Raw genomic sequence first — 57,671 nt, 5'->3', positions numbered from 1 at the left:
TCTAGGTTTTTCGGGTTGTCTATAATGTCATCAATTTCTGCTTTTGTTTTATCTATTCCCTCAGCAAGCGTAATTAGCCCTTCTGCTTCTAGCATTGCTAGTACACGACCATGGTCAGCAACCGAATTACTCATTAAAATAGTTGCTCCTTCAGGAAGCTCTTCAATAGAATCATATTTTTTAGAATAAAGACCAATCGGCTCGATATGGATGCCACCAGCATTTACGAAATCATAGTCGAAATCATTCATTTGTGATTCTAGATAAGGAGCATGTTGAAAGTAATTGGCATCTAGGTCACCAGAATCTAGGTCTTTATTTGGTAGTATATAATCTTGGTACGTCTCAATTTGTAGCTCAATGCCTTGTTCTTCTAATATAGGCACTACCTGCTCTAAAATTTCTGCGTGCGGTACGTTAGAGGCACCAACAACTAATTTGTCGCTATCCTCATCGCCACATGCAGCAAGTGTTAATGCACTAACAGATAATAAAACCCCAGCCAATAATTTTTTCATACTCAATCTCTCCCTATCTTTTATCAATTTTTGTAGTAATAATATCGCCAATCCATTGTAGAATAAAGACGATGATTAATATTAAAATAGTAGCTATAAACGTTACATCCTCGCGACTACGTTGGAATCCATCTTGAAATGCTAGATTTCCAAGTCCTCCAGCTCCAATAATACCTGCCATCGCTGTGTACCCAACTAGTGAAATACAGGTTACGGTAATACCAGATACTAAGGCGGGCATCGATTCTGGCAATAAAACCTTCCAAATAATTGTAGAGGTTTTAGCACCCATCGATTTAGCTGCCTCTAAAACACCCTTGTCGATTTCTCGTAGTGCGATTAAAACCATACGGGCATAAAATGGAGCAGCTCCAATTACTAATGCAGGGATGGCCGCATTCGGACCACGCATCGATCCCGTCAACAACGTTGTAAATGGTATCAATAAAATGATTAAAATAATAAACGGTATAGAACGGAAAATATTGACTACTCCACTGGTCAACCAGTTTGCTATTTTATTTGCCCATGCTTGGTGTGGACTTGTCAAAAATAATAATAGTCCTAATATTAGTCCAAAGATTGCTGTTAGGACTGTAGAAATTGCAGTCATATAAAGGGTTTCTATAGTGGCTTCCCACATTTTAGGCCAATCAACATTTGGAAATAACGATTCAATCATTGTTGATCACCTCAGTTTTAACTTTTTGCGCGTGGATAAATTCAATTGCCTCTTCCACTGCTTGTTCATTTCCATCTATTTGAAGGATTAGTGTCCCGAACGCTCCACTTTTCGTGTGTGATATATTTCCTTGCACGATGTTTACTTCTAAATCGAACTGTTTGATTAATCTTGAAAGAATTGGTTGCTCTGTAGTATCTCCAACGAAAACGAGCTTAACTAGCTTGCCGTTTGGATAAAGCTTAACTAGATTTTGAATGGTTTGAATTGGCTCTTTAGAATCAGAAATTTGAGAAACGAAACGCTTTGTTATAGGCTGTTGTGGCTTTTGGAATACCTCAAGCACATCTCCCTCTTCTACAACTTGCCCATTTTCCATAACTGCTACTCGGTTACAGATCTTTTGAATAACTTGCATCTCATGTGTGATTAATACAATGGTTAATCCGAGTTTTTCATTAATGCTTACGAGCAAGTCTAAAATGGAGTCGGTTGTTTCAGGGTCAAGAGCTGATGTTGCCTCATCACAAAGCAATACCTCTGGACCATTAGCCAACGCTCTTGCAATTCCTACGCGTTGCTTTTGTCCTCCAGATAATTGAGATGGGTAAGAGTCTCCTCTTCCTTCCAATCCAACAAGGCTTAAAAGCTCCTCTACTCTAGCTTTTCTTTTTTCCTTTGGAACTCCTGCAATTTCTAATGGGAATGCTATATTTTCAGCGACTGTTCGCGACCATAGTAAATTGAAATGCTGGAAGATCATGCTTACTTTTTGACGAAAGCTTCGAAGCTTGTCCTCATTAATAGATGTAATTTCCTGGCCATTCACTGTAATATGACCGTCAGATGGCTTTTCTAGCCCATTCAACAAACGTATTAGCGTACTCTTGCCCGCTCCGCTGTATCCAATAATCCCGAAAATTTCTCCACGCTGTATGTCCAGATTTACACTATCTACTGCAACGATTTCTCCTTGCTTTGTAATAAATCTTTTCGAAACGTCTTTTAAACTAATCAAGTAAATCTGACCACCTTTCCTAATAAAAAAACCCTTCTGCAAAAGAGCAGAAGGGGTGTATGTTATCTATTTAAAATAACGTTCATCCATTCTCTCATTTCCCAAAGCTATAGCTTTGCGTGACTTGGCACCATTTCACTTTCATGACGGTTGCCGGGCTTCAAAGGGCACTTCCCTCCACCTCTCTTAATAAGAGCGACACTATTAAATTGTGTTTTCAACATAACGAATATTATCATAGGTTTCCATCTTCGTCAATAGCCTTTATTGTTTCCAATAAGTAAGGAACTGATTGAAAAGCATAGATTTTCTTTTCCACTTTCCCATGTTTTGTAATAAGAAGACAAGGTACACTTTCAATTTCCTGTTCTATCGCCAAATCACCTAGAAAATTAATATTTGCCTGACCAATTGGATAGGTAACCATTTCTTTAATAACATTCATCATTTTACTTGCTACCTGACACGTTCCACACATAGGCGTATAGATATAAAACAAGGTAAGTGTTGAATTGTTTTTAGCGCTATCCCATTGTTCTCTAGTCCATTCATTCATACACATCATCCTAAGGTAAAAATTCTTTTTTCACCTTAATATTAACACGTTTTAATATAGATGCCAAAACCTTCGCCGGTGTGTTTGCTACTTCGCCATACGTCGGGTTCGTATACAAATGAATTGCCTCTGGATACTCCTTCCTAACGACCGATCGAATTTGTTCCCCGGATTTGTCTGCATCTAGAAAAGCATAAATCGGCAAGCCATCATAAGGGCTTAATAGCTCCTCCAATTTTACATCGGATATCGTTCCATTAGTACATATAATTTCTGGAGATTCATCGAGAAGGCTTAATAATTGCAGCTTATCAGACCTACCCTCAACGATAATTATTTTATCACTAAATACATGTGCCATTTAGCTTCTCTCCCAACTTATCCTTTCCTTTATTATATGAAAAAAACGCCGATTATTAACCGGCGTTTTCATTATTACTCTGCTATTAATTCTTCGTACTTTTCAGGAGATAATAAGCTGTCCACTTCTGATACGTCTGAAGGCTCAACCACGATCATCCATGCATTTTCATAAGGTGATTCATTAACAAATTCGGGGCTATCTTCTAGCTCAGTATTTACTTCTACTACTTTACCACTGATAGGTGCATATAATTCTGAAACAGTTTTTACGGATTCAACGCTACCAAAAGCGTCTCCTGCCTTGATCTCATCGCCAACTTGTGGAAGTTCAACGAATACGATATCTCCAAGTTCAGATTGTGCAAAATGAGTAATTCCAATACGGACATTTCCGTCCTCATTTTTTACCCATTCATGTTCAGCTGAGTACTTAAAATCTTTAGGTACGCTCATAAATAAACCCCTCTCAAATAATTAATCCATTCTATTTAATATTCACATATTTTCATAGTAAATACAAGGTGCTTTAAGAGGTTTTCCATATGTCTTCAAACTGCTCCTCTTTAAAACCAAGCGTTAGCTTATGTCCATTATATACAAGAGGTCGTTTAATTAATTTTCCATCCGAAGCAAGCAGCTCTAACTGCTCATCCTCCGACATTGTAGGAAGCTTGTCCTTCAATTGTAATTCACGATATTTTACGCCGCTAGTATTAAAGAATTTTTTCAGTTCATAATCGCCTTGTGCCACCATTTCCTTTAATAGTTCCTTTGAAGGCGGTGCGTCAACGATATGATGGTTCTCAAATGGGATATCGTTATCTTTCAGCCATTTGCTTGCTTTGTTGCATGTACTACATTTTGGATATCCATAAAATTGGATTGTCATTTATATCTCACCTTTTTTCTTTTTATCATAATAATATTTTGTTACTCATGCAAGAGAGAACAGTGAAATGCTCTCTTCTTAATTTTAAAAATATCCTTGTTTTTGCTTAGCGGTGATAAATTCCCATGAGCGGTTATAAATCTCTCCGAACGGTCATAAATCATGCCTAACCGGTTATAAATCTCGCTGAGCGGTGATAAATCATGCGCGAACGGTTATAAATTCATCCCCATTAGACAAAAAAGCCATCTGGAGTTCCAGATGGCCAATGCTATTATTAAACTACAAATTTTTCAGCTTCGATTAGCTTAACGGAAGCTTCGCGTTTTTTCTCGATCACGTTATATGGTGTGTAGCGAGTTAGCTTGCGAAGTGCAGAAATCATCATGCGTAAGTTATCGCCATCAACTGAAGCAATTAGTGTTTCTTTTGCTGCTGCTTCGATTTCATTGAAGGCTTCTTGGCAGAAGATTTGAGTGTAAAGAAGCTTTTGTGCTGCTTTTTCTTCTCCACTGCGTGCGATTGCTTTTTCTGTACGTAGTACTGCTGATTCCATTGCAAAGATGTTGTTCGCAATGTTTGCGATGTGTACAAGTACTTCTTGCTCTGCTTCTAATTTTGTACCGAAGCGTTGAGCAGCCATACCAGCAGCTAAAATACCGATTTTCTTAGCGTTTGCAACTAGCACTTTTTCTTGAGCTAATGCTTCATCGCCAACTTCCTCTGGCATCATCATTAATAGCTCTTCCTGCAGACCTTGTGCTTTTTGAAGAAGTGGTAATTCACCCTTCATTGCTTTTTTCAAGAAAGTACCTGGAACGATTAAGCGGTTGATTTCATTTGTACCTTCGAAAATACGGTTAATACGTGAGTCGCGGTAAATGCGCTCTACTTCATACTCTTGCATGAAGCCGTATCCACCATGTAATTGAACTGCTTCGTCCGCAATATAGTCAAGAACCTCAGACCCTACTACTTTGTTAATAGAGCATTCAATCGCATACTCAGCAATTGCAGCTGCAATTTTTGTTCCGTCTTTTTGATCTTCTTCGCTCATTTGGCTCATGCGATCCTCGAAGTAACCAACTGTACGGTAAATTAAGCTCTCTGTTGCATATAGCTTAGAAGCCATAGTTGCTAGCTTTTGCTTCGTTAAATTGAATGAAGAAATAGGCGTTTTAAATTGTTGGCGTTGATTAGAGTAAGAAATTGCTAGCTCTAATGCACGTTTAGAACCACCTATCGTACCTACACCTAATTTGTAACGACCGATGTTCAGGATGTTGAATGCAATGATATGACCACGGCCAATTTCACCTAATAGGTTTTCAACTGGAACCTGTGCGTCTTCTAGGATCAACGTACGTGTAGAAGAAGATTTGATACCCATTTTCTTCTCTTCTGCACCTACAGATACTCCTGGGAATGTTCTTTCCACGATAAATGCAGTGAATTTGTCTCCGTCCACTTTTGCATAAACAACGAATACGTCTGCAAAGCCTGCGTTAGTAATCCATTGCTTTTCACCATTAAGGACATAGTGAGTTCCTGCTTCATTTAATTTAGCAGTTGTTTTTGCTCCTAGAGCATCTGAACCTGAGCCTGGCTCTGTTAAAGCGTATGCAGAGATTTTTTCTCCTGACGCTGAGTTTGGAAGGTATTTTTTCTTTTGTTCTTCATTACCGAAAAGAACGATTGGAAGTGTACCGATTCCTACGTGTGCTCCGTGAGTGATAGAAAATCCACCTGCTACTGATAGCTTTTCAGCGATTAATGCAGAAGAGATTTTGTCTAATCCTAGGCCATCATATGCCTCTGGAATATCAGCTGCTAAAAGACCTAAGTCACCAGCAGATTTCAATAAACGTACAGAGTGATCAAACTCATGATTTTCTAGGTTTTCCACAACAGGTAATACTTCGTTTTTAACATAGTCTTCTGCTGTTTTAGCAATCATTTTTTGCTCATCATTGAAATCCTCTGGTGTAAATACGCGGCTTGCCTCAATATCTTCTACTAAAAAGCTTCCACCTTTAATTGCATCTTGAACTTGTGTCATTTCCTTCTCCTCCTATTGTGTGTAAACGTTTGTTTAATTGATTGTGAAATGCGCCCTTCATTCAAAGCGCATTTCCCTCTTAAAATTAAAGAAGTTCAAATACTCCAGCTGCTCCCATGCCTCCACCAATACACATCGTCACAACACCAAATTGCTTCCCTTGTCTTCTAAGTTCGCTCATCATTTTTAGAGTTAAGATAGAACCCGTTGCTCCAAGTGGATGCCCTAGTGCGATAGCTCCACCATTTACATTTACTTTATCTAGATCGATACCTAAATGACGAACGACTTGGATGGATTGAGAAGCGAATGCTTCATTGATCTCCCATAGGTCGATATCTTCAATAGATAGACCTGCAATTTTCAATGCTTTAGGTACCGCAACAATTGGTCCGATCCCCATTACGTCCGGAGCCACTCCACCAACTGCGAATGAACGGAATTTTGCTATCGGCTTTAAGCCCTGTGCCTCTGCAACTTCACGGTCCATCACTAATACTGCGCCTGCACCGTCCGATGTTTGAGATGCATTACCTGCAGTTACAGAACCACGCACGTTGAATGCTGGACGTAATTTTGCAAGTGTTTCTACTGTTGTACCTGGACGTACACCCTCATCCATTTCGAACATAAATTTTTTCGATTGCGCTTTGTTGTTTTCATCTACGAAATGCTTGATCACTTCAACCGGAACGATATCATCGTTAAACTTACCAGCTGCAATTGCCGCTGCAGCAAGCTGATGTGAACGAACAGCAAATGCATCCTGGTCTTCACGGCTCACATTATACTTATTCGCCACCTGCTCTGCTGTATGCCCCATTCCCATATAATATTGAGGCGCTGTTTCTGCTAAATGAGCATTTGGTCGAATGACATTCCCCATCATTGGAACCATACTCATAGACTCTACTCCTCCAGCAATAATTGCCTCGGAGTGACCTAGCATAATACGTTCAGCCGCATATGCGATGGATTGTAAGCCAGAGGAACAGAAACGATTGATTGTGATTGCTGGTGTTGTATCTGGAAGTCCAGCAAGTGCACCGATATTACGAGCTACGTTCATTCCTTGCTCTGCTTCAGGCATTGCACATCCTAAGATTAAATCATCTATAGGGCCATCGTATCCGCCCGCTCTTTTTAATGTCTCTTTTACTACCAATGCTCCGAAATCATCTGGGCGTACATTGGCTAGAGATCCTTTTTTCGCTTTACCAACTGGTGTTCTTGCACCTGCTACGATAACTGCTTCACGCATGAGTTCTCCTCCTTTTACCTAACGCAGTCTAGTTGCGTAATGGTTTACCTTTCACTAACATGTGCTGCATTCTTGCCTGGGATTTAGGGTCTGCAACTAAACTTAAGAAAGCTTCACGCTCTAAGTTCAATAAATATTGCTCATCTACTAACGTACCGTATGGAACCTCTCCACCAGCGATGACATACGCAAGCTTTTTAGCAATTTTCAAATCATGCTCACTAATATATCCTGATAAGAACATACCTTCAGCTCCTAATAAAAGTGCGGCATATCCCGGGGATCCTACAACAGGTACCTTTTCACGAATCGGCGCCTTATAGCCTGCTTCTGCTAGGGCTAGTGCGGCTTGCTTCGCATCATAGATTAAGTGATCTGGGTTAACGCTAATGCCGTCAGCCATGCTTAAGAAATTGTTCTCACGTGCCTCTTCACCCGAAGTGGATACCTTAGCCATAGCGATTGTTTCAAAAACCTTGCTAGCTACATTTAAGTAATCTATTTGCACTCCGTTTGGAATTCCTTTTAGGTGTTTCATGTAAAGCTCTTTATTACCCCCACCACCAGGGATTAGACCAACGCCCGCTTCCACAAGTCCCATATATGTTTCAGAAGATGCCTGGATATGAGCTGCTGGTAGAGTAACCTCTGCTCCTCCGCCTAATGTCATTCCAAAAGGAGCAACTACTACTGGCTTCGAAGAATATTTAATTTTCATTGTCGCATTTTGGAATTGACGAACAACGAAATCAAGTTCAAAAATATTGTCATCTTGCGCTTCCATTAGAATCATGCCAAGGTTTGCTCCAACGCTGAAGTTTTTACCTTGGTTACTAATAACAAGAGCCTTAAAGTTTTTCTCTACTTCATCGACAGCAAAGTTAATCATTTGAAGAATATCTAACCCAATAGAATTGGACTTAGAGTGGAATTCAAGCAATGCAATCCCGTCTCCTAAATCGATCAGGCTAGCACCTGAATTCGATTTGATGACACCGTGCTTTTTCTTGTAGCTTTTTAGGTTAATCATTTTTTCATTTACTGGTACCGCCTGGTAATCCGATCCGTCAAAGAAGAACAATTCACCGTTATCTTCTTTATAGAAGGAATCGAATCCTTTATCTAATAAGGACTGAACGAAAGCAGGTATTTCATAGCCCTCTGACTGCATTTTTTCAACAGAAGTTTTTACTCCGATTGCATCCCAAATTTCAAACGGTCCTTGCTGCCAGCCGAAGCCCCATTTCATGGCATTGTCAATCGCAACGATATCATCTGCAATTTCACCGTGAAGCTGTGCAGAATAAATAAGTGTCGGGCTTAAAATACTCCATAAAAGCTCTCCCGTGCGATCCTTTGCATATGTTAACGTTTTCACTTTAGCAGCTAAGCCTTTTTGTTGCTTTGCCATTTCCATGGAAGGAGTTTTCAGCTTTTTCATTGGTCCATATTCTAAAGTTTCCGGATCTAATTCTTTAATTTCTTTGCCTTCTTTTAAGAAGAAGCCTTGCCCTGTTTTAGCACCAAGCCACTTGTTTTCAAGCATTTTTTGCATGAAAGCGGGTACTTCAAAAACCTTTTGCTCTTCCCCTGTTGTTTGGTCATACACGTTCTTTGCTACGTGAGCAAATGTATCAAGACCTACTACATCAAGTGTACGGAACGTAGCAGACTTTGGACGACCAATAAGTGGACCAGTAACAGAATCTACCTCTCCAACCGAGTAGCCTCTTGCTTGCATCTCACGAAGGGTTACAAGTAAACCGTATGTTCCAATTCGGTTGGCTATGAAGTTAGGCGTATCCTTTGCAAGAACAACACCTTTTCCAAGGACATCCTCACCAAAGGTTTGCATAAATTCTACTACTTCAGGAGCAGTCGTATTAGCAGGAATCACTTCCAATAGCTTCAAATAACGAGGTGGATTGAAGAAATGAGTGCCTAGGAAATGCTTGCCAAAGTCTTCTGATCTACCTTCTACCATTGCATTGATACTGATCCCTGATGTGTTAGAGCTTATAATTGTTCCTGGCTTACGAACTGCATCTATTTTGTCATATAAATTTTTCTTAATATCTAAGTTTTCTACTACTACTTCAATAATCCAGTCCACATCTTTTAGCTTTTCAAGATCATCCTCTAAGTTCCCTGCCGTGATTAATTGCAGGTTCTTTTTCGATGTTAATGGTGCTGGTTTTTGCTTTAATAATTTCTGTACGGCAGTTTCCGCAAAACGATTACGTACGGAAGGATGCTCCAATGTAAGTCCTTTTGCTTCATCCTCTTTACTAACTTCTTTTGGTACGATATCCAGCAAAAGTGTTGGTATACCGATGTTTGCTAAGTGAGCTGCAATCCCAGATCCCATTACCCCTGAACCAAGTACAGCTGCTTTTTTAATTTGATATGTCACGTGCAAAGCCTCCCCTTCATCTTGAATGAACGCTCATTCATTTTAATTACAAAAAAAATAGAAGCAATCTCTATATCTATTATTCTAGTGCAATGTTTAAATTTTCGCAATAATAAAATGAATAATTTAATACATTTTTCTTTCTCCTATTTGGGAAACAGTGTAAACTGTATGTATTATCATTGGAGGTATCTTATAATGAAAAAAATTACTACAACTGAACAATTTAATGAAATCATTTCTGGTGATCAAGAGGTACTAGTAAAATTTGAAGCAGGCTGGTGTCCTGATTGTCGTCGCATGGAAATGTTTATCGATCCTATCATGGAAAAGTATAATAATTACGCATGGTATGAAGTAAATCGTGACGAACTACCTGAAATCGCTGAAAAGTATGAAGTAATGGGGATTCCTAGCCTACTTATATACCAAAACGGCGAGAAAAAAGCTCACCTGCATAGTGCAAATGCGAAAACACCGGACCAGGTAGAAGAATTTTTACAAGCGCAAACTAAATAGATACTATTTAGAACAGCTACATATAGGCATAATATTCAAACTGAATAGTCTATACTTTCTTTAGAACACATAAGCCAAGGTAACCTTAGAAAGTATGAAAGGAAATAGGACTGCTCTTAACGACAGTCCTCTTCTACTTTCTTACCATAATAAGAAAAACAGAGGTGTTATATTTGTCGCAAGAAAACGAAATTCTGGAATTAAAAGAAAAAGTCGCTTACTATGAACGAATTATAAAAGCAATGTCCACCCCAATCATTCCATCTATTGTGCCTAAAACAATTTTGATGCCGATTGCCGGCTATATGTATAAGGAACGCTTTGAAAATATTGAGACGGAAACGCTACAATATATTGGCGAGCATAAAGAAGTAGAACACGCTATTTTCGATTTTACCGGTGTAACTGTGGAGCATATTGAGGAATTCGATTACAATGAATTGGCCATTTCTATATCCCGACTGAATAGCTCTCTTCGTTTAATGGGGATCCGTCCAATCTATGTTGGCTTTAACCCAAAATTTATTCGAGAAATTGTCCATGCAGATCTACATGTTAATATCGAAACATATAAAAATTTCCGAGAAGCATTGAACCGCCTACTGCAAGAATCCAATAAAACAATCGCTTCTAAATAAAAAAAGGATTAGGGATTTCTCCTAAACCTTTTTTCTAGCGACAAAGGAAACGAGAAATTGTTCTCGCATCTCCCTTTGTCTTTTTTATCATGTTAACTTAAAAATTTGTCATACAAATTGGTGCTTTTCGTGGCTTAAACCAGTCATCTAAATCCTCTGGGCTACAACCCTTCACTACTACTTCACCATAGCTATCCAAATCCTTAATCGATACACAGCCCATCCACCATGCACTTAAATCTTGAATTCCTATTTCGATGTTCACCTGACCGATATTCTCTCCAACTTTTTCAATATCCCATTCTCCACCCAAAAATGAAAGCTTATAAAAGCCTGACTGCTCCTCGATAAAGGTGTCCTCGACCTTCACAATAATTTCTGGTTGGCCGGCTGGCTTGCGAAGTGTTTGAAAATGCATCTGCTTAAAAAAGAGTGGTATATCTGAAATCCGGTACATTAAACCCGATCCAGTGGTAGCCACCTCATGATAGACACTGGGAATTAAATGATTAGAGTCATTTGGTGGATTGTTTAAGCTATAAACAAATGCCGGGTTGTTTGTTCCATATATGATTCGGTCGACCTGGTCCTGCTGGGAATGAACCCATGCCTCTAGCTGCTTAAAGCCCTTCTGATTACTCCATACCCACTCATGAATCATCATATTTTGATGCAGGAAGTGACTATCCTTCACTGGCTGAAGGCTAAAAGCCAAGGCACCAATCAGCTTGCCGTCTTCTCGGACCCCTACATAACGAGATGCTGCATTTTTAATATGCTGACGCTCACTCCATGTCCGTTTGATCATACCATGATGCATTTGGGCAAAGTTGTTATATAAGACTGTAATTTCTTCTACATCTGTAGGAGATAACAGCTCTACCAAGTCCTTCTGTCCATTACTATTTAAAGCACCTGGTTTTATCCTAAACTCGTACTTTAATGGTCCGTAGCCATAGCCCATTTTGCGGTAAAAACTAGAGCTAAAAGGATATAGAGCAACAAGGGCAACATTTTCCTTTCTTGCCTCTTGATGAAAATGGTTCAACAGCTCAAAAGCTACCTTTTCCTTCTTATGTAAAATATGTACTGCTACCATGCCTATCCCAAATAGACGTTGAAACTCACCATTAATATTACATTCAAAATCACTTCGTCGGTAGATTCCTACTAATTCTTCTTTTGCGTTAAAGCTTCCATAAAAAAGAATGCCGTTTTCTTCCCTTTGCTCTCGTTTCAGTCTTTCCTCATATTCCTTCTTCTTTTCCTCTGACTGAATGCCCATTCCTGGATATGCCATAGACGCTAGGTCAGCTGCTGCCTCAAAATCCTTTTCCCCTAATACTCTAATCAAACCATCCATCCCCTTAGTAATTAAATTAGAATTGCTATTTATATAAAAAACACGAACAATAATTGATTTTAGCTACTGGAAACCGTTCTGCTAGCGACTGATACACAAGTTTAATTTCTACGCCTTGTCTCTCATGCCGCATCCAATCAAATAATTGTTCGTGTTTAAAATGGAAAACGTTATTTAGGAAATTAACTTAATTTAATGCTTTTAGTAAAAACTTTTAGGGTAATATAAACGTACTGTATATAGTAACCAGAAAGGAGAATTCACTTGAAAATCCAGTTGCCGGTTAAAGGCTTTTCCCAGTACGATGTTTCCATTAATCCAAAGCTACAATCTTCTGCATGTGGACCGGTCACAGTATACGTGCTCCTAAACTATCTTTTACCGAACCACTCCTACATTCCTAACGATTTATATAAACATTTAAAAGGAACAAGAATCGGTCTATTTACATATCGATTTATTAGGCGATTAAAAAAGCTTCTTGGTCCTGGTTGGACAATCCAAAAATGCTCCATAGAGGAGTCCTTAGGTGAGCTGCAACAAGGTAGACCAGTGGCATTAAAGTTTGATAAATATTTTTCTTTTAAATGGAATCAGAAATTCTCTTTTTCCTATCACTGGGTACCATTAATTGGGTATGAAAAAAATAACGATGAACTCTATTTAATCGTTCATGATAATGGTGGAAGAGGACGAGAAAGTTCTATACGCAAGATAAAATATACGGAAAATGCTCCTATCCTCACATTTATTAAAGTTGTCCCACCGGCTTCTGTTTCCCTTGCAGCTGACGAGCTAAAATAGTGTAGCCATGCTCATATAAAAAATCGAATTTGTTCGTATCAATATTCGGTATGACTAAGTGATCGAGCTCCGCTTCAATTGGTACATCTCTACTGATGGTGGCAAGCTGCTTCGATAAGTGAAGCATTTCTAAATCAGCTTCGATTTTTGTTCGCTGCCCCTTTGTTAAGAGATGCAGAGAGTCTATTACCTTTTCAACTGAACCATAGGCTTGTATAAGCTGAAGAGCAGTTTTCGGTCCAATACCCTTTACACCTGCATAGCCATCACTGGAATCTCCCATAAAAGCCTTCACATCCGGGAACTGCAGTGGAGAGATACCGTATTCATCTGTGAATCTTTCATGATTATAGTAGTCATATATCGTAAAGCCCTTTTTCGTGAATGCAATTTCAGTAGAAGGATCTAAAAGCTGAAGTAAATCCTTATCGCCACTGACAATCGTGAAATGTGCCTCGTCTTTCCATTTATGTGTAATAGATGCAATCGTATCGTCTGCTTCCATTCCAACTATCCCAAAGTTTTGCCATCCTAAATGCTCCGACAGCTCCTGGGCCATATCAAATTGAGGAATCATCTCCTCTGCCGGTTTTGGCCGATTCGCCTTATACCCATCATATAAATCATTTCTAAACGTCTTCATTCCTTTATCCCAGCAAACCGCCATATGAGTAGGGTTCATTAGCTCCTGTGCTGCCAATACATGACGTGCAAAGCCTTGTACTGCATTCGTTGGAATCCCCTTTTCATTTTTAAAATAGTTTCCTGACATAGCAGTTGCAAAGAAAGAACGGAATAATAATGCCATACCATCTATAACTAATACACGAGGTTTTTCCTGTGTCATATACATCATCCTTTAGTTTATTAAAAGCACCTAAACAAGCAGTTTAATACTTTTATCACATATTATTATAACATGGATTGAAAATAAAAATTAAGGGTATATAATTCTAAAAAACTCTTTGGAGGTACATATGAATCTACATAACGGGTCTCTTTATTGGCCAACTACAACGAAACCATTTACACCAACATTCATTGAACCTTTAGATATATACGATGTCGTTATTGTCGGTGGAGGAATGTCTGGCTCCTTAACTGCGCTATCGCTTGCGAAGGCCGGATTGAAGGTTGCAGTATTAGACAAACGTATGATGGGTACCGGCAGCACTAGCGCAAATACAGGATTACTTCAGTATTCAAATGACATTATGCTTCATGAACTAATTGACCAAATCGGCGAAAAGGATGCTGTTCGCTTTTATCAGCTCTGTTATGAAGCAATGGATGATTTAGAGCTTGTGGCTAAAAGTCTCGATGAGGATTCAGATTTTATACGACGCCCTAGCCTGTGCTTTGCTAGTGAAGAAAATGATGTGGAGAAACTAAAGGCGGAATACATAACACTTCAAAAATATAACTTTCCTTGTGATTATTTAGGAAGGAACGAGATAGCCAAAAAATTTTCCTTTTCCAAGGATGGCGCCCTACTAACTTTAGGTGATGCAGAGGTTAACCCGTTAAAGTTTGTACAAGGGGTTCTTCGAAAAGCGGAAGAACTAGGCGTTCATCTCTATCCATATACAGAAGTTATAAATGTGATAGATAGGGACGAGGACATGGAAGTTCGTACTGCTGGAAAACCGTTCTATGCTAAAAAAGTTGTATATACGACTGGATATGAGGATGTCCCTGTTGGAAAACGTAGGGGAGCTGATATCAATCATTCTTATGTGTGCGTCAGCAATCCTATTAGTAATTTAAGTGGCTGGCATGAAAAAGCTTTAATATGGGAGACAAAGCGACCTTACTTATACGCTCGTACATGCAAAGAAGGTAGATTAATTATAGGTGGTATGGACAAAGACCAACCTGAGGCACCACAATCGGAAGAGCTGATGATGAAGAGAGTAGAAAATCTTCTTTTCCAAGCGAGAGAACTATTCCCACAATACGATATAAGCATTGATTATGCATACGCTGCGACTTTTGGAGAATCTACTGATAATCTTCCATTCATTGGAGAAGATCCAACGAAAGAAAATCATTATTACCTATTAGGTTATGGTGGAAACGGAACCGTTTATAGTATGCTCGGATCTCATATATTGAGAGATTTAATAACCGGTCATAAGAATGAAGATGCTGAGATTGTACAATTGAATAGGCTAAGTAAAAGCAAAGAAGCGACTAATCAATAATTAGTCGCTCCAGACTTTAGATAAACACCATGAATTGTGATGTTTTGTCTAAAGTTTTTTCTATTAAAGTAACGATATGTGCTCTCCTGGATCTTCAGCTCGTACTATTCTCATTGAAAGTCTCCACTCTGCCCTCTAATCAAAAGTCGACTCCTTCTCTTTGTGGGTCAAGCCTAGTAATTAGACGTTGCACGCAAAGGAAAAATCTTCTCCTAGCTAGGAATCAAAAACTTATCTCTAATTTGAAATCCAAAAAGCATTAATTTTTTGATTTGATTTTTGTTGTCTTTATTAACACGTACTAATATATTCCGTACTCTGTAGTTTGTTTGTGTAAAGCATAGTATCTTTTCTAGCTCCTCAGACTCCCACCCTTCTATAAAAAGAGTTCCTTCAGATAGCTTTTCTTTATGATTTAGTTCATCAATATAAAGCGATGTTGAATTGATCCAAAAAGTGTTTTGGGGATTTCCAGAATGATAGCCCTCGAAACCTCGAAGGTAATTGAGAAGGAATCTTTGGCGGTTACCTGACCATATCTCTGTGTTAGAAATACTTTTAAAGTTACAATTGGGGGCTTTGATGTGGATATCGTTGAGCTCAGCAATAAGAATAGAATGCTTTTTCTTAAATGCCTTCTTCTTAGTAGGATTCAATTGTTTTCTTTCATATTTTGCTATATGACGTTTTTCCAGGATAAGACCAAGCTTACCCCTAAAATTTTTAGTTGAAAATAGGATAGACACAGTGCCTGGAGCATGTATGGGCATAACCTCGCCAAGCAGCTTCTCAGCATGAAAAAGATCCTTTAGTTTTCCGTTTCCATACTCCATGTATTTATCCAGCCACTGAAAACCATAAGAAAATGCTATTAATTCATTATTAAGATGTATTACCTTTGCGCTGACATGAGGCCGATCACCTTCAAACTTTTTCATAAAATCCAATCTATCGTTACTGGAGTGATTAAATTTGTCCATGTTTCCCTCTAATAATGACTGCAATTGGTCAAATGTCACAACCTCTTCCTGTAGATCACCTAGTGCCCTTAGCTTTACTTCCATCATTGGAGTTATAACATGTAAAATTTCTACTGGATTGTTTTTCTTTTCTATACATTTGTAGCTTCTAGCATTCATGTAATTCCTTAATTTTAGATGAGTATGGTTGTCATAACTTAACGAATTAATCAAGAATACAGCCTGCTGCTTATCTAAAATAATTCCGTCCATCACAAACATAAGCACTCGATCTAAATCTCTCTTCTTTACTACGAAGTCTGTATAAGGACAGGATTGAATAGCTAATGTTTGCACAATCTTAACATTGTTCTTTTTACTCACTATAAAGGGAAAAAAAGCAATGACTTTCTGGTTTTCTCTAACACTATAAATCTCAATTTTCTTATCATCTGAAAAATATCTCCACCAATTGTATATAAAATGAAATTCTAGAAATGGATTAGAATTTTGATTTGCTGCTAAAATAGTTGACCATTCTTTTTCATACAAACTAAGATGTTTAAATGACTTGATAAGGAATAGCTCCAAATAATACTCCTTTCTTTTATCATATAGTCGTTCTAGCAAAGAAGTCTTGTACTAAAAATTAGTTTATCCGCAAACGATTCTGTCCAAAGAATCCTCTTTAAAATAATATTATTAGGCTGGCTGTTTCATTCCTATTTGCTGCGAATTAAGCAATATAGATTTTACAAAGAAAAAGCCATCACTCCAGTAGCTAAACTGGTAGCGTGGCTTTGTTCCACCTTTTATTCCCCATCACTATCAACCTCATGCTCTTCCTTCTCTTTCCCTCTTGGAGGTAGAAGTCTCATCTTCTCTAATACCCTTGGAAGGTTCATGGCGATAAACATGAGGAAAACTGTGAGTATTGCTAAATCATATGCGCCATAACCGATTGTTAAACCTACGCATGCGGTAATCCAAAGATTTGCTGCTGTTGTTAGACCTCGTTTCACGTTATCCTTATCCACCCAAATAACTCCTGCTCCTAGAAAGCCGATACCGCTAATAACTTGAGCTGCTAATCGCATGGGATCCATATAAGGCCCTTGGTTTAAGGTAGATAAGCTCATCGCCAGTGTAGAGCCGAGACATACTAAAATATGCGTACGAATCCCTGCAGGCTTGTGCTTAATAGCCCTCTCTAGTCCTATTAACAGACCTATGAATGTGGCTACTGCTAATCTTATATATAGATCATAATGTGAGTTAAATAATGATGTGACAAAGTCCAATGTGCATTCCACCCTTTAAAAGTTGTTCTTTTTACTATAAGTCTTTTAGAGCATCCTTATTTCCAGTAACAAATTTGAGATTTGTTCCCATCTACGTCGAACAGCTCAAAATAGGTGTTTAGGCCATCCTGCTGTATATCTGTGACCGTTACTCCTCGACTGGATAATGTTTTATGCGCTTCATCTATAGAAGAAGAGAAAAAGATTGGATATGTACTAATTCCTCCACCATTTGGCTCTCCCTTTTCAAGCGTCAAGGGTACACCACTTTCTCCAACTTTCAAAATGGCATAGTGTTCCTCCCTATACTGTTCCTCCAGTCCTAGCATCTCCTGATACCAACTGCTTGCGGTATTAATATCCCGCACCTTTAAGCAGACCGTATCTATTCGTTCGATTAAATTCATATGCTCCCTCCTAAATAAACTGTACTCTTTCTTTTATTCGCTATCGGACGCTTAAGTCCTTTTTAAAGCTTACTCCCAATAATTCATCATTAAATCCGTTGACCATTGTGGCTGCTTCACTTTCCCCTTCGGTAGAAATTCGCTCATCACGGGTTTAATGTCTAGCACTGGAGTCCCATCTATCGCATCTAACCCTTTGACAAAGATCGATGACCCGTCCCGTTCAATCAATTCAACCGTAGTAAGTCCTATTTTATTTGGTCGATTCTTACCTCGCTGCGCGAATATACCTACCTTCGGATAAGTCGTATTGTTTCTTGGATGCCTAGCAGTATATTGTACTTGATCGTCAGAAACAAGGTGAAACAAGAAAATGATTTCCACATGACTAAAAGCATCAATACCATCTAGACTGCTCTCGTCCCAATCATTGTTTAACCTGATTTCAGAAACTACCTCCCCCCAATAATCATCCTCTGGAGTTTTTCTAGTGTTATGTACTGTTCCAATAGAGCTAACGTGAAATGTATGCATAAATACGCCCCCTTTAAACAAGCATAGCAAACTATACATTAGTGATACATTACTAATTTGTTATGCGAGGTGATAGTTATTTTAAATGAGTGCATTAAAGGATTATGACCAAATCTTGTGGAAATAAAATAGGATAGAGGGGGGATTTATATGATTACAAAAGCAACGAAAGAGGATATCTCATTTATTCTTTCTCATGCAGTAAGCTCTACATATGATGCAACGCAACTGGAGATTAGTGAAGAGAAGGCAATAGCCATGTTTCAAGGGGTTATAGATAAAGGTGGCTTCTACTTAGTGATTAAAGAAGAGGAAGCCATTCAAGGCTGGATCATGCTAGGTGAAAATACAGACTATTTTACTGACAACAAGTTTGGGTTTATATATGAAATTTATGTTCTGCCGCTCCATAGAGGAAAGGGACTTTCTAAAATCCTCATTAATGAAGGAAGCTCCTATTTTAAAGAACAAGGCTATGAAGCGGTCCGATTAAATGTTTTTGCCTCTAACTTTGCCAAAGAGATTTATAAGAAGGTTGGATTCCAAGAGGTTAATTGTATAATGGAAGTTAAATTATGACGTACTGTTCAACTAATTCACCTAAGCTCCAAGCGACCCATGCTTGGAGCTTTTTGCATCTCACCGACTTACCATACTAGAGGCCAAGAATCTTTCTGCTCACTTTTCGGCTCACTCACCTTAAGTATCACATCCTTTTCAGCCCCTGGTCTTAGTAACAATTCATCCTCACGAACAATGTGACATTCTTGCCATTTTTATACAATTAGAAAGAAATTACATCAAGAGCACTCATACACATTGTTTTCATTTAAAAGGAGGAGTCAAGTGTGTCATTGTTAACCAGGTGGGCATTTAGCAACAAAGCAGCAATAGCTGTATTGACTGTATTAGTTTTAGTAATTGGTGTGATTAGTTACTTTCGTTTGCCAATGGAGTTCTTACCTTCAGCGGATAATCCACAGGTCACCATTATAACGATGGGTTCGGGAACAGATGCAAAAACAATGGAAACTGAAGTAACAAGTCCGATTGAAAGCGCAATAAACGGTCTAAATGGGAAGTCTTCCATCTATTCCAGAACAGGGGATGGATATTCACATGTAGACATCGTCTATGAATCTGGATATGATATGAAGCTCGCAAAACAGGAGGTACAAGAAGCTTTAGCACACATTTCCTTCCCTTCCGGTATAGCGAAGCCAGTAGTTTCCCAGCTGCATACGTCTATGATCCCTATTGTGAATATCGCTGTTACGTTTGAGGATGGACTTTCCTCTGAAAATGTGGAGTTTGCAAGGAACACGCTCATCTCACGCTATCAACAAATCAAAGGGATTTCCAACGTAGATTTATACGGGGCACATGATACAACCATTTCAGTTCAATTGGATATGGAAAAAATGCAGGAGAATCAAATTCCCATTGAATCAGTATTAACTATACTTCAAGGACAAAATGTTGCGGTGTCTGTTGGAGAGAAGACGGTAAACGGTCAAGTCAGTAATATTAAGGTCATCGGCGATGTAACTAGCTTAGATAAGTTAAAGCAAATGACCATTGTACCTGAAGTAACACTGGAGGACATTGCTAATATTCAGGAAGCAACCGATTCAGCTTTTATGAGTCACTTTAATGGCAAGGATACACTGGATATTAGTATTACAAAGGATAGCACATCCAATGCAGTGACGATCAGTAAGGAAGTGGAAAGAGTAACAAAGGAATTAAACGAAAAGTATACGCAGCAAGAATCCGTCATTTATGTATCTTCCTCGGACTTGGTTCAAAATTCTGTCCACACGATGATGAAGGAAGTTTTACTCGGAGCATTGTTTGCAACTATTGTAATCATGATATTCCTTCGTAACATTCGGTCTACCTTTATTACGATTATTTCGATTCCTCTATCGCTATGCCTGACTTTATTTTTACTATCGCTATCTGGTGTGACATTGAACATCTTGACGCTTGGTGGTGTCGCGGTTGCAGTTGGGAGATTAGTGGATGACAGCATAGTAGTCATAGAGAATATTTTTCGGAAGATGCAGTCCGAAAAGTTTAGTGTTCAAATGGTGATTGATGCCACAAAACAGGTTGGAGTCGCCATTACAGCATCGACATTAACGACTGTAGCTGTTTTTCTTCCCATGAGCTTATTAAATGGTTCCTTACAGGATTTTTTACTACCCTTTGCTCTAACTGTTACCTATTCGCTGTTAGCCTCTCTATTAGTTGCTTTAACGGTTGTCCCTATCATGAGTGCTAGCTTATTGAAGAACACGAAGTTACCTGAGCGTAAGGCGGCTACTCGTTTTCCAAAGCTTGTCACCTGGTCGTTAAATAATAAGTGGGTCATCTTTTTGATTTCCGCAGCATTATTTTTCGGTTCCATTGGCACATACTTTTTTATACCAAAAGGAGCAGTCAATAGTTCCTCTTCCGATTATATAACCGTCACGTTAACCTATCCAACGAGCACAGCTGCCGAGGAAGTGCAGTCAAACATGATGGATATGGAATCTTATATTCTCGAAATGGATGAGGTAGAACATGTTTTTGCGCAAGTAGGTACTCCTTCGGAGGCAGCACAATATGGAGCGGTGGGCTCTTCAACGGAAGCTTACTTCAGTATTTTATTACATGATAAGAATGATATCCCAATAGTAATGGAGTCAATTGAAGGAAAAAGAGAAATGTTTTCAGATGCCGCATTTGAAATGACAGAAGCCTCATTTATGATGGGTGGCTCCAGTACTAATATTAATATTGATTTAGTCGGAGAGAATATCGAAAGCTTAGAAAAGCTTGCGCCGACTATTCAAGAAAAAATTCAACCTATTACTGGCGTAAATAAAGTCACTACAAATCAAGATGAAAAGAAAACGGTCTACTCACTTATTGTTGACCCTTCCAAAGGTAATACAGAGCAAATTGCTCAACAATTAGGTGTAATGTTAAATAAAACACCGATCGGAACCATTAATATAGATGGCAAGGAAAAAGCAGTTATGCTCGAGCCACTGTTAGATATAGAAAAACCAAATGATTTAGAATCTATCCAGATCATGACTAGCGAGGGAGCTGTTCCGGTAGCTTCTGTGGCAACCCTACAGTCTGAAAAGCTTGCCACTACCCTACTGCACAAGGATGGGAAAACCTATCTAAGAATTACTGCAGATGTCGATCCAGCTAGACTTTCTGAAATTGCTAGTGAAATAAACGTGGCGATATTCGGAAATGGTGAGGGTAAAAAAGGAATAGAAATATCAAAGGATATAGAAGTATTTGTAGGTGGCTCTAGTAGTCAGCAGGCAGATGAATTTGAGGATCTCTTTTTAGTGATGCTCGTCTCCATTGGATTAGTATTTTTAATCATGGTGATAACCTTCAAATCCATTCGCACACCAATTGCAATTCTCTTCTCGCTACCATTAGCAGCAATTGGAGCTGTGCTTGGAATCGTAATAAGTGGTATTTCCATTGATATAACTGCTCTACTTGGTGCACTTATGCTAATTGGAGTTGTTGTAACGAATGCCATTGTCTTGCTAGACAGAGTGAAGCAAAATGAACAGAAAATGACGATACGGGAATCATTGGTTGAAGCTGCCACCACTAGAATGCGACCAATTTTTATGACAGCCATCGCGACCATCTGTGCCATGCTCCCACTGTTACTAAAGCAAGCCGAGTCAGGTATCCTTGTATCACAAAGTCTTGCAATTGTTGTAATCGGAGGATTGGCAATGGCTACCCTACTAACCTTAATTGTAATTCCATGTATTTATGAGCTTCTCTACTTTAGAAAATCTAAAAAGCAAAGACTGGCTAATACTGTGGATTGAGGAATGACTTGATTAAAACATTTCTATAGTAAAACTAATGGCTTATCACTCCCTTGTCAGAGACGACAAGTTCGAGCGATAAGCCATCTATTGTTAATGCTATCCAAATACAACAAATGAATTTCTTTAATGATTCAATAATGTCAGTTTTAGTATGTTATTATTTTTTTAGCCTCTACCTCATATATCTCTACATCATAATGATAAGCTTCTGCAAAATAACGACCTTTTTCGATAAGTTCATCAGCAAATGATCTTTCTCCTGCTTCTGCAAATTGTACAGCATAATATAAGTAATCATTTGGATTAAACAACAGCTGTTCAAGTGATTTAAAATATGTACTAGCTAAACTTACATCATTTACTTCTAAGGCCGCAGTAACTAGATATGGCAAAACGAAGGGAGAGTATGGATTTATGCTCGATTGATCTGCTAGCAGTTGCTCTCCTATTGTTATTACTTTTTCTGGGTCTAAATTTTTATCCGCTAGCATATTGATTTTATTTTTATTTAGGCGAAAGCTTTCATGATACGCCACATATTCTTCATCAGTTACTGCCTCAAAAGCTGTGGCAAAATCACCAGAATCTTTATATGCCAAAATGACTTTAGTAATTACATCTTCCCCATAGGTTTCAATTAAGTCATAAATGGCATAAAAGCCTTGAAGATATATAGTATTTACATTTTCATTATGGTTTTCCTGTAATCTTTCAAATGGAAAAGTATCGAAATAGTAGGAATATAAAACTGGGAAAGCTTGCTCTACCTGAAAGGCAAAGTATTCCGCTATTCCTTCTGTGAACCAAGCGGGTAATTCTTGAATAGATATTTCGTGCTCTCTTAAATATAAATCAAATAAAAAATGGCTATATTCATGAAGTGTTGTATATGATGCAAACTGCTCGTTTTCTCCATTGATTAAAATATTTCCCATTTCACTTAAATACACTCCTGTATTTGTATCCATTCGTTCATGACCTTTATATCCAGGTAAAGTAACAAAAATAGGAAGTGAATCGTGCGATGTAAATTCCATTTTAAATAAATCTTGTGCTAATTGTCTTGTCGATGCTAACTGTTCTAAAACTGCTTGCGAATCATACAAAACTTGCGGGGATTTATAAATTGTTACGTCCCCAACTTGTGTTTTTACATAACTCTCATTAAATTTGAAAAAGTATTCAAAAGCTTTTTGTTGATTGAAGTAAAAATAAATGCTGACACTTATAGCTACTAACAAAAACAAAGTAATTATAGTTGAACCTCTTTTTCTCATATTGTACCTCCACTCATGTCATTATTTATCTAGTTTCCTTGTATCAACAATTCGCTTATCTTTTGGAAATTATAACATTAAATTCTTATCCTTTTTTATTTAAAAATAGATTAGGGTGAACTTCTAATTTATTTAATTAACGTAAGTAAACATATAATCTTACTAAAGGGGGAAATTAATATTGAGAATTACTATATATTTTATTACTTTCATAGGAATCATTTTATTATGTATAACGGGTTGTTCGAATGCTACAAAAGACGAAGTTCAAAATATAGAAGTTCAAAAAATAGAAGTTCAAAAGCGTGTTGGGGATGAAAATAAATACGAGGTTTTCAAAGATATCACGAATGACGAGGATGTTAAGAAAGTTAAAGAGATTATAGATATGATGGATTGGGAAAATGCAAAAGTAGAAATGGTACGCCCTCCCGATTACCGATTTTCCTTTCCAGCTCCAAAAGCTAAAGGATTAGTTTATAGCCTGTGGATTAGCCCAAACTCTACAGTGGAAATTATTATTTACGGAGAACATAAGTATTCTCAACTAGACAAAAGTAAGTCAACAGAACTGATTGAAATCCTTTCTAGGGAGTGAAGCTACGAGAAAAGTATCTCTTACTGTGACTATACACATTTCAATTAATCCATTTTTCTAGAAACAATAAGAAAAGCCAGACCAGCTAAACTCGCTTGGTCTGGCTTTTATATTATTTGAACGAAATTAATTCAGCATCTAAGATTCCATCGCTGCCTATCATTTTAATAATTCCAACACCAGGAGCTAAGTAATAAGTGTAACCCGCGTAAGTCTTGAATATCACAACATTTTGGAATGTGCCTGCCTTTACTGTGACAGTGCTAGTTGTACTGATTACATTGATGTTATGGATTATACTCTCATTTCCATCCCAGTCTATCTCTTTCGTTTGCTTTCCTTCAATTAAAGGATATTGTACATTAAATAGGCCCCAATCTGTATAATTTACACCAAATCCTATAGAAGAAACTCCCTCGGCAGAAGTATATTCGTTATACACATATCCACCGATTTCCTGGCCCGGTATAGTCAGAAGAGTGCGAGTTGCACCAAATTCATTTTCAACTTTTGTAATAAACTCTCTCTTTGTAGGCTCTGTAAAGCTTGGAGAATACGTAAGCTTCATACCTGCTTTTGGGGTGATTCCACCGTGTACTTCCTTGTTCAACAAGGCAAGCTTGCTTTTAGACGGTGTTTCGTATTTTAACTTTGTACTTTTTTGCACGAAGCTACTTGCACCTAATCCGTATAATCCGCCGTTTGTCCCCTTATACGTGTAAACTCTATATTCATCGCCCTTTTTAAGAGTGCGAACCTTGCTAAGCGATCCATTTGAACCGATTTTGACTAAATCCGTGTCCGCTAAAATAGTTACCTTACCAATTTGTCCTGCCTTTAGTTCTGTTTTGCCCCACATAACCTTATGTGTAGCTGCTTCAGCCGATATGTTACCGGAAGCCGTAATTCCCAATGCCAACATACCAACTAGTACTGCCTTGCTAATTTTTTTAAACATATTAAAACTCTCCCTTCCAATACTATTCTAACAGAGTTTAAATATAAAAATAGTCTATATTGGATATACATCCAATAATTCGTATATTTAAATTCAATTTGTATTTATTTGTAAAAAACGCTAAATTTTTTGGTCTAATTCCTTTTTTAGCATGTAATAAATGTCTGTATTGTTATTGGTTCATAAAAAAAGAACTGCAATATAGCAGCTCTCTTCCTAGTTAACGTGATGGTTTTATTGGGGCACACTCTGTACAGCTTTTCTGGTTACTCCCTTTAAACTTTGTTAAAGTCTTTTCAAAGACATTCCCACAGGAACATTTAAACTGTAATTTTTGAGAGAAACCTTTATATTCTGTCGACAGTAATTCACTGGTTGAATTCTTTTTAACATACTCACGGATTTCTTCAATCGTCCATCTTTTATTCATCATGACACCTCCGACATAGCTTCCGAATAGACATAAAGGAAGAAGCTTCGGAAACTTCCTTTCAACCGGGATCATCTGCTCCTAATCTACCTAAGGCTCCTATTATAGCATAGAACGGGCCTTCATCACTACTTATACTAGTTCAAATTCTACCCCTTTAGGATATAAGGATACGTAGCTTCCTTCATCAGTTTCAAAAGCTATTTCCACGCCTTCTGTTAGCTTTTTTTCTGATAATAGCTTCCAAATGGAGTTAAACGCAATCTCTATGTCTAAAACTTGGAATGTGCTTGTTCCTGCTCCTGCTCCGATTTCCGATCCATAGGCATAACCGTTGCCAGTGTACATTAGTTCCTCTTCCACTATTTCTTCAACCATCAGGCTTTTATCCTCTGTCTTCTCAAACTCTTCCTCGTTCTCTTCATTATACCGATATTGGATATAGACTTTCTTTAGTTCCTTTTCTTCAACCAATTGATAGCCTTGATTGGCCTTCTCTGCTGCTAATGTTTGCATAAACTTTTTAGGCCTCTCCCAAAATCTTAACTTATACTCTTCTCTCGCACCTTCCATACCAACTGTGCCACTTACAATGATAATCGGACTTTTAAATTGATAATCAAATATGTTCCAAAACAGAGTTTTGTTACCCGACTTCTTAATCATTAAAATTTTCAATTGAATACATCCCCTTTGTATATAGTCGCGAAAACTATCCCCTTGTTTTTAATAGATCGATCTCTTCTACATTTCTTTCATATAAGAAGATATTATTATTATCTATTAGCTTCTGCTCTGAAATCACACGTCGGATTTTTTCAATTGCTATTTCCAGATCATCTACAATGCAAAATATATTTACCATTTTTTCGTCATCGATTCCCACACCATCAGTAAATCCAACACCAGTTTCATCTAGTTCTATTTCTATTTGTCTACAAAGCTCCATACCTACATTTTGTAGCTCTTCATTAGACTGCCTACCATTGTTATGGATATAAATGATAAGCTCCTCTTTCCCCATACTATCCGCAAACCCTTGATTTCTTTTTTCCTCTACTAAACTTTCCAAACGCTTTTTACCGTTTTCAAAAAACCCTAGCTGAATCTCTTCCTTATTCTTATTAACCCCAATTATTCCAGACTCCACATACAATTTCTTTCGATGCAGCCATGCATTCCAATAATGTGTTTCATTCCCCATTTTTTTATGTAGTTCAGCCATTCTCTAACCTCCCTCTCCTAAATTAATAAAACCTTATTACGATTATATCCTTTTTTGCGATTGGTGATTATATATAACGTGTTACTTTGAATATAGAAATTTTGAGTGTATCAATCCATACTCAGCTTCTCTTTCATTTAACGAAATAACTTCCATAGAGTCTATATTAATTGCCATTTTCGTTCGTCATAATGTTTGAATTAAAATTATACAAAAAGCGAACAGTCAAAATTTGAGCTGACTGTTCGCTTTTGGATGATGTTATTTTAATGATTCTTGTGCAAGAGATGCTAATTCTTGTGCTTTAGAGCTAATCTCTTGGATAGTTGCTGAAAACTCTTGGATGGATCCAGATTGGTTATCCGTCAAGGTATTTACCTCTAGGAAGGCTTGGTTTAATGTGTCAATCAATCCTTGAATATTTTTGGTTATGTCATTGATCTGATTTACATTTTCCTTGGAGTTTGTTGCTAGCTTACGTATCTCATTGGCTACTACCGAGAATCCCTTCCCTACGTCTCCTGCTCGTGCTGCCTCAATTGCCGCGTTTAGACCAAGCAGATTACTTTGGTCAGATATCCCTTTGACAACCGACGAAATTTCACCAATTTGTTCTGCACTAGAACTTACATCCTTCATTTGAGTTGTTATGTCCGTTACACGATCTGCTAGCGATGTAACTGAGTCACTAATATCCTCAATACCAGCTGCCGTTTGCTCTACAATGACTGAAAAACTTTCGGCCATTTCAAAAAGCTTGTTTGCTTTTTCGAGACTTGTCCCAATACCTACTCCACCAATCACGTTGCCTTGTTCATCGTGAAGCGGAAGAGCACGAGCTATCAATGGAAATCCAAATAACTCTTTCGGAACAACGGCCGATAAAGGAGCATTACTTCTTATCGAATTAGTAACGATGTCTCCCTCCATTAATGGATCTCCAGGGTTTACATTTAGCGAAAAGGTTTGACCTGGGATATTAATAATCAGCTTCTCCGTATCATAAATGCCCACAGTAATATCATCTTGGACTAGCCCATTAAGTAATGGAGCAATTTTAACAAATGCTTGTAATAATTCATGTTCAGCCATTTTTTACTCTCTTTTCCTATTAGTATGGTAGGTTCCTTTGACCATAGTTCACTGAAATCCATTTTAAAGTTGTAAATTCATCTAAGCTCCATTGACCATTCAGTCGTCCTAATCCGGATTGCTTCTCACCACCGAAGGCAACAATTGGCTCGTCATTAATCGTTAAATCATTTACATGGATCATACCTGTATGGACCTTCTTAGCCATCTCTACTCCACGTTCTAGGTTAGATGTATGAATGGCACCACTTAGCCCAAAACGAGTGTTATTCGCAATGTCAATTGCCTCCTCTTCCGTATCAAAAGGCATGACACATACGACTGGTCCGAAAAGCTCTTCCTGGGAAACCGTCATATCCGTAGTAACGTCTGTTAAGATCGTTGGTTCTAGCAATCTCCCTTTTACGTTTCCTTTTAGGAAAGGAGTAGCTCCCTCTTCAATTCCTTTGTCGATTAGTGCTTGCAGTGTTTTCGCTTGACGATCATTGATAACTGGCCCAATGATTGTTTCTGGATTTTGTGGATCACCAACTTTAAGAGAAGCTACTTTTTCTGCATACTTTTCCGTGAACTGCTTATAGATAGAACGTTGAACTAATATTCTATTTGCAGACATACAAATTTGTCCCTGATGGGTAAATCTACTGAAAGTAGCAGCATTCACAGCATACTCAAGATCAGCATCCTCTAATATGATAAAAGCACTGTTTCCGCCTAGCTCAAGTAAAGGCTTTTTGAAGTTTTTAATAGCTACCTGACCAATATAGCTTCCTACTTGGGTAGAGCCTGTAAAGGAGATAATTCGTGGAATTGGATGCTCTACAAATGCATCGCCAATTTCCTTGATATCTGTAACTACAACATTTATTAATCCCTTCGGTACGCCTGCTTCTTCAAAGATTTTCCCAATGATTGTTCCACCCATAATCGGAGTGTCATCATGAGGCTTTAACACCACACCGTTTCCAGCTCCAAGTGCAGGTGCAACAGACTTCATGGACAAGAAGAACGGAAAGTTAAATGGGCTAATAACTCCTACAACCCCTGCAGGGATACGGTATAATCTGTTTTCTACATCATCAATTGTAGAAGGCAGGATTTTTCCTTCCATACGTAAAGGGAAGGTAGCTGCCTCCTTGATAATATTTTTCACAAGACCAATTTCAAAAGCAGCTTTTAAACGAGTACCACCTAGCTCTTCCATGATAATAGCCGTGATTTCCTCTTCATGCTCCTCCATATATTTCACTGCATTTTCTAGAATGTCGCGTTTTTTGTAAGGGTTGACCTTATCCCACTCTAGCTTTGCAGCATGTGCTGCCTTATATGCTAAATCTATATCATCAATATTTGCTAGCTTGTATGTATTGATTGGTTGATCATTATATGGGTTCGTGTTGTTTAACACCAGATTACTCTGGCCATCTCTCCATTCACCAGCGATAAATTGTTTACCTAACATTTCTAAGTTCATTTGTTAACCTCCAAGATAATTTCTTATTTCCTCTTTGATTATCGTCAGGATTAGTAAAAACTTTACTAAAATAGAAATTAAATGTGAATATATTGTTTTTTAGTTTGAGAAATGGGACAGATGTTAGTTCTTTATTCTAATATTTTTGGCCTTTTTAATATTTATAATTACCTACCTTAATAGATTGTTTTTGTCCGCATAAGATACTTTTACTTTCTTACACCCTACCGTCTACATCTATAATTACCAAGCCCAACCTATTCCATCAATTCATAACATTGCAAGAAAATTATCCTATTTCAAACCTCATAGCTCTTTCCCTATTCCCTTGTATAGCAGCAACTTAAGTTTGGAGCGTCAACTTTCATCCCTTAATCCTTTATGGTTTTCAACGCTTTTTTGAATAAATTTGTCACATTTACAATTGTGTAAAAGAACGTTCAAATCTTCTTGAAGAATTTGTGAAGTCCCGTTTTATTGTTCGTTTTTTTAAATGGAAGGTAATAAGATAGAGGCACAGAGAGAAATTCTTTGATACCAATACTAGTTGTTTGAGCTTTATATAGTAGATTGGAAAGGAGTACAACAATGAAATTAAAATTGAAGTGGGCTCTTTTGACGATGGTTTTCACTATTGTCACTGTGTTAACAGGTTGTGAGCCATTACTTGTTTTAGATCCTAAAGGTCCACAGGCCGAAACACAGGCAAATGATATTATGCTATCTATTTTCCTGATGTCAGGGATCGTAATTGTCGTTTTAGCTATTTTAGTATTTGTGTTAATAAAATACCGTGCTTCTAAGCAAAGTGAGGATTATGAGCCACCTCATATAGAAGGAAATCCAATTGTGGAAGCAATTTGTGTCGGGATTCCTATTCTAATCGTTATTTTTCTTTCCATCGTATCGGTAAGAAGTAACTATATCGTTGAGTCGACACCTCAAGGCTATGAGGATCAAGAGCCGTTAATCATTTATGCTTCTTCCTCCAACTGGAAATGGCATTTTAGTTATCCAGAACAAGATATCGAAACAGTTAACTACTTATATATTCCGGCAAACCGTGCGATTGAGTTTAAATTATACTCCCACGGACCAATAACTAGCTTCTGGATTCCACAGCTAGGCGGACAAAAGTATGCAATGTCTGACATGGTTACTACCTTACACCTAGCAGCTGATGTGGAAGGCGAATTCATGGGTAGAAATGCGAACTTCAGTGGATCCGGATTTGCAGAAAACATCTTTGACGTTACCTCTATGTCTCATGCTGATTTTGAGGAATGGGTAGAGGAAGTACATGAAACTGCACCAGCACTTACAGAAGATAAGTTTGAAGAATTATTAGAGCCAGGACATCTTGGGCGCTCTACGTATACAGGAACACATCTAGAATTCTCACCTGCTCCTAGTCACGACCATGGTACAGACGAAGAGGATTCAGATCACGAGCATCATGACATGGAAGAGTCCGAGCATGAGAATCATGAACAAACGAATGCTGATGAAGAATCCGAGCATTCTCATCATTAATAGAAGGTTTACCAGATTACTATAGTCCAAGCTATAGATTCCTGAAAGGAGAAACAAAAGTATGGATTTCTTTGATCGCTTTGCCGTACCACATCCAAGCTTTTTGATATATGCATCCATGGTCGGTATCGGCCTTACGATGCTTGCGATAGTTTTAGGTATTACCTACTTCAAGAAATGGGGATACCTGTGGCGCGAATGGATTACTACTGTAGACCATAAGCGTATTGGTATTATGTACTTGCTATCTGCATTACTAATGCTTTTCCGCGGAGGCGTAGACGCAATTATGATGCGCTATCAGCTTTCGATGCCAGAAAACACATTTTTAGATTCACAGCATTACAATGAAGTCTTCTCCACGCACGGAGTAGTAATGATTTTATTCATGGCAATGCCGTTTATCATCTTTTTCTTTAACTACGTTATTCCATTACAAATCGGAGCTAGAGATGTTGCGTTTCCACGTTTAAATGCACTTAGCTTCTGGTTGTTCTTTATGGGTATGGGATTATTCAACATTTCCTTCATCGTAGGTGGATCACCTGATGCAGGATGGACTTCCTACTTCCCACTAGCAGGTAACGAGTTCAGTGCCTCTGTTGGTACGAACTACTATATGATCGCAATACAAATAGCTGGTCTTGGTACGTTAATGACTGGTATTAACTTCATTACAACAATACTGAAAATGAGAGCACCTGGTATGACTCTAATGAAGATGCCAATGTTCACATGGTCAGCATTTATCGCTAACGTAATTATCGTATTCGCTTTCCCTGTATTAACTGTATTACTAGCAATGGGAACGATGGACCGACTGTTTGGAACGAACTTCTTCACAACAGATAATGGTGGTATGGATATGCTCTGGGCCAACCTGTTCTGGGTTTGGGGACATCCAGAGGTATACATTCTAATCTTGCCGGCATTCGGTATATTCAGTGAGATTATTTCCACCTTTGCACGACGCAATCTATACGGCTATAAGTCGATGGTTGCCTCTATGGTAGTTATCTCTCTTCTATCCTTTGTCGTTTGGGCCCATCACTTCTTTACAATGGGTCAAGGTCCACTGTCAAACAGTATCTTCTCCATCACAACGATGGCAATTGCTGTTCCAACAGGGGTTAAGATCTTTAACTGGCTATTCACCCTTTGGAAAGGGAAGATCGAGTTCACGACACCAATGCTTTACTCGATCATGTTCATTCCACTGTTCACACTAGGTGGGGTTACAGGAGTAATGCTTGCTATGTCAGCAGCCGACTATCAATATCATAATACGATGTTCTTAGTAGCCCATTTCCATAATGTAATTATTCCTGGTGTTGTGTACGCAATGCTAGCTGGTCTTACTTACTATTGGCCGAAGATATTCGGTTTCATGTTAAACGAGCGATTAGGAAAATGGACTGCTTGGTTAATGTCTATTGGATTCGTTCTAGCGTTCATCCCAATGTATATTACGGGATTAGACGGTCAAGCCCGTCGTATGTACACATATTCTGAGTCAACAGGCTTTGGAATGTGGAATATGGTTTCGTTCATCGGAGCCGGTGTAATGGCAATTTCATTCGCGTTACTTGTTTACAACATTTATTGGAGCATACGTTATGCTTCTCGCGATATCGGAGACGATCCATGGGATGCACGTTCATTGGAATGGGCTACTCACACTCCAGTACCTGAATATAATTTCGCAGTTACACCACAAGTGGATTCAACACAAGCATTTTGGGATTCTAAGAAAAACGGCTATGAGTTATTCCAAGGAAAAGTTGAAAAAATTCACATGCCGAATAATAGCGGTTTACCATTTATCATGAGCTGTATCTTCTTCGTCTTTGGATTTGCGATGGTCTTCAGCATATGGCCACTTGCCATTGTGTCATTGATCGGTATTTTAGGCTGTCTCGCTTACCGTTCATTTGAGCAGGATCACGGAAGATATATTTCGGTAGAGGAAATCGAAGAAACGGAAAGAAAATTGCGAGGTGCTAAAAAATGAAGGTAGATAAGTCACTTCCACTAGAATACAGCACAGAGGAAAATAGCTTGAAAATCTTAGGCTTTTGGATTTTCATCGGAGCGGAAATTATGCTTTTCGCAACACTTTTCGCCTCCTACTTCACCTTAGAGAACCGCGTAGGTAGCGGTCCCTCTGGTGCAGAAATTTTTGAAATAACACCAGTATTAATCGAAACACTTTTACTTTTAACGAGTAGCTTTACAATCGGACTTGCGATTCACGCGATGCGTTTAAACCGTACGAAAGCAACGATGACTTTCTTTGGAATCACCCTTCTTCTAGGTGCAGCATTCCTTGGAGTAGAAATTTATGAGTTTGTTCACTATGTGCATGTTGGAGCTGGGCTTCAAACTAGTGCCTTCACTGCGATTTTATTGACGACACTAGGAACTCACGGCTTGCACGTAACATTCGGTTTGTTCTGGGGATTATTTATTCTCCTACAAATCAAGAAACGTGGCTTGACTCCGGAAACAGCTAATAAGTCGTTTATCTTCTCACTATATTGGCATTTCCTAGATGTGATTTGGATCTTCATCTTCAGCTTCATCTACTTGAAAGGAATGATGTAATATGAAAGAATTATTCCCTCTTAAACAAGTAATGGGCTTTGCGTTTTCATTAGTGCTTACAGCAGTAGCACTGTTGGTGTACTTCATGGATATGTCGTTCGGAGTTGGAATGACTGTCTTACTACTAACAGCGTTTACACAGGCTGGCTTACAGCTTGTCGTATTCATGCATGCCGGTGAAACGGAAGACAAAAAATCTATTTACGTCAATGTGTATTATGGCTTGTTGCTCGCATTATTTACGATTTTAGGTACACTACTCGTTATGGTGTGGGATATGTAATAAAGGAAAGAGCGTCTTTTCAAAGGCGCTCTTTTTTGTTGTTGAAATAGTTTTTTAGACTCAAAAAAAATAGGAACAAATGATAGTGTATTTCCACTCTAGACGTACGCTATCCGTGGGTTGAGCGTTAAGCCATCACCTCTGTCTCCCTCATCCTTGGAGCGTCTCCTGCCGCAACAATCAAATGTTACGTAGTAATAAGAAAGTGCTATCGGTAATTAACCAAGCATCCCAAAAAGGTAAAGACTATTATCCATTTAATATTCCGGTAAAATTTAAGGAATATTATTGAGAAACCCTACATTCACTCCTATGGTATAAGTTTCAACTACTCCAGAAGAAGTAATTCCATGAGTTCTTTAGCGGTAAGAAAATTGTATATTCAATGATTAGGTGGGAATTATAAAGCTGAACTATATGTTCCAACTTCTCTTTTCATAAGTACGTTTTGCTTTTTTCTTATTTCTATACATTTGAACATTTACTAATTATTAATCCATAGGAGGGATGGCACACATGACACAAAATCAACAAAATATTAGTTCGAGAAATGCATATGCTCGTTTCATGATGGGCTCAATAATGACAGCTTACGGAACTATACAACTTATACGTAATCCGAAAAGTAGAAAAGGTCAAATGCTCGTCTTGTATGGTGCCATGAAAACAGCAGAAGGAGCTACAAGGTATTGTCCAAGAAAAGCAATGACATCTGAGATGACTAGCGGTAACTTACTGCAAAAAATGATGAACGGAAATGCTTCTAATAGTAAGAACCAAACAAGTGGAACCTTTATGCAGATGGTCGGGAATATTGCCAAAGAAGTAAATAAAGGAAATACAACTCAAAGTATGACTGGCAATCAAAGTGATAATGGCACACAAAATATGAGTGGTATGGGTGGACAAAACAATGCGAGTAACAATTCTAGTCAAACAAGTGGAACGGTAGCACAAGCAATCGGTAACATTGCACAAAATATTGCTCCTCAAGCTAGTAATATTATTAACGACTTGACAAGTATGACCGGTTCACAAAATGCTACTGAAACGAATAAAGATGGAAAGCAAGCGTCCACAGCAAGTAGCACATCAAATACCAATACTAACCAAGCATCGAATGGAAATACTAATGGGCAGGATACTAATGCAAAATCAGACTCCCAAAATAACGGGAACAATCAAGCTTCATCGCTAATAAGTGCAACTTCAACAAATAAAAACTCATCGTCACCTAATTACTTGCAATAATCTAAATCGAGGCTGGGACATAACTAGTCAATAAATTAAAAAACGTGAAATCGGCAACTTGATTTCACATTTTTACTTCTTTTTAAAGCTAGCTGTTTTGTTGTTTCCATTCTAGTTGTTTGACAGAGGAGGCGGCGACTACTGGGGGAACAGCGCGAGCGCCTATGTCTGCCCCGACAGGCAAATGGAGAAAAGCGAGGAGGCAGTTCCTCAGCCACCGCAAACGCTCTTGTTTGCGACGAGCTTGCGCAGGAGCAGCTTTTATCCATTTGACCCCGAGGGGCAAGGCGATGAAGTAGACATCAATTTATCCACAGGTTCAGAATTTTATAATTTCCTAAACAACAAAAAAGGCATCTAGAGCACTCCTCTAAATACCTTTTTGTCAGAGCGTCTCTTGTTTAGATACTCTCTTTTTTCATTTGCTTGGCGATCATTTCCTCTGAAGCGACTAATATCATGCCAATGATAAATGTGAAAACTGCTCCCATGACGATTCCAATTCCAACGCCCATTACCGTACTATACTCACTTATGAATGATCCATATAAAAAGACAGCAATTCCTATAGTTAACAAGGCTGCACCTACAACTTTTGTAGCGTGTAACATTTTTACGTATGATTCCATTTCGAAACACCCCTCTTAACTATTATTATTCACCCCGTTCACATTTTTGTCAATACTTTTTGTCCGAAATGTGAACAAATGAAAAGGTAAGAGGATGTTGTTCTGCTTGCTAATTAAAAATTGGTGGTTGATGGTGATCATTGGTGTGCTCATTTCATTAATCGGTCGGTTTGTGCCGATAATCGGTCGGTTATCCTAAATAATCGGTCGGTTCTTGCTCATAATCGGTCGGTCGAGCCAGATAATCGGTCGGTTTTTCCAAATAATCGGTCGGTCACCTGAATAATATGCCCCCTAGCGTATGCACAAGCAGAAAAAAACTCACCAGTAGAAAGCCATCTACTGGAGAGTTTTCTCCAAATTTTATTACTGTGCAGTTAATCCGCCATCGATGACGAATTCTGATCCTGTTGAGTAGCTTGATTCGTCAGATGCTAGGAAAAGGACTAGATTAGAAACCTCTTCTGATTGTGCTACGCGTTTAAGTGGGATGTGCTTAGCGAATTCTTTAATCAGTTCTACTGCGTCGCCTTGGCTTACCATTGGTGTTTCGATTACGCCTGGGTGTACAGAGTTCACGCGGATGCCTAAGTGAGCTAATTGAAGAGCTGCTGCTTTTGTCATACCACGTACTGCGAATTTAGTGTCTGTGTATCCAACTGCTCCACCAACTAATCCGTTCATAGAAGAGATGTTCACGATTGAGCCACCACCAGCTTTCTCCATAGAAGGAACAACTGCCTTTGTTCCAAGGAATACAGAGACTTGGTTGATGTCGACGATTTTACGATAATCCTCTTCTGACATTTCCATAAGAGGCTTAGCCATGCTGATCCCTGCATTGTTAACTAAGATGTTAGCTGGACCAAAAGCTTTTTCTGTTTCTTCGATAACAGCTGCCCACTCTGCCGCTTTTGTTACGTCTTGTTTTATGAACAGTACGTTTTCTCCTAATTCCTTCGCTAGCGCTTGACCGCCTTCTTCGTTTAAGTCAGTGAAGACAACCTTCGCACCTTCTTTTACAAATATACGTACGTGTGACTCACCCATTCCACGTGCTCCACCTGTTACAATTGCGACTTTATCTGTTAAACGACCCATTATAAATTCCTCCAAGAATCATATTTTTTATTAATAATGAAAACGATTACAACCCTATTATAGCTCTATTTTCTTCCAAACCAAAGAGATGCTACAATGTCAAAAATACTGTATTACTCTTAGCCTTTTAAATAAGAAAATACCTTCACTAATGTAAATCCATCCAGCTCAAGTTCAATATATACTACTTGTACGTATACTAACAATGATATTAATCACACAGTATTTATTGAATCGTTCCAGTGCTTTTTAAGGAGACGTCTACGGTTAAGTCAAATGGTAGGTTCGGATAAGCTTGCTCCCATTTATCAACCATGTCCTTCTCGTACAGCTGCATGGTTCTATATCTAAGTCCAAAGCCAAATGGATCTAGCTCTTCTTTTTGTAACGTAGTAAATAGCTCTTTTAACCGAGTCTCTATTTCCTTGGAGGCTAGCTTACTATACTCATCTAGGTTTTCCACATGCAGTCTCTTGTCTGACTGGCTTACTACACCCGACATTTTAACATCGACCTTAATAGATGAAGGCTGACCATTTTTTTTAATGACCTTGTACTTCATGTTTACATTAATTAAATTCAGTACTAGGTTTAATTCATCCGTTTCCAATTTAACGCTATAACCGCCTATATTATTGGCAAGGGCATTAAAATCCCTAGTGAAACTAGAGGATAAATGAAACGAATCCTGTTTTTCCTTTACTATGATTGATTTATTTACAATCAGCTGAGAACCTGACTCATTGGACTCGACGATCGGTAAAACTGCATCTATACCCTCACTATAAAAGCTCCTTCTAAATTCATACAAATACGTAGAGACGATATAAGGGCTTTCGGTGCCTATGTTTCCAAAAAATTTAGAGAGAGGAGAAATGACTGCGGATTCTCCTTTAGGCTCCGTTCGAAGTATATCCTCAGCAGTTGGTTTAGCGGCACCGACCCAGGCAATCGTTTGAATATCTCCTCTTCTGAAAAGATAGTCCATGAACTCCTTTATATCCCCTTCTAAAAGCTCTTCATTGACGAGAATTATTTTTGTATGTCCAAATTCAAGCGTCTTGTCGGTATGTGTTTCTAGTATGCGAACAGCCTCTTCAATATTTTCACCTTCATGCACCAAATACTGATAGCTCGGCTCCTTTTCCTGCTGTATAGTCGAAACTGGGATAGCAAGCTTCAGTGTTACTTTATATTTACCTTCCTCCTTCTCGGAAGGATCAATCCCAATTCCTGTAACAAATATCCGATTATCGATATCTTTAAATCCACAGCCTGTAAGGAAGCAAGCCATTACTAGGATAATGACGAGAAGTTTAATATTTACCCTCATGATTTTAACCTCCTCTTGGCGATGAGCAGACTGCCGATTAAAATGCCATAAAATATTGGCAGGATATTATAAAAAAAGAGGGTAAGCTCCAATAGCTGATATTCACTAATTTGCCTAGTGACAAGTATCCCTATCACCCCAAAAATAATCACAAGCACGTAGGAAGTCAGGTTTCTTCCCTTCCATTTCAATCGTTCTATATGAACTATACTTTCAAATAGCTTGAGAGAGACGTGCCAATGTATGAGCAGACTAATAAATGCCACCCCTAAAAAGACGATTAAAAAAATAAAGATGAGACGCTCAATTATTCCAAATTTCAAACGTACAGCATCACTCGTTGTCACCCAAGGGAAGGTGAAGTTTTCAATTTGCTCAAAGCCATTAAAGCCAATTGGAACGAAATACGTTGTAAAGAGAGTAAATACTCCAGCAAGTGCTAGGAGGAGCATATGTTTTAACCCAAATTTTTTGTTAAACTTCATATATTTATTAAAGATTGACAAATTTACTACACCAATAAAAATAAAGGCAGCTGCCGAATAGGCATTATAGCTTGGAAACTCCTGAATATGCGTGGCTGCTACCTTGATATAATCCCATTCCAAACGAGGATCGGTATATACTTTCATGATTAAAAAGAAAATAATAGGTAAGAACATAACTAACACTATCTCGATCGTATAAAGAACACTTTTTTCCTTCATCAGCATCCCAAAGGAAATGATAATGAGGAATGCAAGAGTCGTGATGACAATGGAGGTCTCCGAAGAAATAAACGTATTAAAAAGCAGGACATACGTTACAAGTGTTATTAGACCAGCCAGATACCAGGAAATTGAAAAGTAGAGTAACACCGGATAGTAAAACCATTTAGATGTACTTTTCTTTAGTATTTCAGGAAGGGACATATTCGGAAAATGACGGAAAAGGTTTACAAGGATACTGACCAAAATTGGTCCAACAATGACGGCAATGACCATAGAAAGGATGACGCCATTTTTACTCTCTCCCATTAAAATCCTTGGGACAGACGCAATGATATTGGTGACCATTGTGACAACGATGAAGTAATACAGATACCTATTCATTTTTTTGTTGGCACCCCTATTTCCTTTTTCTCACCTTTCCAATACATTTTTAAGTAAGGTTCTCCAAAGCTTCTCTTGTTGGTCAGGAACATTAACAGTCCTAGTGACCCTAATATAAGACCAATGGTACCAAATAGCGTCGTATAGACGATCAGCAGGTAACGACAGATCCGAATAGCAAAGCTCATTTCACTAATTGGAATAACGAAGCTTGTAATGGCAACCGCTGAGACGATGATGATCATAATGTTTGAGGTCAAGGCAGCCTCTGTAGCTGCAGTACCTAGTATTAAACCACCAACTGTCGTAGCTGTTGCACTGATTGCCTTGGGCAGACGCATACTTGCCTCTATTAGAAACTCCATAAAGAGCAGCATGAAAATTACCTCAACAAAGGATGGATAAGGAACTCCTAGCCTGCTCCCTGCTACCGTTAGGGCAAGCTCCGTTCTCAGCACATCTGGTGTATAGGACGTAACGGCCACATACATGGCAGGTAACACCAGACATATAACTAAGCCCAAATAACGCAATACCAATGTAAAGGTCGTAATCCAAAAGGTATGATAGCTATCCTCCATAGACACCATAAAGTCAAAAAATATAATAGGTGCTATTAATGCTTGTGGACTCCCATCAATCATCAGTACAACCTTTCCTGCTGCAAGATTATAGGTTATCCGATCAGGGCGCTCCGTCAATATTAACGTCGGAAAAAGAGAAACCTTAGAGCCATTCAACTGCAGCTGCAAATCTCCCGCTGACTGGATAAGTGGAGCTTCTAAGCTGTTTAATTTTTTCTTAATATTACGTAGAACAGACTTTTTCACTGTCTTCTCATCATACATAATCGAAACCTGTGGACGTGACTTTTCCTTCATATCATGCATTTCAATCATCAGAGTAGGCGTATGATACCGCTGTCTAATGATGTTCAGGTTTGTATCTAAATCCTCACTTAACGCTAACTGTGGACCATAAACAGTCGGCTCGATCAGAGTTTGCTGTACAGCATCTGAGTTGACCAGCTTAATATCCAGCAGATATAAACGGTTCTCTATAGATAGGAGGACAGCACCTTTTGTCAGCTTGATCTGCAGCTCTTTTCCTGTCGTCATCTCAACCTGCTCTGGTAACGATTCGATATAGGACTGAAAGCTTTCATTCGATTTCATATCAAAAAATGGCTTAATTACGATAGTGTGGAGTTTATTGCCGTCTACCACTGTCTTCAAATAAAAGAGGTAAACCTTGTTATCACCAATCTGCAAGGGCTTCAGCATGATATCACTAGAAGGCTCAAACTTTTTGGATAGCTCATCCATCAATGTAGGAGGATTTGATTTTGCCATGTTATCCAATCTGTTACACCTCCACGTTCATTTAGTACGTTTAGGGTAACCGAGAAGAGACATTTTTAACCGTTGTACCAAGCCTTCAGCATCAAAAAAACACCCGTATGAAGCACTCTAATGCAAGAGTGCTCCATTAACGGATGTTTATCATTTAATAGATATCTGGTACAGCAGACAATTCGATACCTGTAATAGTGGCAAAAGCCTTATTAAAACTATGTTCCTCCTCCGTTTCTATAAGAATTTCATGGATAATGCCAGGTCCAAACTCATCTACAAGGTATTTAATCGTTAAGTGAGACTGAATATAGCCATTATACTTGGCGTTTTCATCATCCTCTCCAATTCCAGCTATTTTGGAATTAAGAGAGCTTAAACGAACTGCTTCCGCATCTAAATGAGGTGTCTCCTTACCAATGTTACTCATATACTCAGCTATCCCTATCAAGAACCAGGTAGGCACATAGCTAGCAGATAGCCATAGATCATCCAATCTCTGGGCAATTACATATTGCGTATAATCATGAATCACATTTTTGTATAGTAAATCAGCTGGTGCCATACCTGGAAAGATATCTTCTCGATCCGCTGGAAATATACTTACCGCATTATAATTAGGAATACCATTATTATTTATAAAATGACCTAAGCCGAACAAATTAATCCGATCAGCTCTATTAGGAAAAATGATTAAATCGACCGAATCATTGAACTGTCCTAGTATTTCATTGTTGAGCTCAATCCCCCGCTCTAGTGCGACCTTCGTCGTTGGCAATAGCTCCGCATCAAAATCCATGTAGTGGATGGTCACATGGGCTACATCCACCTTTTGATAGTCCTTTAAAAATTCAGCTATTCTCTCTTCTTCTTTCTTATCCTGTATATAGCCTGCAACTGCATTAGGGATTAATCCAAATAACGGCTGATGAATATAAAAAGCAACAAAACAAACGAAGACGAGATAGAAAGCATATTTGCGCATCATCATTTAATAATCAGTCCTTTAATTTTTGTAGGGTGAAAGAGCTTTTACCTCCAACCAACCTATATCAGATGGGATCATGCCATCTATTATTCTATCAGCTCTCATCTTTGTCAATTTTTACAAATAAAAAACCCCTATCTCAATGGAAACAGGAGTGTGATCTACGTTTATAAGTCGGCATTCTTTTGAACAGATTTTCTAAGAGAGATAGAATTCATCACGAACCATAGTACCCCAGCAATGATGGGAACCATCACACTATCGAGCATCGATTTCCCCATTAAAATAGAGAGAAGACTCATCCCTACACAAAAGGTTATGGAGCTTATCACGTTACGCTTTTTAGCAGCCTTTATCTCATCTGCTGTAAAGACATTTGCAAATTCAATGCCTGAAAATATGTACCTAGCTAAAGAATAAAATAAAAATACAGCAAAAGGGATCAGCAATAAAAATAGAGGCTCCATGTCTGTAAATAGATAGACAGCAATCATAACAAAGGAAAGGATAAATTGAAGAATAGCCGCCTCTACTAATATCTTGGAAATCACCTTTTGTTTATATTCATCTTCTGAGATCCAGTGCAATATATTCATTTCCATTCCTCCCAAAATAAATCATTTAATGTTTTATCTAGCTCTTTAGCAATCGCTATACATAACTGAAGGGTCGGATTGTAATCCCCTTTTTCGATTAAACCCACCGTTTGACGAGTAACGCCAATTCTTTTAGCTAACTCGGACTGCGTTAACCCTTTTTCCATCCTAGCAATTTTCATACGATTGACCATGCCATGCCTCCGAGGTAAATGTAATGTATATATGTCATTTGTAATTTATATGTTACATAAAGTGGTTGTGTAAGTCAAATTAATAATAATCTAATCTCCCAGTCCTACTGGACCTGAAACAGCCAAAACTTTTACAAATAGAAAAACGATGCAATGAAAGGTTTTAAACCTATCAAGCATCGTTACATTATTTAAATGGTTATTTATTAAAACTAGTTTGTAAATTTTCTAGTTTGGTTTAATTGGTATTTAATACCAGCCATTATATATACTGAGTTAACTGTAATAGAAGTTATCTCTTTACTTATTCCTTTTTCTTCAGCTACCCATTTTTCATAATAAGGAAAAACTTTCAAAAAATTTTCTTTATATATGGGGCGAGGACTTTTTAATTTACTTGATGGTTCCTTTTCAGATTCAAATACAATTAAAAAAATGCCTCCAGAAGCTAGTTTAAAGTTTAAGCCAGTTTTTGTTTCTAATTCTATTGGGTTTTCAGCACTTTCTTTTAATAAACTTTCCCACACCTCTAAAGGGTTCATTACTATAACTCCTTTCAATTTTTTGAGAGTTCTAATCGTGCATTTTCTAAGGGATGATCTATTCAAAAAAAGAAATCTTTTCTTTATACAGCACATGTAATTCATGTAAGGCCCTACTTACCCCAACATAAGCAAGTCTTCTATCAAAATCGTCGTTTACATATAAAGACATATCAGGAATTATAACGCAATCAAATTCTAATCCCTTAACTAATCTTACTTCTGAAACAATATATTTGGTTCTAATTGAATCGTCATATGATCTTTGCCAGTGAAGTGTATCAATTTGTTTGGCAAGAAGGTCATAAATTTCTTTTGCTTCTGACTTATCATGACACAAGATAGCGATTGTTTCATATGAGTCATCAGCTTGTTCTAACTCTTTTATTGTAGTTAAAATAGAGTCTATCTTGTTTTCCATGGAGATTTTCTTTTCTTTTACTTGTGGACCTTCTCTAAAAATAGTATTTGGTAATTCGAATTTTCCTTTGCTGTATGGCTCAATTACACGATTGGAATATTCAACAATTTGCTTAGTGGAGCGGTAAGTTTTTTTCAAGTTATAGAAGGAAACATCCCCTAAAATCTTTGCGTAAGACTCCCAATTGTCAAACTGGTTATATTTATTAAGGTTTTGTCCTAAATCACCAAGGAGCATCATACTATTCTTTTTAGATAATTGTGTTAGGCACCATAATTCATACTGCAAATAGTCTTGTACTTCGTCAACAATAAGATAATTAAGTTTTTTTGAATCCTCTAATTTCCCACGCATAATTAAATAGATAGAAAATAATGCAGGCAAATCTATATCATGTAAAGATTTTTCTTCTTTTAAATAAGAAATATTTTTTTTAATGTCGGGACAATCATACTTTTCGATAAGATTATAGGGGTTCTTTAAAATTTTGCGATAAACTTCTTCTGGAGAGTTCAACCATCTACTCTCAACAAACTTCTCTATTCTTGTTCTTATGAGAGAAGAATCTTCCATTGGTATCTGTATTTCAGACGGTTTGTCAAACAACCGATCACCGAAGATAACTTCAACTTTATTATTCAGAAAGAGCTTTCTTATGACCTTCTTTAATTCTTCTTCAAACGTAAAATTCCATAAATTCTCGAAGTTATCTAATACTTTTTGAAAAACACTCTGTATCTCCTCTTTCGAATGCGAGGAATAATATTGAAGAAACTCTTGCTCAGCTTTCAAAATAATACTCTCTATTTCCTTACTTTCTAATACTTCGTTGAAAGGTGCCACTAAGTATGGATAGACATAATTAAGATGTTCAGACAATCGTTTACTAATATATACTTGTTTTTTCTTCTCAATGTACTCATCGATAAATGGTTGAAGCAATGAATATATTTGTGAATCAAAAACCAAAAATGATTGGTTGTATAAGTTTGTAAAATTATGGATTATCTTTTTGAAGTCTTCTGTTAATAGACCTTGTAAAACATCCCTTATTTTTCTGGCCTCACTTGTTAGTGGTGAAAAATAAAAAATATCAGAACTCTTCTTCTTTTTATCTCTCTTAACTTGTGATTCATAAATATTCAAAATCTGAATTGTATTTTCTCCTAATAGGGAAAAGAGCTGTTCTTTATTTTCCCCGCATACTTTTTTAAGTAAATCTTCTATCTCCTGGATGATGAATGCTTGCATTCTTTTTTCTATAGTAGCAATAATTTCTTGATTAAAATTTCTTGATTCCTTCAACAGTTGCTCTATGTGATTAATAATAATACTTTTTCGTTCTTTATACGGAAATTGTAAGCTGTCATCAATAATTTTCATTATAGCTATCGCTGTAACCTGCTCATTATTACTTATATAAAACTCTTTGTTCCAAGGTATAAGATTATTCAAGATAGAGTTTGTTTGAAACTCTATAAATTTTTTATATTCAATACTACCTTTAAAAGAATTATATCTTTCATCTGAAGAAGTTTTTGTTTGCTTAATTGAAACAATGTCTTTTAGATAATTTAAAAAGGTCGTTTGCTTAACTTTGTAGGTACCTAAACGAGGCAGAACTCTGCTTATATGCTTTAGAAATAATTCATTTGGTCCAAAGAATGCTATGGAATCTTCTTTTTTAATAATATCTCTGTATTCGGTTAACAAGAAACTAATACGCTGTAAAGCAATTGCAGATTTACCGCTCCCAGCTGATCCTTGTATTATGATTGTTTCACCAGCACGTATAGGCTGCCTGATAACCTCACTTTGTTCAGCTTCTATAGTCTCCACTATGGCTTCCATATCAATTCCATGTTTAGATGCGAGCTTGTTAATCAAAGCTTCATTGTATATAGTCTCTCCAAAAGGCTTATGTAATTTTATAATTTGTCCTTTGTTTATATCTATATTTCTTGCAAAAGTCATTTTCACTTTGCCCATCTTACGATCATCAATAACTTTATTAAAAATGCTTTCCTTTTTTTCGAAGAGTTTACCAATATTCGTAGTCCAACTAAATATAGAGTATTCCTCTCTACCATCACCATCAAACCCTTCATAACCAATATAAAAAGTTTGTTTTTTATCCTCTGTATAACTAGTTAAATCTATGCGGGCAAAATATGGAGAAGGCATCAATTTTTTAATCGTTTCTTTCTTTTGATGAGCGTCTGCAACGCTTAATGGTGTCTCTGTATGTAAGCCGGCTTCAAATAAATCTGCTACTTGATACCTTGAACGAATTGGTTTATTTACTAACGAGTTAAAGTAACTAATTAATTCTTTAAAGTAACTAAACTCAGCCCCGTCATCTTGTTTTTTACGTAAATCTGGAATATCTCTATCTATATCATTCGGAACATCTATAATTTTATTTTCTTCAAAAACTAACTCTCTAAATGAGTTAGATTCTGGAAGAGTGAATGTAATAAACGAATCGGGAGTTATGCTAATTCCTATTCTGTCATACACCTCTACGCTTACTTCCTTTTTATCTTCTCCTATATATATAACTTCTAGATAAGATTTTAAATGTATGATTTCTTCCAACATTAATTTTGCTGCTTCTTCCAAGTTATCAATCTTGGTTTGTATCTGATTTTTAGAATCCATAAAATTTACTCCTTTTTAATAAGCAATAGCAACCAAATTAACTACCCTAAAAACAATTCATTCTAATGTACTATACGGAAACTATTAACGTTTAAAAAATACATTACAAATGATACGGCCACTAACTATATTTTAACATTTCTATAAAAACCTCAAAGATAATATAGTCCTATTTTACTTATAAAAAGTATAAATAACCACAAAAATAAGCACTAAGTAATTATCGTTATAATAAAACTTTAATACTAATTTAAAACAATATAAAACACAAATAAAGTCTTGATAAAGGCTAATAAGTATCTTAAAAACAAAAAAGCATTAGTATAAATTACCAATGCTTTTAATAAAGTGATATTATTTAGTATATGACCTAGCCCTTTGCTGAAACTACCAACCCTTTAATTACCCATGCTTTAACAATCGTTGATGATCACAACAATAAATATCACCTTTAAAACATGATTTGTTTGCCAAACAATATCGCTTAACCTTTTCAGATACTACTTTACCACACGTTTTACAAATCGATAGGCTATTTTCATCCTTAATAGTTTCTTTGTCCTTTTCATTCAGCAGTTCAACATGCTTATCTCTTATATGTAAATCCAATATATTAGCACTCTCTATTGTATTATATAAGCTCTGTAATTCATTCGTAGAATAAATTGGTTTCGAATTTTGAAGTTTTAGTACGTTAATCTTCCTCGTAATATACTCCGATAATTCGGTGTCATAAACGATTAAATCATTCGATTGTATTTTTCTTAATTCATCATTTACTTTAAAAGTACATCTTTTAGTAAAAGATACCATTGAGATAAATTGTGTCTCGTCATGTATCACGAGAACTCCCTTAATCGCTTGTATATGACCATAATTCTGATTAAATGGATTCATCATTGGAAATTTCCCATTAACACTCCACTTAGTCCTACTCCTATCCCCATAAATAATTCCACTATAATTCTTAGTTTCTACGACAAATATTGCATATGGAGTAAAAACAACATGGTCAATTTGTGAATATCCAGACTTGGCTTTACTATTTTCAATTAATACATCACTTAGATATTTGCTATTCTTAGGAAGTCGATCAAGTTGTATATTGATTTTATATTCACCAAGCTCACCGATTCTTGAAGGAGTTGGTTTGGACTTTTTCTCGCTTTTCCCCTTTACTTCAACCGATACTTTTTCGGTTGACTCTCTTTTAAAAATATTATTAATTACTCTTGAAAACATGTAGACTTCCCCCCTCCCTTTTATATCGTTAATACTTCCATCAAGTTTATTACTAAATTTAATGAGGCAGAAAAATGTGAGCTTTAGAAAATTTCGTTTAAAATCCAGTTAGTGTTTATTAGTTTTCTAACTAGGACTACGGGTTTCATAATTCAATTAAATTTGGTTGCCGTTATTACTTGTTTTATACATAATGATAATAACTCACACAAAAAACAGCACTATTTGGTTATTAGTGCTGTATCTTTCAATGGTAAAAATTTATTTTAATTTACTGTTACCTCTACAGGATCATAGCGGGGTGCTGGATTATAGATAAAGAGCTATCAAGCGCACTAGATAAAAGCCATCTTTAATAGATGGTCTCCATTTTTCGTACCTAATAGCTCAATAAGTATTTTAAAAATTCCCGAATAATGGATTCATGACTACTCATGATTTGGGATGGCGTCCCTGTCGCAATAATATTACCGCCCTTCATCACTAAACAAAAAAAGAGTATCTGAACATTTCGTTCAAATACTCCCTTTAAATAAACTAATGACAATTATAGACTTTTCGGAAGTAATTACTTCCGAAAATTTATTTATCACAGCCAATGCCATCACCATCGCGATCAAGATGCTTGGCATAGCCTGGCTCCCCTCTATGAATTGGTGCAGCACCAGCATTACGGGCTTCGGTACAGTTTTTATAACTAACATTAGTCTTTTGTTCTTCTGCCACTCGTTTAGCTTCTTCCTGTTTACGTTGTTCCTCGGCTAATCGATTCGCTTCTTCTTGTTTACGCTGTTCCTCTTCTAAGCGATCCGCCTCTTCCTGTTTGCGTTGTTCTTCAGCTAATCGATTTGCTTCCTCTTGTTTACGCTGTTCCTCTGCTAAACGATTTGCCTCTTCTTGTTTACGTTGTTCTTCAGCTAATTGATTTGCTTCTTCTAGTTTTTGTTGCTCCTCGGCTAATCGAGTTGCTTCATCATCCTTCTTTTTAGACTCCTCATTAGATGTCTCAGTAGCTGAAGTAATAGTATCAGTTTCTGGAACGTCTTCTGCAAAAATTAATGCTAGTATGATTATAAAACCGAATAAATACATAAGTGAGGCAATTGTTTTTTTCCACCACTTCCCACTGCGGAAGCCAAGCACTTTCTGATACCATTTTCTCTCTTTTGATTCAAAAGCTATTTTAGCATCTACTAAAAGAGCAACAAACTTTTTACCAGAGCTAGTTAAAACTAAATCTCCTTCTTGTCTGCTTATTACAGTTTTCATAGCAAACTGGTCAATGACTGCATGAGAAAAGAACGTAAATGGCCATTTGTTCATTAATGTAGCTGTTCGTTCCTTGTCGTTATATTCATAAACTAAAATATTAGTATCTTCCACTACAACAAAGTTGCCCTTTTTCTTTGCACTTTGATAGTAGCCTTCCGCAATTAGCTTCGCATCTCTATGTTTTTCTCTTAACAGTCTCTCTCCATTTTTTGCATGACCAAGATTATTGCGCTTCATAACAAATGCTGTTATTTTCACGTTATTAGATCGCAAATCATTTAATCTATCTGAATGTAAGAAACAATCAAAATTATGGGTAACTGTCGTGAGTACATTGGCTGATTTGTGATGGACTATATGTTCCAGGATTTCAATAAACTCTTTGCTGTCATCGTTAATTTTAATATCATCAAACCTACGTTTCGTACGGCCGATACTAAGTGTTAATTGCCACTCATTTTTATCCTTGCCTTCTTTCTGGACACGGATATCACTAACTTGACCATATGTATAAACCATATTTTCGCTTTTTGAAAGAAAAAGGACGGATGTGGTTGTTAATACCAATACTCCGGCTACTTCCCTACCACTCTTTTTGTCAAATTCCGCATCTATCACTTTTAAGACTGTATCCGTTGAATTTATAACGGTATGTCGTGCTTGCTCTAAAACTTTTCCGTACTTTGTCACTAAGGCTTTCTGACCTATTGTAGGTCTATTTCCTACCCATTTATGCATACATGTACCTCCATCTAAAATATCATTCTTTATTATAAACGGGTTTTACATATTTAGAGGTTTATGTAATTTTCAAATTAATAGGAGGCCTTTGTCAGAAATAAATTGGCCCTTATAGCAGAAATTTTCTCTCCCATTATCATTAATATTTCTAAAAAAATAATCACACTATAATTTCCAGAAAGTTTAGATTCATATAAATTATATGATAAAATTAAATAAAATTTATTCCATTAAAAGGGATAGAATCATACTTTTATATAAGTATCTTAAGTAAAAAAAAAGACATTAACTCCTGTAAGTATTACTCGTATTGAAAATTGAACAGATGAAGAGGTGTTGTGTTTTTGATAACTGAAAAGAAAGAGCAAACTATCTTTGATCACGTTGGACATAAAATAATGTCAGATAGAGAGATTGATATAGTCGCTAGATTAGAGGAGCCATTAGTAGTGGTTTTAGGAAATATGTTAAGTGACGAAGAGTGCGATGAGCTAATCAGATTGTCTCAGGACAGAATGAAACGTTCCAAAATTGGAGCGACACGCGAAGAAAATGAGCAAAGAACAAGTAGTGGTACGTTTATTGAGGAAAGTGAAAACGCTATTGTTGCTAGAGTTGAAAAAAGAATCTCAACTGTAATGAATATACCTATTGAACACGGAGAAGGCCTTCAAATTCTTCAGTATACGCCTGGTCAAGAGTATAAAGCCCATTTTGATTTCTTTTCATCAACAAGCAAAGCAGCAAATAATAATAGAATTAGTACGCTTGTCATGTACTTAAATGATGTAGAAGAAGGCGGAGAAACCTTTTTCCCTAAGCTGAATTTTACCGTAACGCCCAAAAAAGGTATGGCCGTATATTTCGAGTATTTCTATAACGACCAAACTCTAAATGAGTTAACTCTACATGGTGGCGCACCAGTGATTACTGGTGAAAAGTGGGTTGCTACGCAGTGGATGAGGAAGCAGAAAATAAGATGAACTTGGTTTGCTAAATTGAAAGCTCCAAAGAATAATAAATAAAAAAGGAGCATGCAACCAAACTCCTCAAAATTAGTATAGTTGCTGACATTTTACAACAGTAAAATAACGGTTAATAGATGGAGAAGAACTCTCTCCAATTATCGAATCTTTTAAAGAACATCGAGTAATATTCCGATATTTAGAAAAAGGACATAGCTTAACCAATTATAAGCCCACTTGGTTCGCTAAGATGAAAGTTCCAAAGAAAAACAAATAATAAAGGAGCCGTTTATCCGGCCCCTTTATTTATTCTAATTCTGGTAGTTTATTTAGAGCATCCTTCAAGGCTTGTAATTCCGATAAGGTAAAAGTAACATCTTTACGCATTTTATCATGATCTTCGGTCCAATCTCGAATATCATATTTCGGTTCTCAATCATTCTAGCTAATCAAATTTAACTCTTTCTTCCATTTCTTACCCACCGATAAAACTGCAAGGGTCTCGATAATGTCGTATTTGATTTCATCCATATTATCACATCCGTTTAATAGTCACGCTTACATTTCAATTATAAACTACTCTATTAACTATTAGTCTACTTTCACTTCAAACATACTCATTCAAGTCTAATTAAAACACAGTATTAATTAAACTATATCTTTCAAACTCTTTCCATATCTATCTTTCCACTCTGTCAACAGGTTCGCACTTCTTCCCATGACAATTGCGGCTGCTAATGATGGACTTGAAAAAAATCTTCCATGACTACATACTCATCATTTATTACTTGTATTTTCTCTGACTGGATTAAATAGTCTCTTTTAGCTAATATTTAATAGCAGCCATTATATATTAGAAAAGTTGAATAGTTTTTTACATCTAAAGATTGGAGACGGAACAGTTCAATTATATGTTCAAAAATCAGAGAGACATATTAAATTTAGAAATAAAACTTTACTTTATCACGGTTGTTTAGGCGCATTCACGTAATGGAAATCACAATTTACATGTCACAACGAAAAAAAGACCAGTAGAAGTGTTTCTCCTCAAAAAGAAACAATTCTACTGGTCTCTAGCTTACTTTCAAAAAAAGTAGAATGTATCCAGAAATGTAATGAAGGACAACACTGTTAGCTTGTATATCATCCACTCTTTTGTTTAATGGTCCTTATTGTTAAATTAAATTATTTTATCATACCAGGTTTTACTCAGTTCCGTATTTTTTACATTAACCTTGTCATTAATCGATGGGTTTTTGATAAATAATATTCTAGTATTCTCAGCAGATTTTTGTGCATATGTTGTCTGCGGATAAATAACATAAAAATCGCCTGCATTAAATGTTATTTCCTCGTTAGTATCTAAATTGTAATAAGTAGTATTCCCGGATAGTACATATTGATATTCCGTTGCCTGAGTATGATAGTGCGGCAATTCATTAGTAGATTGTTCGTAATTTGTAATACCTACCTCTAGTTTTTCATCATGTATATGTGTTAACTTTTGAGGTCTTTTTAAATTTCCGACTAAATATTGTCTTGTTTCATCTTCTAATGCTCTCTCTACCACACTATTATTCAACACTTTAAAACCTTTCATTCCCACACATCCCTACACGTATAATAATTTTTGTAGCCCGATTTCTTTTGTTTGCTTTAGTGTATTTATTAACTGCAGTTCATAACGATAACTAAATTTTTCAGCAATCGGTTGCACTTTATCAAGTATAGCTAAATATTCCTCATCCTGTTCAACAATTAATATTCTTGCATGTAAAATATTAGAATTGACAATACCCCATTTTTGATCAATGCTTTCATAGATTACAAATGCATCATTTAAATATTCTTTTGCTTTTACAAGTTCTCTCAGATCTAAATAAACATTTGCTAATGATAAATAAGAATGTGCCTGCCAGCCTTTAATACCCAGATTTTTTGTTTCCTTCATTACTAATTCAAAGTATTTAATGGCCTCAGTATAATTCTTCAATTCTCGTTGAACTTCTGCATAGCTGCAACATAAATAGATTTGATATCTATTTAAATTTTTTATATCTAACGTTTTTTGGAGCATTTCTTCTGCAAGCTTAGTTTCGCCTTTAATACGGTAATAATCCACCAGTTTTCTAATTGCTCTCGTACGTATATTATTTAATTCTTTATTTATAAGTGGGTAAGATTCTATTGATTCTACTAAGCTATTTAAATAATCTTTATAGTCATCTAATTTACCTGTTAAGAAACCTACACCTCCACCTAACATATAGGTGATTTCGCAGTGTTCCACAAAAAAATGCTCTTTAGATACTTCATTGTGCAAAATTTTTAATTCATTAATAAGATCATCTGCATTTACAAAAAACATTTTATGGTGAATGATTCGATATTTTAACTTGATCAATTTATGATTACTTAAAATTTCATCTTTGCTAAACCTTTCTAAATACATTTCTGCTAATTCAACAGATTCTTTATAATTTCCAGATAAATGCACAATATCTTCATAAATATTGAATAATTCTACAGAAAACAGTGAAATGGTGTATTTATTTCTGATTTGTTCAAACATATTACTTAATAAGACTGTGTCGCCATATAACTGAAGATTTTTCATAAAGTCTAATTTTTCTTGATTCAACCATTCAAAAAATGTTCCAGTATCGCTTGTTTCTCTGATTCGTAATCTATGATAAACACATTCAAAAATATTACTTTTCTTATCGTCCTTATACTTTTCTTCAAATAAAGTTAGTAGTTTTTCATTTGCGGTCTCAATAAATGTAGGAAAAACTCTAGAATCTGTATGTTCTTTAATATATTCCTGCATTCCACTGCGCATTAATTGATGAAGAGTGAATCGTTGTAATGATTCATTGAAATTGACAAAAGAATATTGATTGAAGGTATCAAATTTAGTTGCAGAATATGATATATTAAATTGTTCAATTAAATATTTAAATATATCATTATTATAGTAATTAGGTATAGACATTACTTTTAACAATTCTACCTCATTATCATTAAGGCTCGTTACGAATCTGTCTAAAATCTCCTTTTTCGTTGTTCCAAAATCATCCACAACTGGCTGTCTATTCTCATTTTTGATTGAAAAATATGTATCAACCGATAGATCTAAATAATATGGATGTCCTCCACTATAATCTACAATTTTTTTCTGAATATCTACTTCCTCTACACCGCATTTTTCTAAAAATTGATGAGAATACTCAGGCGCCAACTCTGAAATTAAATGCTGATCTATAAATGGTTCCCATTTTTTATCCCAGGAAATTTTATCTCGACCGGTAATTACAAATAAGACATTAGGTAAGTTTAGTATTAATTGTTGAACCCACTCTGTTTTGGCTATTTTTTTCAACTCATGTGTTTCAATTCCAAACAGCGCTTCAAAAGTATCAATGAAAATTACTGTTTTCAAATTATGCTTATTTTTGAAAGTATTATTCAAATCGTACGCAAAATATAATATTAAATCTTCTTCCATGTTACTAATAGATTTACTTCCAAAGTCAATAATATTATCCTTCATTTCGTTGTTTAATTTTAAACCCTTAAATTTACTATAAGCTTTGTTTATACCCTCTTTAGTTAAAAATGCCGACAAACCAAAGTCTGCTATATTAATAAACCCAAAAACTTTTAAGCCTAAATCTACAAACTTTATTACCCCTTCTTCTCTTTCATTATAAATAATATCAGGGTTTTTCTTTTTAAAATAAATTGCGTAGGCTAGTTCAAAATGAGGGAAAATTGTTTTATTATATTTTTTATTTTGTTTTAACGAATTATATAAATCTAATAGTCCATTTGAACATTCTCTACTACGAACTTCCCTAAAATCCACCTCAAGCGCTACAGTTTTAGTTAAAGAATCGTCTAAAATTATATTTTTTAATTTGTTTTTCAAGCTTGTTTTTCCGATTCCACCAATTCCATAATAAACTAGCACTTTAAACTTTTCTTCTTCATTAAGTATATCTAAAGTTAATTCATTTAAATTCCTCAAAAAGGTTTCTTTTGGTAACTCTCTATCAGTAAATTCTTTTTGTGCAACAAATCTTCTTTTATTTGTATTAAAACTATTTTTAGGCTTTAAAACTGACAATAAAATTCACCACACCTTTAAATATTTACTTAATTTTACCACTTAAAGATAAAAATAACTATTTTATTTTAAACAATAGTTGAATAAAATGAGAGTTTATAAATTTCAGGAAAATGAATTTTTCTTTAAAAATTTCCATCCTTTTTATACTTCTCCGTCATATCCAATAGCCTGTTGCTATCAGAGTACTTTGTATCAATGGGGTATTGAGAAAGCTATAGGAATTGTGTAATAAAAACAAATAAAATTAATTCCAAAAAAGGTAATTGTCCTTGTATATGAAAGTTATTAAAAAAAAGAAGACATTAACTCCTGGAAGTATTACTCGTATTGAAAATTGAATAGATGAAGAGGTGTTGTGATGTTGATAACTGAAAAGAAAGAGCAAACTATTTTTGATCACGTTGGACATAAAATAATGACAGATAGAGAGATTGACATAGTGGCTAGATTAGAGGAACCATTAGTAGTGGTTTTAAGAAATATGTTAAGCGATGAAGAGTGCGATGAACTAATCAGATTGTCTAAGGACAGAATGAAACGTTCCAAAATTGGAGCGACACGCGAAATAAATGAGCAGAGAACAAGTAGTGGTCCTTTTACAAATCGTTTGACGGGACCGACCACTTTCACTGACTTCTGGCAAACTCTCCAGCAATGCCTTCATTAAAATATATTTGTACGTTGTGGTATGATGCGAATGCAATAGGAAATGTTGGGTGTAGCGCCACAAATCACTTTCTGTCAAATAAATATCCTTTGCTTCTGCAACGTTTAACTCCCAGCCCATCTTTCCTCCCTTCTCTACCTTTACTAGGTGGTTGCACCTTAATTTGATAGAACTTCGTTAAATTTTAGGTAAATATTTCTTCAACTATTTAATTTCAATAACTTTTCCTAAAATATCATCCTTAGCTATTTGACCTACTGCTCTACTATCCTTACTTGTTAATGGTCTAGGATTATCTCCAATTATAAAATACTCGTCACTCTTTAATTGAATACCCTCTTCAGGCATATCTCCAGCCCATACATCAACAAAATCATATTCACTTACAAGTGGCTTGTTATCAATATAAATAGTTCCATCACTAATCTGAATGAATTCGTTAGGCAAACCTATCACTCTTTTTATTGGAGTTTTTTCTTCGAGTTTAAAGAGCACGATATCATCACGTTTAATGTCATTTTCTATATAATAATCTTTATCAATTATTAATTTTTGCTCATGTTCTAATGTTGGAGACATTGATATGCCATCGTTTAAGTAAACTTTTTTATTATCACTTACACAACCAGCTAAAATTGTCATAAAAAATAAAAGCACAAGTAATTTTCTCATTTGAAATACCTCCTAGACTCTCCAATATCAATAAATAAAGGTTACTCATTTTCCTTTTATAGACATTATATTACTATTATACAAGTATTATCTATTGTTTTTTCTAAAGTAACTGTCTTTAATTCTTTTAAAAAGGTCGAAATGACTTGTTACTTTAATGAAGAAAGTTATTAACTAGATGACCAACCCAGTGATAATATACAAATCTCTTCATGGTTATATGCCCTATGCCGTTCATTAAAGCCTTGATCATCTTCATCATCTAAATATGACATATCATCAAAATAATCGTCAAAATCTAAATACCCTAGTCTTTGCTCAATATTGCACCAATTCTCTCGATCTTCTTCCGCTTTAGAAATCACATCCATTAAAAAAGCAATTACCTCATTATCATCATATACCTCAGAACCATCTGGCATAAAAGTTGATGAAATATTAAAAGTTGGACTAGTATGTAACGCTTTAGGATAGATTGTTTTTAAATATGACTGAAAATGTTTATAACTTGTTGGTAATTTATGAGCTAAATCAAAACCATTACCAATAATGAATAATTTCATTTCCTATCATTAAATAAATGTAATTTGTTATAGTGTTCGAATTAAAATCAAACTGTTAAATTCTATATTAATTAAAGGTTTTTACTACAGGCTTATCGAAAATTAATAGCCAATTAAATTAAATAATATTATAATTAAATTGTTTTATGTTTAAGGAGTGAGTTAGCTGTGTTAAAAGAATGCATAAAAACAATTGAAAATAATTGTAAACATGATGAATTGATAAAAATCTCCAATACATTGCACTGTTTATACAGTCCATTTCTACTTGATCAAAAAGTATGGGCCATTATTGAAGAGGTACTCCCTTTTGATATATATAACCGTATAAAAATTTATAAGGACTCTTTATTAGGTCATATGATCGTAAATGAATTAGTGATTAAGTATTTTCCAGGTGAAAGTACAATTAAATACCATTTTATTAAAAACTATTTAAACCGTTTAAATGAAGTTACTACGTTTGAGTTGAACGTAGGAAAGAGTCGCTTAGATATCGGTAGAATAAATGGTAAATCTATTGCCTACGAAATTAAGACTGAACTTGATTCCTTGGATAAATTAAACAAACAGTTATCTGATTATAGTAAGGTTTTTGAATATGTATACGTTATCATCCACCCTTGCCACTTAGATAAAGTAATTGAAAGAATACCAGATCACGTTGGTGTTATTACGTACAAATTAAATAATGAAAATTGCACCTTTGCTTTTAGAAAGCGAGCTTTAAAAAATCTTCATTTTTCTTCAATCGGTCAATTAGAAGCTTTAAATAAAAAAGAACTTGATTGGATCATAAAAGAGAATGGAAATTTAATCTCAAATAACGCGAGAATAGAAAAAGAAAGCTATATTTTAGAGCACTTTTCTTCAAAAAAAATCAACTTGTATTTTAAAAAAGTTTTAAAAAGAAGATACAATAAAAAATGGGGGTATCTTTGCGACAATTTTGAAAATATATTACCCGTAGATGTTCAAACATTTTTTGCTACTCAAGCAGATCCTTACTGGATTTATTATAAAAATTCTTCCATAGTATAAAGGTAATGTCCGCAGGCGAAACCTTTCCATTCCGGCTGACTATTACCTTTTTTCTGTTTTAAACTAATCTTTTCAATTGATGAACAACCTAAACATCCATTAACATTATGAATATTTAAATATTCATTCCATACATTAGATTTCAAGATTTCTGGAACTAATACATTTTCAAAGGAACTAGCATCATCTACCGTCCCCTTAAATCCATAATAAGAATTATTTAACCATGAATACATAATATATCCAGGACTAATTCTTCCTCCCTTGGTTAAATCATCTTTTTTAACTCCGCAATAATCACCAAAAGCTGAAAAACCTAAATTTTTGTAGTCTTTTAAAAGACTATTATCTGCTGCATATACAATTTTCCCATTATCTAAAGCTAC

The 57,671-nt window shown here is 36.3% G+C and carries 54 protein-coding genes, 3 pseudogenes and 1 riboswitch (2 of these 58 only partly in view); of the genes and pseudogenes, 15 read left to right on the top strand and 42 right to left on the bottom strand.

Annotated features, from left to right (window positions below):
• The 10 genes from MKX96_RS06185 to MKX96_RS06140 all read right to left on the bottom strand — a co-directional run.
• Positions 1-518, bottom strand: the 5' portion of a protein-coding gene (locus MKX96_RS06185) for a MetQ/NlpA family ABC transporter substrate-binding protein (RefSeq protein ID WP_340882824.1). 286 nt of this gene lie to the left of the window's left edge; 518 of the gene's 804 nt are visible here — the first part of the coding sequence; it begins with the start codon at positions 516-518; its stop codon lies off the left edge, out of view.
• 13 nt (positions 519-531) lie between these two features.
• On the bottom strand, positions 532-1,200 hold the full coding sequence (locus MKX96_RS06180; RefSeq protein WP_251556207.1) for a methionine ABC transporter permease: 669 nt from the start codon (positions 1,198-1,200) through the stop codon (positions 532-534).
• Positions 1,193-2,218, bottom strand: a complete 1,026-nt coding sequence (locus MKX96_RS06175; protein WP_251556208.1) for a methionine ABC transporter ATP-binding protein — start codon at positions 2,216-2,218, stop codon at positions 1,193-1,195. Before MKX96_RS06175 ends, MKX96_RS06180 begins: the two co-directional genes overlap by 8 nt.
• 91 nt (positions 2,219-2,309) lie before the next feature.
• Positions 2,310-2,414, bottom strand: a riboswitch (SAM riboswitch).
• 39 nt (positions 2,415-2,453) lie between these two features.
• Entirely contained in the window at positions 2,454-2,774 is a 321-nt protein-coding gene (locus tag MKX96_RS06170; protein WP_169359623.1) for a thioredoxin family protein, read from the bottom strand.
• Between the two features lie 10 nt (positions 2,775-2,784).
• Complete coding sequence (locus tag MKX96_RS06165; RefSeq protein ID WP_169359622.1) at positions 2,785-3,135, bottom strand: toprim domain-containing protein; 351 nt, start codon at positions 3,133-3,135, stop codon at positions 2,785-2,787.
• Between the two features lie 74 nt (positions 3,136-3,209).
• A complete protein-coding gene (gene gcvH, locus MKX96_RS06160) occupies positions 3,210-3,590 on the bottom strand; it encodes a glycine cleavage system protein GcvH (protein ID WP_169359621.1) in 381 nt (126 codons plus the stop codon).
• A 73-nt stretch (positions 3,591-3,663) separates the two neighbouring features.
• Positions 3,664-4,026 (bottom strand): arsenate reductase family protein, encoded by a 363-nt coding sequence (locus tag MKX96_RS06155; protein ID WP_169359620.1) that lies wholly within the window; start codon positions 4,024-4,026, stop codon positions 3,664-3,666.
• Between the two features lie 277 nt (positions 4,027-4,303).
• Complete coding sequence (locus tag MKX96_RS06150; RefSeq protein WP_340882814.1) at positions 4,304-6,085, bottom strand: acyl-CoA dehydrogenase family protein; 1,782 nt, start codon at positions 6,083-6,085, stop codon at positions 4,304-4,306.
• Positions 6,086-6,170: 85 nt separating this feature from the next.
• Positions 6,171-7,346, bottom strand: coding sequence for an acetyl-CoA C-acetyltransferase (locus tag MKX96_RS06145; protein ID WP_169359618.1), 1,176 nt, complete (start codon positions 7,344-7,346; stop codon positions 6,171-6,173).
• A gap of 28 nt (positions 7,347-7,374) precedes the next feature.
• On the bottom strand, positions 7,375-9,714 hold the full coding sequence (locus MKX96_RS06140; RefSeq protein ID WP_445678213.1) for a 3-hydroxyacyl-CoA dehydrogenase/enoyl-CoA hydratase family protein: 2,340 nt from the start codon (positions 9,712-9,714) through the stop codon (positions 7,375-7,377).
• A 243-nt stretch (positions 9,715-9,957) separates the two neighbouring features.
• On the opposite strand from MKX96_RS06140, the gene MKX96_RS06135 reads away from it, so the two are divergent.
• A complete protein-coding gene (locus MKX96_RS06135; protein WP_169359616.1) occupies positions 9,958-10,278 on the top strand; it encodes a thioredoxin family protein in 321 nt (106 codons plus the stop codon).
• A gap of 173 nt (positions 10,279-10,451) precedes the next feature.
• Positions 10,452-10,916 (top strand): STAS domain-containing protein, encoded by a 465-nt coding sequence (locus MKX96_RS06130; protein ID WP_169359615.1) that lies wholly within the window; start codon positions 10,452-10,454, stop codon positions 10,914-10,916.
• A gap of 97 nt (positions 10,917-11,013) precedes the next feature.
• Here MKX96_RS06130 and MKX96_RS06125 read toward each other — a convergent pair whose 3' ends face one another.
• Positions 11,014-12,270 carry a GNAT family N-acetyltransferase gene (locus MKX96_RS06125; protein WP_340882810.1) on the bottom strand — a complete coding sequence of 419 codons (1,257 nt, stop codon included), beginning with the start codon at positions 12,268-12,270 and terminating at the stop codon, positions 11,014-11,016.
• Positions 12,271-12,543: 273 nt separating this feature from the next.
• Between MKX96_RS06125 and MKX96_RS06120 the strand changes: the two genes are divergently transcribed.
• Positions 12,544-13,083 (top strand): C39 family peptidase, encoded by a 540-nt coding sequence (locus tag MKX96_RS06120; RefSeq protein WP_340882808.1) that lies wholly within the window; start codon positions 12,544-12,546, stop codon positions 13,081-13,083.
• On the opposite strand, the gene MKX96_RS06115 is transcribed toward MKX96_RS06120, so the two are convergent.
• Complete coding sequence (locus MKX96_RS06115; protein WP_340882806.1) at positions 13,031-13,930, bottom strand: 5'-3' exonuclease; 900 nt, start codon at positions 13,928-13,930, stop codon at positions 13,031-13,033. The two genes, MKX96_RS06120 and MKX96_RS06115, sit on opposite strands and share 53 nt — an antisense overlap.
• 130 nt (positions 13,931-14,060) lie before the next feature.
• Here MKX96_RS06115 and MKX96_RS06110 point away from each other — a divergent pair, with 130 nt between their 5' ends.
• A complete protein-coding gene (locus MKX96_RS06110) occupies positions 14,061-15,287 on the top strand; it encodes an NAD(P)/FAD-dependent oxidoreductase (protein WP_340882805.1) in 1,227 nt (408 codons plus the stop codon).
• 212 nt (positions 15,288-15,499) lie between these two features.
• Here the strand turns inward: MKX96_RS06110 and MKX96_RS06105 are convergent, their stop codons facing one another.
• From MKX96_RS06105 to MKX96_RS06090, 4 genes are all read right to left on the bottom strand, one after another.
• The gene (locus MKX96_RS06105; RefSeq protein WP_340882804.1) at positions 15,500-16,837 is read right to left on the bottom strand and encodes a hypothetical protein; all 1,338 of its coding nucleotides are present in this window, start codon (positions 16,835-16,837) and stop codon (positions 15,500-15,502) included.
• A 221-nt stretch (positions 16,838-17,058) separates the two neighbouring features.
• Complete coding sequence (locus tag MKX96_RS06100; protein WP_340882802.1) at positions 17,059-17,547, bottom strand: MgtC/SapB family protein; 489 nt, start codon at positions 17,545-17,547, stop codon at positions 17,059-17,061.
• Positions 17,548-17,603: 56 nt separating this feature from the next.
• Positions 17,604-17,954, bottom strand: a complete 351-nt coding sequence (locus tag MKX96_RS06095) for a VOC family protein (RefSeq protein WP_340882800.1) — start codon at positions 17,952-17,954, stop codon at positions 17,604-17,606.
• Positions 17,955-18,023: 69 nt separating this feature from the next.
• Positions 18,024-18,488 (bottom strand): SAM-dependent methyltransferase, encoded by a 465-nt coding sequence (locus MKX96_RS06090; protein ID WP_340882798.1) that lies wholly within the window; start codon positions 18,486-18,488, stop codon positions 18,024-18,026.
• A 150-nt stretch (positions 18,489-18,638) separates the two neighbouring features.
• On the opposite strand from MKX96_RS06090, the gene MKX96_RS06085 reads away from it, so the two are divergent.
• Complete coding sequence (locus MKX96_RS06085) at positions 18,639-19,067, top strand: GNAT family N-acetyltransferase (protein ID WP_340882797.1); 429 nt, start codon at positions 18,639-18,641, stop codon at positions 19,065-19,067.
• Between the two features lie 269 nt (positions 19,068-19,336).
• Entirely contained in the window at positions 19,337-22,354 is a 3,018-nt protein-coding gene (locus tag MKX96_RS06080) for an efflux RND transporter permease subunit (protein WP_340882794.1), read from the top strand.
• 149 nt (positions 22,355-22,503) lie between these two features.
• On the opposite strand, the gene MKX96_RS06075 is transcribed toward MKX96_RS06080, so the two are convergent.
• Complete coding sequence (locus MKX96_RS06075) at positions 22,504-23,634, bottom strand: collagenase (protein ID WP_298468874.1); 1,131 nt, start codon at positions 23,632-23,634, stop codon at positions 22,504-22,506.
• Positions 23,635-23,815: 181 nt separating this feature from the next.
• Here MKX96_RS06075 and MKX96_RS06070 point away from each other — a divergent pair, with 181 nt between their 5' ends.
• On the top strand, positions 23,816-24,232 hold the full coding sequence (locus MKX96_RS06070) for a hypothetical protein (protein ID WP_298468876.1): 417 nt from the start codon (positions 23,816-23,818) through the stop codon (positions 24,230-24,232).
• 112 nt (positions 24,233-24,344) lie between these two features.
• On the opposite strand, the gene MKX96_RS06065 is transcribed toward MKX96_RS06070, so the two are convergent.
• From MKX96_RS06065 to MKX96_RS06040, 6 genes are all read right to left on the bottom strand, one after another.
• A complete protein-coding gene (locus tag MKX96_RS06065) occupies positions 24,345-25,190 on the bottom strand; it encodes a hypothetical protein (protein ID WP_340882790.1) in 846 nt (281 codons plus the stop codon).
• 220 nt (positions 25,191-25,410) lie between these two features.
• The gene (locus MKX96_RS06060; protein ID WP_340882788.1) at positions 25,411-25,620 is read right to left on the bottom strand and encodes a hypothetical protein; all 210 of its coding nucleotides are present in this window, start codon (positions 25,618-25,620) and stop codon (positions 25,411-25,413) included.
• 132 nt (positions 25,621-25,752) lie between these two features.
• The gene (locus MKX96_RS06055) at positions 25,753-26,298 is read right to left on the bottom strand and encodes a hypothetical protein (RefSeq protein ID WP_340882786.1); all 546 of its coding nucleotides are present in this window, start codon (positions 26,296-26,298) and stop codon (positions 25,753-25,755) included.
• Positions 26,299-26,332: 34 nt separating this feature from the next.
• On the bottom strand, positions 26,333-26,845 hold the full coding sequence (locus MKX96_RS06050) for a hypothetical protein (RefSeq protein WP_340882784.1): 513 nt from the start codon (positions 26,843-26,845) through the stop codon (positions 26,333-26,335).
• Between the two features lie 261 nt (positions 26,846-27,106).
• Complete coding sequence (locus MKX96_RS06045) at positions 27,107-27,937, bottom strand: methyl-accepting chemotaxis protein (RefSeq protein ID WP_340882782.1); 831 nt, start codon at positions 27,935-27,937, stop codon at positions 27,107-27,109.
• A gap of 19 nt (positions 27,938-27,956) precedes the next feature.
• Positions 27,957-29,411 (bottom strand): aldehyde dehydrogenase family protein, encoded by a 1,455-nt coding sequence (locus MKX96_RS06040; RefSeq protein ID WP_340882781.1) that lies wholly within the window; start codon positions 29,409-29,411, stop codon positions 27,957-27,959.
• A 588-nt stretch (positions 29,412-29,999) separates the two neighbouring features.
• Between MKX96_RS06040 and qoxA the strand changes: the two genes are divergently transcribed.
• The 5 genes from qoxA (at position 30,000) to MKX96_RS06015 (ending at position 35,082) form a co-directional block, all read left to right on the top strand.
• Complete coding sequence (gene qoxA, locus MKX96_RS06035) at positions 30,000-30,944, top strand: cytochrome aa3 quinol oxidase subunit II (protein WP_340882780.1); 945 nt, start codon at positions 30,000-30,002, stop codon at positions 30,942-30,944.
• 61 nt (positions 30,945-31,005) lie between these two features.
• Entirely contained in the window at positions 31,006-32,955 is a 1,950-nt protein-coding gene (gene qoxB / locus MKX96_RS06030) for a cytochrome aa3 quinol oxidase subunit I (RefSeq protein WP_251556236.1), read from the top strand.
• Positions 32,952-33,548, top strand: a complete 597-nt coding sequence (gene qoxC, locus MKX96_RS06025) for a cytochrome aa3 quinol oxidase subunit III (protein ID WP_251556238.1) — start codon at positions 32,952-32,954, stop codon at positions 33,546-33,548. The genes qoxB and qoxC overlap by 4 nt, the downstream gene beginning before the upstream one ends.
• Before the next feature lies 1 nt (position 33,549).
• Positions 33,550-33,831: a cytochrome aa3 quinol oxidase subunit IV gene (gene qoxD / locus MKX96_RS06020; protein ID WP_251556239.1), complete on the top strand. Its 282-nt coding sequence runs from the start codon at positions 33,550-33,552 to the stop codon at positions 33,829-33,831.
• A gap of 516 nt (positions 33,832-34,347) precedes the next feature.
• Positions 34,348-35,082, top strand: a complete 735-nt coding sequence (locus MKX96_RS06015) for a YgaP family membrane protein (protein WP_340882775.1) — start codon at positions 34,348-34,350, stop codon at positions 35,080-35,082.
• A 401-nt stretch (positions 35,083-35,483) separates the two neighbouring features.
• Here the strand turns inward: MKX96_RS06015 and MKX96_RS06010 are convergent, their stop codons facing one another.
• The 12 genes from MKX96_RS06010 to MKX96_RS05955 all read right to left on the bottom strand — a co-directional run bounded on the left by MKX96_RS06010 (position 35,484) and on the right by MKX96_RS05955 (position 49,242).
• On the bottom strand, positions 35,484-35,711 hold the full coding sequence (locus tag MKX96_RS06010) for a hypothetical protein (RefSeq protein ID WP_340882773.1): 228 nt from the start codon (positions 35,709-35,711) through the stop codon (positions 35,484-35,486).
• Positions 35,712-36,077: 366 nt separating this feature from the next.
• Positions 36,078-36,812 (bottom strand): glucose 1-dehydrogenase, encoded by a 735-nt coding sequence (locus MKX96_RS06005; RefSeq protein WP_340882771.1) that lies wholly within the window; start codon positions 36,810-36,812, stop codon positions 36,078-36,080.
• A gap of 226 nt (positions 36,813-37,038) precedes the next feature.
• Complete coding sequence (locus MKX96_RS06000) at positions 37,039-38,145, bottom strand: Ger(x)C family spore germination protein (RefSeq protein WP_340882769.1); 1,107 nt, start codon at positions 38,143-38,145, stop codon at positions 37,039-37,041.
• Positions 38,142-39,236: a GerAB/ArcD/ProY family transporter gene (locus tag MKX96_RS05995; protein ID WP_340882767.1), complete on the bottom strand. Its 1,095-nt coding sequence runs from the start codon at positions 39,234-39,236 to the stop codon at positions 38,142-38,144. The genes MKX96_RS06000 and MKX96_RS05995 overlap by 4 nt, the downstream gene beginning before the upstream one ends.
• Positions 39,233-40,588, bottom strand: coding sequence for a spore germination protein (locus MKX96_RS05990; protein WP_340885890.1), 1,356 nt, complete (start codon positions 40,586-40,588; stop codon positions 39,233-39,235). The genes MKX96_RS05995 and MKX96_RS05990 overlap by 4 nt, the downstream gene beginning before the upstream one ends.
• A gap of 154 nt (positions 40,589-40,742) precedes the next feature.
• Positions 40,743-41,579, bottom strand: coding sequence for a hypothetical protein (locus MKX96_RS05985; RefSeq protein ID WP_340882765.1), 837 nt, complete (start codon positions 41,577-41,579; stop codon positions 40,743-40,745).
• Between the two features lie 164 nt (positions 41,580-41,743).
• A complete protein-coding gene (locus MKX96_RS05980; protein ID WP_340882763.1) occupies positions 41,744-42,172 on the bottom strand; it encodes a hypothetical protein in 429 nt (142 codons plus the stop codon).
• Entirely contained in the window at positions 42,169-42,366 is a 198-nt protein-coding gene (locus MKX96_RS05975) for a helix-turn-helix transcriptional regulator (RefSeq protein ID WP_340882761.1), read from the bottom strand. Before MKX96_RS05975 ends, MKX96_RS05980 begins: the two co-directional genes overlap by 4 nt.
• Before the next feature lie 212 nt (positions 42,367-42,578).
• Positions 42,579-42,908, bottom strand: coding sequence for a hypothetical protein (locus MKX96_RS05970; protein ID WP_340882759.1), 330 nt, complete (start codon positions 42,906-42,908; stop codon positions 42,579-42,581).
• A gap of 58 nt (positions 42,909-42,966) precedes the next feature.
• Positions 42,967-45,990: a 3'-5' exonuclease gene (locus MKX96_RS05965; protein ID WP_340882758.1), complete on the bottom strand. Its 3,024-nt coding sequence runs from the start codon at positions 45,988-45,990 to the stop codon at positions 42,967-42,969.
• A 402-nt stretch (positions 45,991-46,392) separates the two neighbouring features.
• Complete coding sequence (locus MKX96_RS05960) at positions 46,393-47,232, bottom strand: nuclease-related domain-containing protein (RefSeq protein WP_340882757.1); 840 nt, start codon at positions 47,230-47,232, stop codon at positions 46,393-46,395.
• 582 nt (positions 47,233-47,814) lie between these two features.
• A complete protein-coding gene (locus tag MKX96_RS05955) occupies positions 47,815-49,242 on the bottom strand; it encodes an excalibur calcium-binding domain-containing protein (protein WP_340882756.1) in 1,428 nt (475 codons plus the stop codon).
• A 401-nt stretch (positions 49,243-49,643) separates the two neighbouring features.
• Between MKX96_RS05955 and MKX96_RS05950 the strand changes: the two genes are divergently transcribed.
• Complete coding sequence (locus tag MKX96_RS05950) at positions 49,644-50,228, top strand: 2OG-Fe(II) oxygenase (protein ID WP_340885888.1); 585 nt, start codon at positions 49,644-49,646, stop codon at positions 50,226-50,228.
• A gap of 288 nt (positions 50,229-50,516) precedes the next feature.
• On the opposite strand, the pseudogene MKX96_RS05945 reads toward MKX96_RS05950, so the two are convergent.
• The 4 genes and pseudogenes from MKX96_RS05945 to MKX96_RS05935 all read right to left on the bottom strand — a co-directional run bounded on the left by MKX96_RS05945 (position 50,517) and on the right by MKX96_RS05935 (position 54,339).
• Positions 50,517-50,741: pseudogene (locus MKX96_RS05945) on the bottom strand (YdbC family protein).
• 117 nt (positions 50,742-50,858) lie between these two features.
• Positions 50,859-50,951 (bottom strand): annotated as a pseudogene (locus MKX96_RS19585) (DUF4357 domain-containing protein); the annotation flags it as partial.
• A gap of 439 nt (positions 50,952-51,390) precedes the next feature.
• Positions 51,391-51,810, bottom strand: coding sequence for a cupin domain-containing protein (locus MKX96_RS05940; RefSeq protein WP_340882754.1), 420 nt, complete (start codon positions 51,808-51,810; stop codon positions 51,391-51,393).
• Positions 51,811-51,822: 12 nt separating this feature from the next.
• Positions 51,823-54,339: a tetratricopeptide repeat protein gene (locus MKX96_RS05935; RefSeq protein ID WP_340882753.1), complete on the bottom strand. Its 2,517-nt coding sequence runs from the start codon at positions 54,337-54,339 to the stop codon at positions 51,823-51,825.
• 361 nt (positions 54,340-54,700) lie between these two features.
• On the opposite strand from MKX96_RS05935, the pseudogene MKX96_RS05930 reads away from it, so the two are divergent.
• Positions 54,701-54,955, top strand: a pseudogene (locus tag MKX96_RS05930) (2OG-Fe(II) oxygenase); the annotation flags it as partial.
• Between the two features lie 258 nt (positions 54,956-55,213).
• Here the strand turns inward: MKX96_RS05930 and lepB are convergent.
• Both lepB and MKX96_RS05920 read right to left on the bottom strand, forming a co-directional pair.
• Positions 55,214-55,681, bottom strand: a complete 468-nt coding sequence (gene lepB / locus MKX96_RS05925; protein ID WP_340882752.1) for a signal peptidase I — start codon at positions 55,679-55,681, stop codon at positions 55,214-55,216.
• 170 nt (positions 55,682-55,851) lie between these two features.
• Positions 55,852-56,244, bottom strand: a complete 393-nt coding sequence (locus tag MKX96_RS05920; protein WP_340882751.1) for an AbiH family protein — start codon at positions 56,242-56,244, stop codon at positions 55,852-55,854.
• Between the two features lie 168 nt (positions 56,245-56,412).
• On the opposite strand from MKX96_RS05920, the gene MKX96_RS05915 reads away from it, so the two are divergent.
• Positions 56,413-57,285 carry a sce7726 family protein gene (locus tag MKX96_RS05915; RefSeq protein WP_340882750.1) on the top strand — a complete coding sequence of 291 codons (873 nt, stop codon included), beginning with the start codon at positions 56,413-56,415 and terminating at the stop codon, positions 57,283-57,285.
• Here MKX96_RS05915 and MKX96_RS05910 read toward each other — a convergent pair.
• Positions 57,261-57,671, bottom strand: the end of a protein-coding gene (locus tag MKX96_RS05910) for a beta family protein (RefSeq protein ID WP_340882749.1). The gene runs 639 nt beyond the window's last position; only the last 411 of its 1,050 coding nucleotides appear in the window; its start codon lies off the right edge, out of view — the gene reads right to left on this strand; its stop codon occupies positions 57,261-57,263. The two genes, MKX96_RS05915 and MKX96_RS05910, sit on opposite strands and share 25 nt — an antisense overlap.

It is taken from the genome of Psychrobacillus sp. FSL W7-1493 (assembly GCF_038004905.1).
In the GTDB taxonomy this organism is placed as follows: domain Bacteria; phylum Bacillota; class Bacilli; order Bacillales_A; family Planococcaceae; genus Psychrobacillus.
Note: the sequence above shows the minus strand (reverse complement) of the source record. Positions and strands in the feature narration are given on the sequence as shown.

What these genes read in the sequence shown, in the direction of transcription:
- MKX96_RS05955 (WP_340882756.1), bottom strand. Translation starts at nt 49,242, where the DNA reads ATGCATAAATGGGTAGGAAATAGACCTACAATAGGTCAGAAAGCCTTA.
- qoxD (WP_251556239.1), top strand. Translation starts at nt 33,550, where the DNA reads ATGAAAGAATTATTCCCTCTTAAACAAGTAATGGGCTTTGCGTTTTCA.
- MKX96_RS06000 (WP_340882769.1), bottom strand. Translation starts at nt 38,145, where the DNA reads ATGAGGGTAAATATTAAACTTCTCGTCATTATCCTAGTAATGGCTTGC.
- MKX96_RS06065 (WP_340882790.1), bottom strand. Translation starts at nt 25,190, where the DNA reads ATGTTTAAAAAAATTAGCAAGGCAGTACTAGTTGGTATGTTGGCATTG.
- MKX96_RS06085 (WP_340882797.1), top strand. Translation starts at nt 18,639, where the DNA reads ATGATTACAAAAGCAACGAAAGAGGATATCTCATTTATTCTTTCTCAT.
- MKX96_RS06180 (WP_251556207.1), bottom strand. Translation starts at nt 1,200, where the DNA reads ATGATTGAATCGTTATTTCCAAATGTTGATTGGCCTAAAATGTGGGAA.
- MKX96_RS05965 (WP_340882758.1), bottom strand. Translation starts at nt 45,990, where the DNA reads ATGGATTCTAAAAATCAGATACAAACCAAGATTGATAACTTGGAAGAA.
- MKX96_RS05950 (WP_340885888.1), top strand. Translation starts at nt 49,644, where the DNA reads ATGTCAGATAGAGAGATTGATATAGTCGCTAGATTAGAGGAGCCATTA.
- MKX96_RS06165 (WP_169359622.1), bottom strand. Translation starts at nt 3,135, where the DNA reads ATGGCACATGTATTTAGTGATAAAATAATTATCGTTGAGGGTAGGTCT.
- qoxC (WP_251556238.1), top strand. Translation starts at nt 32,952, where the DNA reads ATGAAGGTAGATAAGTCACTTCCACTAGAATACAGCACAGAGGAAAAT.
- MKX96_RS05985 (WP_340882765.1), bottom strand. Translation starts at nt 41,579, where the DNA reads ATGATGATGCGCAAATATGCTTTCTATCTCGTCTTCGTTTGTTTTGTT.
- MKX96_RS05990 (WP_340885890.1), bottom strand. Translation starts at nt 40,588, where the DNA reads ATGGCAAAATCAAATCCTCCTACATTGATGGATGAGCTATCCAAAAAG.
- MKX96_RS06150 (WP_340882814.1), bottom strand. Translation starts at nt 6,085, where the DNA reads ATGACACAAGTTCAAGATGCAATTAAAGGTGGAAGCTTTTTAGTAGAA.
- MKX96_RS05995 (WP_340882767.1), bottom strand. Translation starts at nt 39,236, where the DNA reads ATGAATAGGTATCTGTATTACTTCATCGTTGTCACAATGGTCACCAAT.
- MKX96_RS06095 (WP_340882800.1), bottom strand. Translation starts at nt 17,954, where the DNA reads ATGAATTTAATCGAACGAATAGATACGGTCTGCTTAAAGGTGCGGGAT.
- MKX96_RS06060 (WP_340882788.1), bottom strand. Translation starts at nt 25,620, where the DNA reads ATGAATAAAAGATGGACGATTGAAGAAATCCGTGAGTATGTTAAAAAG.
- MKX96_RS06075 (WP_298468874.1), bottom strand. Translation starts at nt 23,634, where the DNA reads ATGAGAAAAAGAGGTTCAACTATAATTACTTTGTTTTTGTTAGTAGCT.
- MKX96_RS05970 (WP_340882759.1), bottom strand. Translation starts at nt 42,908, where the DNA reads ATGAACCCTTTAGAGGTGTGGGAAAGTTTATTAAAAGAAAGTGCTGAA.
- MKX96_RS06145 (WP_169359618.1), bottom strand. Translation starts at nt 7,346, where the DNA reads ATGCGTGAAGCAGTTATCGTAGCAGGTGCAAGAACACCAGTTGGTAAA.
- MKX96_RS06015 (WP_340882775.1), top strand. Translation starts at nt 34,348, where the DNA reads ATGACACAAAATCAACAAAATATTAGTTCGAGAAATGCATATGCTCGT.
- qoxB (WP_251556236.1), top strand. Translation starts at nt 31,006, where the DNA reads ATGGATTTCTTTGATCGCTTTGCCGTACCACATCCAAGCTTTTTGATA.
- MKX96_RS05980 (WP_340882763.1), bottom strand. Translation starts at nt 42,172, where the DNA reads ATGAATATATTGCACTGGATCTCAGAAGATGAATATAAACAAAAGGTG.
- MKX96_RS05975 (WP_340882761.1), bottom strand. Translation starts at nt 42,366, where the DNA reads ATGGTCAATCGTATGAAAATTGCTAGGATGGAAAAAGGGTTAACGCAG.
- MKX96_RS06135 (WP_169359616.1), top strand. Translation starts at nt 9,958, where the DNA reads ATGAAAAAAATTACTACAACTGAACAATTTAATGAAATCATTTCTGGT.
- MKX96_RS06115 (WP_340882806.1), bottom strand. Translation starts at nt 13,930, where the DNA reads ATGACACAGGAAAAACCTCGTGTATTAGTTATAGATGGTATGGCATTA.
- MKX96_RS06170 (WP_169359623.1), bottom strand. Translation starts at nt 2,774, where the DNA reads ATGAATGAATGGACTAGAGAACAATGGGATAGCGCTAAAAACAATTCA.
- gcvH (WP_169359621.1), bottom strand. Translation starts at nt 3,590, where the DNA reads ATGAGCGTACCTAAAGATTTTAAGTACTCAGCTGAACATGAATGGGTA.
- MKX96_RS06010 (WP_340882773.1), bottom strand. Translation starts at nt 35,711, where the DNA reads ATGGAATCATACGTAAAAATGTTACACGCTACAAAAGTTGTAGGTGCA.
- qoxA (WP_340882780.1), top strand. Translation starts at nt 30,000, where the DNA reads ATGAAATTAAAATTGAAGTGGGCTCTTTTGACGATGGTTTTCACTATT.
- MKX96_RS06110 (WP_340882805.1), top strand. Translation starts at nt 14,061, where the DNA reads ATGAATCTACATAACGGGTCTCTTTATTGGCCAACTACAACGAAACCA.
- MKX96_RS06045 (WP_340882782.1), bottom strand. Translation starts at nt 27,937, where the DNA reads ATGGCTGAACATGAATTATTACAAGCATTTGTTAAAATTGCTCCATTA.
- MKX96_RS05920 (WP_340882751.1), bottom strand. Translation starts at nt 56,244, where the DNA reads ATGAAATTATTCATTATTGGTAATGGTTTTGATTTAGCTCATAAATTA.
- MKX96_RS06155 (WP_169359620.1), bottom strand. Translation starts at nt 4,026, where the DNA reads ATGACAATCCAATTTTATGGATATCCAAAATGTAGTACATGCAACAAA.
- MKX96_RS06005 (WP_340882771.1), bottom strand. Translation starts at nt 36,812, where the DNA reads ATGGGTCGTTTAACAGATAAAGTCGCAATTGTAACAGGTGGAGCACGT.
- MKX96_RS05940 (WP_340882754.1), bottom strand. Translation starts at nt 51,810, where the DNA reads ATGAAAGGTTTTAAAGTGTTGAATAATAGTGTGGTAGAGAGAGCATTA.
- MKX96_RS05960 (WP_340882757.1), bottom strand. Translation starts at nt 47,232, where the DNA reads ATGTTTTCAAGAGTAATTAATAATATTTTTAAAAGAGAGTCAACCGAA.
- MKX96_RS06040 (WP_340882781.1), bottom strand. Translation starts at nt 29,411, where the DNA reads ATGAACTTAGAAATGTTAGGTAAACAATTTATCGCTGGTGAATGGAGA.
- MKX96_RS06050 (WP_340882784.1), bottom strand. Translation starts at nt 26,845, where the DNA reads ATGGCTGAACTACATAAAAAAATGGGGAATGAAACACATTATTGGAAT.
- MKX96_RS06140 (WP_445678213.1), bottom strand. Translation starts at nt 9,714, where the DNA reads ATGGGATCTGGGATTGCAGCTCACTTAGCAAACATCGGTATACCAACA.
- MKX96_RS06090 (WP_340882798.1), bottom strand. Translation starts at nt 18,488, where the DNA reads ATGCATACATTTCACGTTAGCTCTATTGGAACAGTACATAACACTAGA.
- lepB (WP_340882752.1), bottom strand. Translation starts at nt 55,681, where the DNA reads ATGAGAAAATTACTTGTGCTTTTATTTTTTATGACAATTTTAGCTGGT.